This is a genomic window from Streptomyces sp. NPDC001502 (genome assembly GCF_042894785.1).
Taxonomy (GTDB): Bacteria; Actinomycetota; Actinomycetes; order Streptomycetales; family Streptomycetaceae; genus Streptomyces; species Streptomyces kutzneri.
Map to the genome: position 1 here is coordinate 57,347 of NZ_JBIAVW010000018.1, position 56,015 is coordinate 113,361.

Annotated in this window: 56 protein-coding genes, 1 pseudogene and 1 riboswitch (2 of these 58 running past the window's edge); of the genes and pseudogenes, 38 read left to right on the forward strand and 19 right to left on the reverse strand. The window is 70.9% G+C overall.

Translation table 11 applies throughout. The annotated features are described in order from the left end of the window. Both ffh and ftsH read left to right on the forward strand, forming a co-directional pair. A protein-coding gene (ffh, locus tag ACFY0D_RS27920) for a signal recognition particle protein (RefSeq protein WP_390800796.1) crosses the window boundary here: on the forward strand, window positions 1-866 show its 3' portion. It extends 706 nt beyond the left edge of the window; the window shows 866 of its 1,572 coding nt (coding positions 707-1,572); the start codon falls outside the window, past its left edge; it ends in the stop codon at window positions 864-866. Between the two features lie 93 nt (window positions 867-959). Continuing rightward, entirely contained in the window at window positions 960-2,936 is a 1,977-nt protein-coding gene (gene ftsH, locus ACFY0D_RS27925; protein ID WP_390800797.1) for an ATP-dependent zinc metalloprotease FtsH, read from the forward strand. A gap of 9 nt (window positions 2,937-2,945) precedes the next feature. On the opposite strand, the gene ACFY0D_RS27930 is transcribed toward ftsH, so the two are convergent. Then, complete coding sequence (locus tag ACFY0D_RS27930) at window positions 2,946-3,632, reverse strand: methyltransferase type 11 (protein ID WP_390800798.1); 687 nt, start codon at window positions 3,630-3,632, stop codon at window positions 2,946-2,948. A 131-nt stretch (window positions 3,633-3,763) separates the two neighbouring features. On the opposite strand from ACFY0D_RS27930, the gene proS reads away from it, so the two are divergent. The 18 genes from proS (at window position 3,764) to ACFY0D_RS28020 (ending at window position 18,300) form a co-directional block, all read left to right on the forward strand. Continuing rightward, a complete protein-coding gene (gene proS / locus ACFY0D_RS27935; RefSeq protein ID WP_390800799.1) occupies window positions 3,764-5,176 on the forward strand; it encodes a proline--tRNA ligase in 1,413 nt (470 codons plus the stop codon). A 226-nt stretch (window positions 5,177-5,402) separates the two neighbouring features. Continuing rightward, window positions 5,403-5,999 (forward strand): hypothetical protein, encoded by a 597-nt coding sequence (locus tag ACFY0D_RS27940; protein WP_266605401.1) that lies wholly within the window; start codon window positions 5,403-5,405, stop codon window positions 5,997-5,999. Window positions 6,000-6,306: 307 nt separating this feature from the next. Then, window positions 6,307-6,747 carry a 30S ribosomal protein S16 gene (gene rpsP / locus ACFY0D_RS27945; protein WP_390800800.1) on the forward strand — a complete coding sequence of 147 codons (441 nt, stop codon included), beginning with the start codon at window positions 6,307-6,309 and terminating at the stop codon, window positions 6,745-6,747. A gap of 2 nt (window positions 6,748-6,749) precedes the next feature. Beyond that, window positions 6,750-6,989 (forward strand): RNA-binding protein, encoded by a 240-nt coding sequence (locus ACFY0D_RS27950; protein ID WP_030011889.1) that lies wholly within the window; start codon window positions 6,750-6,752, stop codon window positions 6,987-6,989. A 125-nt stretch (window positions 6,990-7,114) separates the two neighbouring features. Then, the gene (gene rimM, locus ACFY0D_RS27955) at window positions 7,115-7,684 is read left to right on the forward strand and encodes a ribosome maturation factor RimM (RefSeq protein WP_390800801.1); all 570 of its coding nucleotides are present in this window, start codon (window positions 7,115-7,117) and stop codon (window positions 7,682-7,684) included. Next, the gene (gene trmD / locus ACFY0D_RS27960) at window positions 7,684-8,505 is read left to right on the forward strand and encodes a tRNA (guanosine(37)-N1)-methyltransferase TrmD (protein ID WP_390800802.1); all 822 of its coding nucleotides are present in this window, start codon (window positions 7,684-7,686) and stop codon (window positions 8,503-8,505) included. Before rimM ends, trmD begins: the two co-directional genes overlap by 1 nt. A 133-nt stretch (window positions 8,506-8,638) precedes the next feature. Beyond that, window positions 8,639-8,989, forward strand: coding sequence for a 50S ribosomal protein L19 (gene rplS / locus ACFY0D_RS27965; protein ID WP_390800803.1), 351 nt, complete (start codon window positions 8,639-8,641; stop codon window positions 8,987-8,989). A gap of 44 nt (window positions 8,990-9,033) precedes the next feature. Further along, window positions 9,034-9,771 (forward strand): signal peptidase I, encoded by a 738-nt coding sequence (gene lepB / locus ACFY0D_RS27970; protein WP_390800804.1) that lies wholly within the window; start codon window positions 9,034-9,036, stop codon window positions 9,769-9,771. Further along, window positions 9,764-10,642, forward strand: a complete 879-nt coding sequence (gene lepB / locus ACFY0D_RS27975) for a signal peptidase I (protein ID WP_390800805.1) — start codon at window positions 9,764-9,766, stop codon at window positions 10,640-10,642. Before lepB (ACFY0D_RS27970) ends, lepB (ACFY0D_RS27975) begins: the two co-directional genes overlap by 8 nt. 112 nt (window positions 10,643-10,754) lie before the next feature. Further along, entirely contained in the window at window positions 10,755-11,654 is a 900-nt protein-coding gene (gene lepB, locus ACFY0D_RS27980) for a signal peptidase I (protein ID WP_390800806.1), read from the forward strand. Window positions 11,655-11,697: 43 nt separating this feature from the next. Next, the gene (lepB, locus tag ACFY0D_RS27985; protein WP_390800807.1) at window positions 11,698-12,480 is read left to right on the forward strand and encodes a signal peptidase I; all 783 of its coding nucleotides are present in this window, start codon (window positions 11,698-11,700) and stop codon (window positions 12,478-12,480) included. Further along, window positions 12,470-12,976 (forward strand): NUDIX hydrolase, encoded by a 507-nt coding sequence (locus ACFY0D_RS27990; protein WP_390800808.1) that lies wholly within the window; start codon window positions 12,470-12,472, stop codon window positions 12,974-12,976. The genes lepB (ACFY0D_RS27985) and ACFY0D_RS27990 overlap by 11 nt, the downstream gene beginning before the upstream one ends. 55 nt (window positions 12,977-13,031) lie before the next feature. Beyond that, a complete protein-coding gene (locus ACFY0D_RS27995; RefSeq protein ID WP_005311352.1) occupies window positions 13,032-13,340 on the forward strand; it encodes a DUF2469 domain-containing protein in 309 nt (102 codons plus the stop codon). A 126-nt stretch (window positions 13,341-13,466) separates the two neighbouring features. Next, window positions 13,467-13,838, forward strand: a complete 372-nt coding sequence (locus ACFY0D_RS28000) for a YraN family protein (RefSeq protein WP_351153603.1) — start codon at window positions 13,467-13,469, stop codon at window positions 13,836-13,838. After that, window positions 13,838-15,472 (forward strand): YifB family Mg chelatase-like AAA ATPase, encoded by a 1,635-nt coding sequence (locus tag ACFY0D_RS28005; protein ID WP_390800809.1) that lies wholly within the window; start codon window positions 13,838-13,840, stop codon window positions 15,470-15,472. Before ACFY0D_RS28000 ends, ACFY0D_RS28005 begins: the two co-directional genes overlap by 1 nt. After that, the gene (dprA, locus tag ACFY0D_RS28010; RefSeq protein WP_390800810.1) at window positions 15,469-16,644 is read left to right on the forward strand and encodes a DNA-processing protein DprA; all 1,176 of its coding nucleotides are present in this window, start codon (window positions 15,469-15,471) and stop codon (window positions 16,642-16,644) included. The genes ACFY0D_RS28005 and dprA overlap by 4 nt, the downstream gene beginning before the upstream one ends. 209 nt (window positions 16,645-16,853) lie before the next feature. Continuing rightward, window positions 16,854-17,690, forward strand: a complete 837-nt coding sequence (gene whiG, locus ACFY0D_RS28015) for an RNA polymerase sigma factor WhiG (protein WP_030012408.1) — start codon at window positions 16,854-16,856, stop codon at window positions 17,688-17,690. A gap of 52 nt (window positions 17,691-17,742) precedes the next feature. Beyond that, window positions 17,743-18,300, forward strand: a complete 558-nt coding sequence (locus ACFY0D_RS28020) for a TetR/AcrR family transcriptional regulator (RefSeq protein WP_389120828.1) — start codon at window positions 17,743-17,745, stop codon at window positions 18,298-18,300. Window positions 18,301-18,446: 146 nt separating this feature from the next. On the opposite strand, the pseudogene ACFY0D_RS28025 reads toward ACFY0D_RS28020, so the two are convergent. Further along, window positions 18,447-18,875, reverse strand: a pseudogene (locus tag ACFY0D_RS28025) (peptidoglycan DD-metalloendopeptidase family protein); the annotation flags it as partial. Between the two features lie 165 nt (window positions 18,876-19,040). Here ACFY0D_RS28025 and rpsB point away from each other — a divergent pair. The 9 genes from rpsB to ACFY0D_RS28070 all read left to right on the forward strand — a co-directional run bounded on the left by rpsB (window position 19,041) and on the right by ACFY0D_RS28070 (window position 28,892). Then, on the forward strand, window positions 19,041-19,937 hold the full coding sequence (gene rpsB, locus ACFY0D_RS28030; protein ID WP_390800811.1) for a 30S ribosomal protein S2: 897 nt from the start codon (window positions 19,041-19,043) through the stop codon (window positions 19,935-19,937). Window positions 19,938-20,072: 135 nt separating this feature from the next. Then, window positions 20,073-20,909 (forward strand): translation elongation factor Ts, encoded by an 837-nt coding sequence (gene tsf, locus ACFY0D_RS28035; protein ID WP_390800812.1) that lies wholly within the window; start codon window positions 20,073-20,075, stop codon window positions 20,907-20,909. Window positions 20,910-21,071: 162 nt separating this feature from the next. Beyond that, window positions 21,072-21,851, forward strand: coding sequence for a UMP kinase (gene pyrH, locus ACFY0D_RS28040; RefSeq protein ID WP_030016384.1), 780 nt, complete (start codon window positions 21,072-21,074; stop codon window positions 21,849-21,851). Between the two features lie 97 nt (window positions 21,852-21,948). Next, window positions 21,949-22,506 (forward strand): ribosome recycling factor, encoded by a 558-nt coding sequence (gene frr / locus ACFY0D_RS28045; RefSeq protein ID WP_030016386.1) that lies wholly within the window; start codon window positions 21,949-21,951, stop codon window positions 22,504-22,506. Further along, complete coding sequence (locus tag ACFY0D_RS28050; protein WP_390800813.1) at window positions 22,506-23,582, forward strand: phosphatidate cytidylyltransferase; 1,077 nt, start codon at window positions 22,506-22,508, stop codon at window positions 23,580-23,582. Before frr ends, ACFY0D_RS28050 begins: the two co-directional genes overlap by 1 nt. A gap of 93 nt (window positions 23,583-23,675) precedes the next feature. Next, a complete protein-coding gene (gene rlmN, locus ACFY0D_RS28055) occupies window positions 23,676-24,788 on the forward strand; it encodes a 23S rRNA (adenine(2503)-C(2))-methyltransferase RlmN (protein ID WP_030718543.1) in 1,113 nt (370 codons plus the stop codon). Window positions 24,789-24,846: 58 nt separating this feature from the next. Then, window positions 24,847-24,956: riboswitch (TPP riboswitch) on the forward strand. Window positions 24,957-25,039: 83 nt separating this feature from the next. After that, entirely contained in the window at window positions 25,040-26,140 is a 1,101-nt protein-coding gene (locus ACFY0D_RS28060) for a thiamine ABC transporter substrate binding subunit (protein WP_390800814.1), read from the forward strand. Between the two features lie 95 nt (window positions 26,141-26,235). Then, window positions 26,236-27,852 (forward strand): ABC transporter permease, encoded by a 1,617-nt coding sequence (locus ACFY0D_RS28065; protein WP_390800876.1) that lies wholly within the window; start codon window positions 26,236-26,238, stop codon window positions 27,850-27,852. Next, the gene (locus tag ACFY0D_RS28070) at window positions 27,852-28,892 is read left to right on the forward strand and encodes an ABC transporter ATP-binding protein (protein ID WP_390800815.1); all 1,041 of its coding nucleotides are present in this window, start codon (window positions 27,852-27,854) and stop codon (window positions 28,890-28,892) included. The genes ACFY0D_RS28065 and ACFY0D_RS28070 overlap by 1 nt, the downstream gene beginning before the upstream one ends. Here the strand turns inward: ACFY0D_RS28070 and ACFY0D_RS28075 are convergent. The 10 genes from ACFY0D_RS28075 to ACFY0D_RS28120 all read right to left on the reverse strand — a co-directional run bounded on the left by ACFY0D_RS28075 (window position 28,889) and on the right by ACFY0D_RS28120 (window position 38,704). After that, a complete protein-coding gene (locus ACFY0D_RS28075; RefSeq protein ID WP_390800816.1) occupies window positions 28,889-30,136 on the reverse strand; it encodes a cytochrome P450 in 1,248 nt (415 codons plus the stop codon). The two genes, ACFY0D_RS28070 and ACFY0D_RS28075, sit on opposite strands and share 4 nt — an antisense overlap. 67 nt (window positions 30,137-30,203) lie before the next feature. Further along, window positions 30,204-31,607 carry an NAD(P)/FAD-dependent oxidoreductase gene (locus ACFY0D_RS28080; protein ID WP_390800817.1) on the reverse strand — a complete coding sequence of 468 codons (1,404 nt, stop codon included), beginning with the start codon at window positions 31,605-31,607 and terminating at the stop codon, window positions 30,204-30,206. Next, entirely contained in the window at window positions 31,604-31,867 is a 264-nt protein-coding gene (locus ACFY0D_RS28085) for a ferredoxin (RefSeq protein WP_301366213.1), read from the reverse strand. The genes ACFY0D_RS28080 and ACFY0D_RS28085 overlap by 4 nt, the downstream gene beginning before the upstream one ends. 122 nt (window positions 31,868-31,989) lie before the next feature. Continuing rightward, the gene (locus tag ACFY0D_RS28090) at window positions 31,990-32,631 is read right to left on the reverse strand and encodes a hypothetical protein (protein WP_390800818.1); all 642 of its coding nucleotides are present in this window, start codon (window positions 32,629-32,631) and stop codon (window positions 31,990-31,992) included. A gap of 102 nt (window positions 32,632-32,733) precedes the next feature. Beyond that, window positions 32,734-33,639 carry a hypothetical protein gene (locus tag ACFY0D_RS28095; protein ID WP_351153571.1) on the reverse strand — a complete coding sequence of 302 codons (906 nt, stop codon included), beginning with the start codon at window positions 33,637-33,639 and terminating at the stop codon, window positions 32,734-32,736. Window positions 33,640-33,719: 80 nt separating this feature from the next. Then, window positions 33,720-34,811, reverse strand: coding sequence for an LOG family protein (locus tag ACFY0D_RS28100; protein WP_390800819.1), 1,092 nt, complete (start codon window positions 34,809-34,811; stop codon window positions 33,720-33,722). Window positions 34,812-34,837: 26 nt separating this feature from the next. Then, a complete protein-coding gene (locus ACFY0D_RS28105; protein ID WP_390800820.1) occupies window positions 34,838-35,911 on the reverse strand; it encodes a hypothetical protein in 1,074 nt (357 codons plus the stop codon). Further along, entirely contained in the window at window positions 35,893-36,651 is a 759-nt protein-coding gene (locus ACFY0D_RS28110) for an ABC transporter ATP-binding protein (protein WP_390800821.1), read from the reverse strand. The genes ACFY0D_RS28105 and ACFY0D_RS28110 overlap by 19 nt, the downstream gene beginning before the upstream one ends. A 185-nt stretch (window positions 36,652-36,836) precedes the next feature. Beyond that, complete coding sequence (locus ACFY0D_RS28115) at window positions 36,837-38,216, reverse strand: aspartate aminotransferase family protein (RefSeq protein WP_314244423.1); 1,380 nt, start codon at window positions 38,214-38,216, stop codon at window positions 36,837-36,839. Then, window positions 38,201-38,704, reverse strand: a complete 504-nt coding sequence (locus ACFY0D_RS28120) for an Lrp/AsnC family transcriptional regulator (RefSeq protein ID WP_007266859.1) — start codon at window positions 38,702-38,704, stop codon at window positions 38,201-38,203. The genes ACFY0D_RS28115 and ACFY0D_RS28120 overlap by 16 nt, the downstream gene beginning before the upstream one ends. Before the next feature lie 168 nt (window positions 38,705-38,872). On the opposite strand from ACFY0D_RS28120, the gene ACFY0D_RS28125 reads away from it, so the two are divergent. The 3 genes from ACFY0D_RS28125 (at window position 38,873) to ACFY0D_RS28135 (ending at window position 42,127) form a co-directional block, all read left to right on the forward strand. After that, window positions 38,873-40,312 carry a gamma-aminobutyraldehyde dehydrogenase gene (locus tag ACFY0D_RS28125; RefSeq protein WP_390800822.1) on the forward strand — a complete coding sequence of 480 codons (1,440 nt, stop codon included), beginning with the start codon at window positions 38,873-38,875 and terminating at the stop codon, window positions 40,310-40,312. A 92-nt stretch (window positions 40,313-40,404) separates the two neighbouring features. Further along, window positions 40,405-41,583 carry a spermidine/putrescine ABC transporter substrate-binding protein gene (locus ACFY0D_RS28130; protein ID WP_390800823.1) on the forward strand — a complete coding sequence of 393 codons (1,179 nt, stop codon included), beginning with the start codon at window positions 40,405-40,407 and terminating at the stop codon, window positions 41,581-41,583. Window positions 41,584-41,662: 79 nt separating this feature from the next. Next, window positions 41,663-42,127, forward strand: coding sequence for a hypothetical protein (locus ACFY0D_RS28135; RefSeq protein WP_390800824.1), 465 nt, complete (start codon window positions 41,663-41,665; stop codon window positions 42,125-42,127). A gap of 3 nt (window positions 42,128-42,130) precedes the next feature. On the opposite strand, the gene ACFY0D_RS28140 is transcribed toward ACFY0D_RS28135, so the two are convergent. From ACFY0D_RS28140 to ACFY0D_RS28160, 5 genes are all read right to left on the reverse strand, one after another. Continuing rightward, window positions 42,131-43,330, reverse strand: a complete 1,200-nt coding sequence (locus tag ACFY0D_RS28140) for a serine hydrolase domain-containing protein (protein ID WP_390800825.1) — start codon at window positions 43,328-43,330, stop codon at window positions 42,131-42,133. A gap of 150 nt (window positions 43,331-43,480) precedes the next feature. Further along, entirely contained in the window at window positions 43,481-44,149 is a 669-nt protein-coding gene (locus ACFY0D_RS28145; protein WP_390800826.1) for a response regulator, read from the reverse strand. Next, on the reverse strand, window positions 44,146-45,312 hold the full coding sequence (locus ACFY0D_RS28150) for a sensor histidine kinase (protein WP_390800827.1): 1,167 nt from the start codon (window positions 45,310-45,312) through the stop codon (window positions 44,146-44,148). Before ACFY0D_RS28150 ends, ACFY0D_RS28145 begins: the two co-directional genes overlap by 4 nt. Beyond that, window positions 45,309-45,998 carry a glycerophosphodiester phosphodiesterase gene (locus ACFY0D_RS28155; protein ID WP_373044884.1) on the reverse strand — a complete coding sequence of 230 codons (690 nt, stop codon included), beginning with the start codon at window positions 45,996-45,998 and terminating at the stop codon, window positions 45,309-45,311. Before ACFY0D_RS28155 ends, ACFY0D_RS28150 begins: the two co-directional genes overlap by 4 nt. Before the next feature lie 36 nt (window positions 45,999-46,034). Beyond that, window positions 46,035-47,060: an adenosine deaminase gene (locus ACFY0D_RS28160; RefSeq protein ID WP_390800828.1), complete on the reverse strand. Its 1,026-nt coding sequence runs from the start codon at window positions 47,058-47,060 to the stop codon at window positions 46,035-46,037. Between the two features lie 110 nt (window positions 47,061-47,170). Here ACFY0D_RS28160 and ACFY0D_RS28165 point away from each other — a divergent pair, with 110 nt between their 5' ends. Further along, window positions 47,171-47,890 (forward strand): DUF4190 domain-containing protein, encoded by a 720-nt coding sequence (locus tag ACFY0D_RS28165; protein ID WP_390800829.1) that lies wholly within the window; start codon window positions 47,171-47,173, stop codon window positions 47,888-47,890. Window positions 47,891-47,899: 9 nt separating this feature from the next. Here the strand turns inward: ACFY0D_RS28165 and ACFY0D_RS28170 are convergent, their stop codons facing one another. Together ACFY0D_RS28170 and ACFY0D_RS28175 are read right to left on the reverse strand one after the other, a co-directional pair. Continuing rightward, a complete protein-coding gene (locus tag ACFY0D_RS28170; protein ID WP_390800830.1) occupies window positions 47,900-49,489 on the reverse strand; it encodes a TROVE domain-containing protein in 1,590 nt (529 codons plus the stop codon). Between the two features lie 525 nt (window positions 49,490-50,014). Next, entirely contained in the window at window positions 50,015-50,569 is a 555-nt protein-coding gene (locus ACFY0D_RS28175; RefSeq protein ID WP_390800831.1) for an NADAR family protein, read from the reverse strand. Window positions 50,570-50,763: 194 nt separating this feature from the next. Between ACFY0D_RS28175 and ACFY0D_RS28180 the strand changes: the two genes are divergently transcribed. From ACFY0D_RS28180 to ACFY0D_RS28200, 5 genes are all read left to right on the forward strand, one after another. Next, entirely contained in the window at window positions 50,764-52,281 is a 1,518-nt protein-coding gene (locus ACFY0D_RS28180; RefSeq protein WP_390800832.1) for a gamma-aminobutyraldehyde dehydrogenase, read from the forward strand. Window positions 52,282-52,350: 69 nt separating this feature from the next. Further along, window positions 52,351-53,601: a spermidine/putrescine ABC transporter substrate-binding protein gene (locus ACFY0D_RS28185; RefSeq protein WP_390800833.1), complete on the forward strand. Its 1,251-nt coding sequence runs from the start codon at window positions 52,351-52,353 to the stop codon at window positions 53,599-53,601. Window positions 53,602-53,761: 160 nt separating this feature from the next. Continuing rightward, on the forward strand, window positions 53,762-54,910 hold the full coding sequence (locus ACFY0D_RS28190; protein ID WP_301366183.1) for an ABC transporter ATP-binding protein: 1,149 nt from the start codon (window positions 53,762-53,764) through the stop codon (window positions 54,908-54,910). Then, window positions 54,907-55,836 carry an ABC transporter permease gene (locus ACFY0D_RS28195; RefSeq protein ID WP_390800834.1) on the forward strand — a complete coding sequence of 310 codons (930 nt, stop codon included), beginning with the start codon at window positions 54,907-54,909 and terminating at the stop codon, window positions 55,834-55,836. Before ACFY0D_RS28190 ends, ACFY0D_RS28195 begins: the two co-directional genes overlap by 4 nt. Next, on the forward strand, window positions 55,836-56,015 hold the 5' end (the start) of the coding sequence (locus ACFY0D_RS28200; protein ID WP_030718627.1) for an ABC transporter permease. Its footprint extends 627 nt past the window's final position; only the first 180 of its 807 coding nucleotides appear in the window; it begins with the start codon at window positions 55,836-55,838; the stop codon falls past the right edge of the window. Before ACFY0D_RS28195 ends, ACFY0D_RS28200 begins: the two co-directional genes overlap by 1 nt.

Sequence of the window (56,015 nt, forward strand, 5' to 3'; positions counted from 1 at the left end):
AGGCCTTCCGCGACGGCGTCGGCTTCGACGGCGTCGTGCTCTCCAAGCTGGACGGCGACGCCCGAGGCGGTGCCGCGCTCTCCATCGCGCACGTCACCGGCAAGCAGATCATGTTCGCCTCGAACGGCGAGAAGCTCGACGAGTTCGACGCGTTCCACCCCGACCGCATGGCGGGCCGGATCCTCGACATGGGTGACATGCTCACCCTCATCGAGCAGGCCGAGAAGACCTTCTCGCAGGCCGAGGCCGAGAAGATGGCGGCCAAGCTCGCCAAGGGCCCCAAGGAGTTCACGCTCGACGACTTCCTGGCCCAGATGGAGCAGGTCCGCAAGATGGGCTCCATCTCCAAGCTGCTCGGCATGCTGCCCGGCATGGGGCAGATCAAGGACCAGATCAACAACATCGACGAGCGTGACGTCGACCGCACCGCCGCGATCATCAAGTCGATGACCCCGGCCGAGCGCCAGGACCCGACGATCATCAACGGCTCGCGCCGTGCCCGTATCGCCAAGGGCTCCGGCACCGAGGTCAGCGCGGTCAAGTCGCTGGTCGAGCGGTTCTTCGACGCCCGCAAGATGATGTCCCGCATGGCCCAGGGCGGCGGCATGCCGGGCATGCCCGGCATGCCCGGGATGGGCGGCGGCCCCGGCCGGCAGAAGAAGCAGGTCAAGCAGGCCAAGGGCAAGCGCAAGAGCGGCAACCCGATGAAGCGCAAGGAAGAGGAGGCCGCAGCCGCGGCCCGCCGCGAGCAGGGCCCGCAGGCGATCGAGCCCCCGGCCGCCGGCAACCCCTTCGGCCTTCCGGCGGGCGGTCAGGGCGGCGACGACTTCGACCTTCCGGACGAGTTCAAGAAGTTCATGAAGTAGCACCCGCACAGGTGGGTGAGGAGGGCCCCGGCCGTGTTCGCACGGTCGGGGCCCTGCTGTTCTCTGCTGGGGCGACCGTCTGATTTATCCCTTATGGTCGGCCGGGAGGATGGCAGAAGGAGGCGCCCCGTGCCCAGCCCCACCCCCGTACCTCCCCGCGACAGGGCCGACACCCCCTGGCGCTCGGAAGGCGCCCCGCCCAGTCCTCCGCCGAAGAAGAAGGGGCTGCCGGGCGGCTGGCGGGGGCTGATCCTCGCGGCCCTGATCGTCTATCTGGTGGCCAACCTGGTGCTGTCCTTCTTCAACGAGGGGGACGAGCCGACGATCTCGTACACCGAGTTCAGCAAGCAGGTGGCCGCCGGCAACGTCTCGAAGATCTACTCCAAGGGCGATGCCATCCAGGGCGAGCTGAAGGCCAAGCAGCCGCTGCCCGACGGCGACAAGGGCGACTACACCAAATTCGTCACCCAGCGGCCGGCCTTCGCCGACGACGCGCTGTGGGCCGACCTCACCAAGCAGAACGTGACCGTGACGGCCTCCCCGGTCGTCGTCCAGCGCAGCTTCCTCGCCAACCTGCTGATCTCCCTCGCCCCCATGCTGCTGCTGGTCCTCCTGTGGGTGGTCATCGCCCGCCGGATGGGCTCGGGAATGGGCGGCATGGGCGCACTGGGCCGCAAGGCGCCGCCCAAGCCGGTCGAGCTGGAGACGGGCTCCCGCCGCACCACCTTCGAGGACGTGGCGGGGATCGACGAGGTCGAGGGGGAGCTCAACGACGTCGTCGACTTCCTCAAGAACCCGCAGGAGTACCGGAAGATGGGCGCCCGGATGCCCGGCGGAGTCCTGCTCTCCGGCCCGCCCGGCACCGGCAAGACCCTGCTGGCGCGCGCGGTCGCGGGCGAGGCCGGGGTGCCGTTCTTCTCCGCCTCCGCCTCCGAGTTCATCGAGATGATCGTCGGGGTCGGCGCCTCCCGGGTGCGCGAACTGTTCACCGAGGCGCGCAAGGTGGCCCCCGCCATCATCTTCATCGACGAGATCGACACCATCGGGCGGGCCCGCGGCGGCGGCAGCGCCATGGGCGGCCACGACGAACGCGAACAGACCCTCAACCAGATCCTCACCGAGATGGACGGCTTCTCCGGCTCGGAGGGCGTGATCGTCCTCGCGGCCACCAACCGCGCGGACGTGCTGGACCCCGCCCTCACCCGCCCCGGCCGCTTCGACCGCATGGTGGTCGTCTCCCCGCCCGACCGGGCGGGCCGCGAGGCCATCCTGCGCATCCACACCCGGGACATCCCGCTCGCCGAGGGCGTCGACCTGGCGCACGTGGCCCGGACCACCCCCGGCATGACCGGAGCGGACCTGGCGAACCTGGCGAACGAGGCCGCGCTGCTGGCCGTCAAACGCCAGCAGAAGCAGGTGACCGGGGCGGACCTGTCGGACGCCCTGGAGAAGGTCCAGCTCGGCGCCGAGAGACCGCTGGTCATGCCGGAGGAGGAGCGCCGCCGCACCGCCTACCACGAGAGCGGCCACGCCCTGCTGGGCATGCTCCAGCCGGGCGCCGACCCGGTCCGCAAGATCACGATCGTGCCCCGCGGCCGCGCGCTGGGCGTCACCCTCTCGACCCCGGACGCGGACCGGTACGCCTACACCGAGCCGTACCTGCGCGGCCGCATCATCGGCGCGCTCGGCGGCATGGCGGCCGAGCACGTCGTCTACGACGTCGTCACCACCGGCGCCGAGAACGACCTGGAGCAGGTGACCAACATCGTCCGCGGCATGGTCGGCCGCTGGGGCATGAGCGAGCGGATCGGCCGCCTCACCGCGATCCCCTCAGACGGGCAGAGCCCCTACGGCCTCTCCGCCGCCCCCGCCACCCTCGACGCGGTCGACCACGAGATGCGGCGCATCGTGGACGAGTGCTACCTGGAGGCCTGCCGCCTGCTGCGCGATCACCGCCCGCAGCTGGACGCCCTGGCCCGGGCCCTCCTCGCCAACGAGACCCTGGACGAGACGGCCGCCTACGCCGCCGCCGGCATCGCCCGGCTGACGAAGGGGCACGGCACCGACTGAGGGCGGCCGTCAGTCCACCCGGGCGATCACGTACCGGAAGATGTTCGGCAGCCACACGGCGCCGTCGGATCGCTCGAACGGGTGAAGCGCCTCGGCCAGCTCCTTCTCCGCCAGCACGGAATCGGCCGTGCCGTCGTAGAGCCCGGTCGACAGCAGCCCGCGTACGGCGCTGTCCACGTCCGCGTACCCGAACGGGCAGAACACCCGCCCGGAACCGTCCGGCCGGAGCCCGGCCCGCTCCACCAGCGTGTCCAGATCCCGCGGCGCGGGCCCGCCGCCGAGGACCGAGGGCACCGTGCAGCGCTCCGCGGGCCCCCAGCCGGCCAGCACCACCGCCCCGCCGCGGCGGACCGCGGGCAGGGCCGCAGCCAGGGCCGCGGGCGCCGGGGAGAAGGCGAGCAGGGCGTCGTACGGGCGGGGCGGGGCCGACGGCTCCGGCGGGGCCGCCAGAACCTCCAGCAGCCGCTCACGGGCCAGCGCCCGCCGGGCCGGATCCGCCTCCACGCCCGTGGCCACGGCTCCCCGCCCGGCCGCCAGCAGCAGCGGCAGCCCGGCTCCGCAGTCCAGGCCGAGCAGCCGGTCGCCCGGCCCGACCTCCAGCCGGTCGTAGACCGCTTCGTACAGCGGTACAAGCATCCGTTCCTGGATCTCCGCCCAGTCCCGGGCGACGAGCGTCGCCGTCGGCGTCGGTGTCATCGAAAGAGCGCTCCTGATTCCGTGTCGCCCCCTTGCCCCCGTTGCCAGAGAACTCCCCATTCGCCCCCGCGTCCAGAGGAGCGCGGCACCCGATTCACGCATCGTGTGCCGGGCGCCGTACGATTCGCGGCATGGCAAAGGCACCCGTTCTCACCCCGCAGGCGGAGGATTTCCCCCGCTGGTACCAGGATCTGATCAACAAGGCCGAGCTGGCCGACAACGGTCCGGTCCGAGGCACCATGGTCATCCGACCGTACGGCTACGGCCTGTGGGAGCGGATGCAGCAGGAGATGGACGCGCGCATCAAGGACGCGGGCGCCCAGAACGCGTACTTCCCGCTGTTCATCCCGCAGTCGTACCTGACGAGGGAAGCCGAGCACGTCGAGGGCTTCGCCCCCGAGCTCGCGGTCGTCACGCACGGCGGCGGCAAGGAGCTGGAAGAGCCGGTCGTCGTCCGGCCCACGTCCGAGACGATCATCAACGACTACTTCTCCAAGTGGGTCCAGAGCTACCGCGACCTGCCCCTGCTGATCAACCAGTGGGCCAACGTGGTCCGCTGGGAGATGCGCCCGCGCGTGTTCCTCCGTACGAGCGAGTTCCTCTGGCAGGAGGGCCACACCGCCCACGCCACCTACGAGGACGCCCGCGACTACGCGGCCCGCATCCACACGGACGTCTACGGCGACTTCATGACGAACGTGCTCGGCATCGACGTCGTGCTCGGCCGCAAGACCGCCAAGGAGCGCTTCGCCGGCGCCATCAACACCCTCACCCTTGAGGGCATGATGGGCGACGGCAAGGCCCTGCAGCTGGGCACGAGCCACGAGCTCGGCACCAACTTCGCCAAGGCCTTCAACACCCAGTACCTGTCGAAGGAAGGCAAGCAGGAGCTTGTCTGGCAGACCTCGTGGGGCGTCTCGACCCGCATGGTCGGCGGCCTGATCATGTCCCACGGCGACGACAACGGCCTGCGGGTCCCGCCGCGCCTCGCGCACGTCCAGGTCGTCGTCATGGCGATCAAGGGCGACGAGGCCGTCACCAAGGTCCGCGAGCTGGGTGCCCAGCTGAAAGCCGCCGGCCTGCGGGTGCAGGTCGACGACCGCGTCGACACCCCCTTCGGCCGCCGCGCCGTGGACTGGGAGCTCAAGGGCGTACCGGTCCGCATCGAGATCGGTCCCCGCGACCTGGAGGCCGGCACCGCGATGCTCGCCCGCCGGATCCCGGGCGGGAAGACCCCCGTGCAGATCGACGCCCTCGCCGACCTGCTGCCCAAGGTGCTGGACGAGGACCAGGCACAGCTGCTGCGCGAGTCCCGCGAGCGCCGTGTGGCCCGTACGTCCGATGTCGCGACCATCGGGGAGGCCGCCGAGGCCGCCGTCGCCGGTGGCTGGGCGCGGATCCCGTGGGCGGACCTCGGTCCGGAGGGCGAGGCGAAGCTGGCCGAGCAGGCCGTCTCCGTGCGCTGCCTGATCGCCGAGGACGGGTCGGTCCCGGAGGCGGACGACGCCCCCGGTACGCTCGCGATCGTCGCGCGCTCGTACTGACCGGGCCGACCGGCTCGTGTGCCCCGGCGTGCGGCTCGTGCCGCGCGCCGGGGCCGGTTCATGTCGGTCGACCGGGGCGACTTGGTCGACGTTACGTACCGACTCCTCCTGAGATCGGCGCACCCGTCCTCGTCAGGACGCATGAGACTGAACTGACTGGTACGTGCAAAAAATTTGGAATGGCCCGGAATCGGAACACCCGGGCACCTCGGCTCGTTGTCACGACGTGAGCACGACACCACCTGTTCTCGCCGCAGAGCTGGCGCAGGCGTGGGCCGATATTCAGCGGTACCACCCCGAGCTGCCTGACCTTGCCGCGCCCGAGTCCCTGATCGGAGAGTCCTCGTCCGCCTGCGGCGCCGAGCTCTCCTTCGAGCGACTGCTGCACGAGGCAGTCCACGGCATTGCCGCCGCCCGCGGTGTCCGCGACACCTCGCGCGCCGGCCGCTACCACAACCGCAGATTCCTCGCGATCGCCGAGGAGATGGGGCTGGACCACTCCGAGGAGCCGCACGCGAGCAGCGGTTTCTCCCTGGTCACGCTCAATCCGGAGGCGAAGCGCCGCTACCGTCCCACCATCGAGCGGCTGCAGCGCGCGCTGAAGGCACACACGGCCGCCACCGCGGCCGACACCAAGCGCAGTTTCCGGGGACCTGCCGCCCGGCACGGTTCCTCCGGCGGCGGCGTGCGCGTCAAGGCCGTCTGCGACTGCGGGCGCAACGTCCGGGTGGTCCCCTCCGTGCTGGCTCAGGCGCCGATCGTGTGCGGTGGCTGTATGAAGCCCTTCCGCATCCCCGACGTGGCCATCGCGGTGGCCTCCTGACCGCCTTTCCCGTCGCCGCCGGGGCCACCGCCTCACGGCGAACCGGGCGCCGGGCCATCGCCCCCACCGGGGCTGCCGCCGACGGCGCACGCACGGGTGGCCCGTACCGCCGTACCGCCGGCGGGCGCCGGTCCTGCCCGCCCGGCTGAGCGTGCCGCAGGCGTATGGCACAATGGCTAGCTGTACTCGACAGTCGCATAGGACCCCTCTCTCCTCCGGCTGACGCGTCCATCGGGCACCCGAGTACCGCAACCCCACGTGGCATCTCATGTGCCCAACCACGTCAAGTTCAGGAGACACCACTCCAGTGGCAGTCAAGATCAAGCTCAAGCGCCTCGGCAAGATTCGCCAGCCGCACTACCGCATCGTCGTCGCCGACGCCCGCACCCGCCGGGATGGTCGCGCGATCGAGGAGATCGGTATCTACCACCCGACCTACAACCCGTCGCGCATCGAGGTCAACGCCGAGCGTGCGCAGTACTGGCTGTCCGTCGGCGCCCAGCCCACCGAGGCTGTGCTCGCCATCCTGAAGCTGACCGGTGACTGGCAGGCCCACAAGGGTCTCCCCGCCCCCGCGCCGCTCCTGCAGCCGGAGACGAAGGAGAGCAAGCGTCGCTCCTTCGACGAGTTCGCCAAGGCCCTTGAGGGCATCGGCGAGGGCAAGGGCGACGCCATCACGCAGAAGGCGAAGAAGGCCGACAAGAAGGCGGACGAGGCTGAGGCCGCCGCCGAGTCGACCGAGGCCTGAGCATGCTCGAGGAGGCTCTTGAGCACCTCGTAAAGGGCATTGTGGACAACCCCGACGAAGTGCAGGTCGCCTCGCGCAACCTGCGCCGCGGGCAGGTGCTCGAGGTCCGGGTTCACCCCGACGACCTCGGCAAGGTGATCGGCCGCAACGGTCGCACCGCACGTGCTCTGCGTACCGTCGTGGGCGCCATCGGCGGCCGTGGGATCCGCGTCGACCTCGTCGACGTGGACCAGGTCCGCTGAGCAGTTGATTCACCGGCACGGGCCGGGGAGGGCGTTGATCGCCCGCCCCGGCCCGTGTCGTTTCTGCCCCCGGGCAGGAGCGACCATTGATGTGAGCAACCACGCCGCAGTAAGGGAAGAGCACAGTGGAGTTGGTAGTCGCGCGGATCGGCCGCGCCCACGGCATCAAGGGTGAGGTCACCGTCGAGGTGCGCACCGACGAGCCGGAGCTGCGACTGAGTCCCGGCGCCGTGCTCAAGACGGAGCCCGCGACGGCGGGCCCCCTGACGATCGAGACGGGCCGTGTGCACAGCGGGCGGCTGCTGCTCCGCTTCGCGGGAGTCAAGGACCGCACCGGAGCCGAGTCGCTGCGCAACATCCTCCTGATCGCCGAGGTGGACCCCTCCGAGCTGCCGGAGGAGGACGACGAGTACTACGACCACCAGCTGATGGACCTGGACGTGGTGCTGGAGGACGGCACCGAGATCGGCCGGATCACCGAGATCTCCCACCTGCCCTCGCAGGACCTCTTCATCGTCGAGCGGCCGGACGGCACCGAGGTGATGATCCCCTTCGTGGAGGAGATCGTCGCCGAGATCGACCTGGAGGAGCAGCGCTGCGTCATCACCCCGCCGCCCGGGCTGATCGACGAGCGTGACGCCGTCGTCGTCTCGACCCGGGACGAGGACGCCGCCGGTTCCGGGGACGACGCCTGATGCGACTCGACGTCGTCACGATCTTCCCCGAGTACCTGGAGCCGCTGAACGTCTCCCTCGTCGGCAAGGCGCGCGCCCGCGGGCAGCTCGACGTCCACGTGCACGACCTGCGGCAGTGGACGTACGACCGGCACAACACGGTGGACGACACCCCGTACGGCGGCGGTCCCGGCATGGTCATGAAGACCGAGCCGTGGGGCGAGGCCCTGGACTCCGCGCTGGCCGACGGCTACGAGGCGGGCGCCCATGGTCCCGTCATGGTCGTCCCCACCCCCAGCGGCCGCCCCTTCACCCAGGAACTGGCCGTCGAACTCTCCGAGCGGCCCTGGCTGATCTTCACGCCGGCCCGGTACGAGGGCATCGACCGCCGGGTCATGGACGAGTACGCCACGCGCATGCCGGTGTACGAGGTCTCCATCGGCGACTACGTCCTGGCGGGCGGCGAGGCCGCCGTACTGGTGGTCACCGAGGCCGTGGCCCGGCTGCTGCCGGGGGTGCTCGGCAACGCCGAATCGCACCGCGACGACTCCTTCGCGCCGGGCGAGATGGCGAACCTGCTGGAGGGCCCCGTCTACACCAAGCCCCCGGTGTGGCGCGGCCGGGACATCCCCGAGGTGCTGCTCAGCGGGCACCACGGGAAGATCGCCCGGTGGCGCCGGGACGAGGCCTTTCGCCGGACCGCGCAGAACCGCCCCGACCTGATCGAGCGCTGCGAGGCCGTCGGCTTCGACAAGAAGGACCGGGAGATCCTCTCCGTCCTGGGCTGGCAGCCGTCCGCCGACGGCCGATTTTGGCGCAGGGCCCAGGCCGTGGAAGAATAGGCGGCTGCTGTGTGCTCGCGGGCGCCCCTGCCACAGGGGGACCGTCGTCCGCCGGGTCCCGCAGCTCCCGAATTCTCTACGGAAACCCGCACTGGCGACCTGTGGCGTCATGCGAAGAAAGCAGACGAAGAACATGTCTCACCTGCTCGACGGCGTCAACGCCGCCACGCTCCGCACGGACGTCCCGGCCTTCCGCCCGGGTGACACGATCAACGTGCACGTCCGCGTGATCGAGGGCAACCGCTCCCGTATCCAGCAGTTCAAGGGCGTAGTCATCCGCCGCCAGGGTGCCGGTGTCTCCGAGACCTTCACCGTGCGCAAGGTCTCCTTCAGCGTCGGTGTGGAGCGTACCTTCCCGGTCCACTCCCCGATCTTCGAGAAGATCGAGGTCGTCACCCGCGGTGACGTTCGCCGTGCCAAGCTGTACTACCTCCGTGAGCTCCGCGGCAAGGCCGCGAAGATCAAGGAGAAGCGCGACCGCTGAGGTAACTCCCGGAGTCCGGAGGCGGCCGGATAGGCTCGCCCCCGATGGACACCGAAGCACCTCACACGCAGCGCGGCCACTCTTCCCCCGTCGAGGGGGACGGGCGGCCGCGTTTTGCGTTCCCCCGGACCGGGCGGACGGCCGGCGCGCGACCCCTCACCTGGCGCCGCGCCGGAGTGCTCGGTGTGATCTGCACGGTCTTCCTGCTGCTGTTCAGCAATTTCGTGGTCCAGCCCTTCCTGATCCCGAGCCGCTCCATGGAGCCGACGCTCCAGGTCGGGGACCGGGTGCTGGTCAACAAGCTGGCGTACCGTTTCGGCGAACAGCCGCGCCGGGGGGACGTGGTGGTCTTCGACGGCACGGGCTCCTTCGTAGGGGAACGCCCCGACGGCAATCCGATCGGCGCCGTGCTGCACGGCGCGGCCTCGGCGCTCGGGCTGGCCGAGCCCTCCGACACCGACTTCGTGAAGCGGGTCGTGGGCGTCGGCGGCGACGACGTGGTGTGCTGCGACGCCGGCGGGCGGGTGGCGGTCAACGGCGTGCCGCTGGAGGAGCCGTACCTCCAGCCCGGCGACGCGCCCTCGGCGGTGCCCTTCCGGATCGTCGTACCGCTCGGGACGCTGTGGGTCATGGGGGATCATCGTTCCCAGTCCCGGGACTCCCGGGACCACCTGGGGGAGCCGGGCGGGGGGATGGTGCCGGTGGAGAAGGTGATCGGGCGGGCCGACTGGATCGGTTGGCCGCTCTCGCGCTGGGACGACATCGGTGGTGGTCATGGGTAGCCGAGGGCGGTCGAAGGGCGGACGGGACTGGGACTTCGAGCCCGAACCCGAGCCGGAGCCCACCCCGGCCCCGGTGGTGGGGGGCGGCCGGGTGGAGGGCGGCCGGGCCGAACGGCGCCGGACGGCCCGCAAGGTGCGCCGGCGCCGCCGCACACGCCGGGCCGGCGAGGTGCCGCTGCTGGTGGTCGTGGCGCTGTGCATCGCCCTGCTCCTCAAGACCGTCCTGGTGCAGGCCTTCTTCATTCCGTCGGGCTCGATGGAGCAGACGATCCGGATCGGCGACCGGGTCCTGGTGGACAAGCTGACGCCGTGGTTCGGCTCCAAGATCGAGCGCGGCGACATCGTCGTGTTCAAGGACCCCGGCGGCTGGCTCAAGGGCGAGGCGGCCCGTCCGCCCAAGGACCCGATCGTGGTCAAGCAGATCAAGCAGGCACTGACCTTCATCGGCCTGCTCCCCTCGGCCGACGAGCAGGACCTGATCAAGCGGGTCATCGGCGTCGGCGGGGACACCGTCAAATGCTGTGACAGCCGGGGCCGGATCACCGTCAACGGATCGCCCCTCGATGAGCCGTACGTGAACCCGGGCAACACCCCTTCGGACATCACGTTCGAGGTGCAGGTGCCGGAGGGCCGGCTCTTCGTGATGGGCGATCACCGCGCGAACTCGTCCGACTCCCGGTTCCACCTCGACGAGGGCTTTCAGGGCACCATCCCCGAAGCCGGGGTGGTCGGGGAGGCGGTCGTGATCGCCTGGCCCTACGGGCACTGGACCAGGCTGGAGCAGCCGGCGACCTTCCGGATGGTCCCCGATCAGGCACGGCGCGAGGGACGCGGTCGGCGACGGCGCCGTCGGGGCGCACCGTTCGCATAGTGTGTCCTCGGTCTCCCGCGCCTTAGGGAACTCCCGCTCGTTAAGGGAGGGGAGGGCCCGTGCCGGATTCGGCGCGGGCGGCAATCGCGAGTGAGGAGTGGATGTGGGGGACGTGGCGGTAGGCGCACGGTCCGGACGCGACGAAGGCGAGGAGCGGCCGGACGACGCCGTCGAGCGCGAGACCGAGGAGGACGGCGATGCCAAGGAGCACGCGCACCGGTCCTTCTGGAAGGAGCTCCCGCTTCTCATCGGCATCGCCCTGCTGCTGGCCCTGCTGATCAAGACGTTCCTGCTCCAGGCGTTCTCGATCCCGTCGGCCTCGATGCAGAACACCCTGCAGATGGGTGACCGGGTGCTGGTGGACAAGCTGACCCCGTGGTTCGGCTCCGAGCCGGAGCGCGGCGAGGTCGTCGTCTTCCACGACCCCGCGGACTGGCTGTCGGGGCAGCCCACTCCCGAGCCGAACATCCTCCAGCAGGTGCTCAGCAAGATCGGCCTGATGCCGGACGCCTCCGAGAAGGACCTGATCAAGCGGGTCATCGCGATCGGCGGGGACACGGTCGAGTGCAAGAAGGGGGGACCGGTCGTCGTCAACGGCAAGGAGCTGGACGAGCCGTACATCTTCCCCGGCGACACCCCGTGCGACGACGCCCCGTTCGGCCCGATCACCGTGCCCAAGGGCAAGATCTGGGTCATGGGTGACCACCGGCAGAACTCCGAGGACTCCCGCTACCACCAGCAGGACTCCACCAAGGGCTTCGTCCCGGTGGACAAGGTCGTCGGGCGGGCCGTGGTGGTCGCGTGGCCGGTCACCCGCTGGGACACCCTGCCGGTCCCGGACACCTTCGACCAGCCGGGCATCGGCAACCAGGCCGCGGCGACCGCGCTCGGCCTCGGGGCCGCCGGGCTGGCTCCGGTCGGGCTCGGTCCGGCCGCGCTGGGGCTCGTGGGAGCCGTCCCGCTGGTCATGTGGCGCAGGCAGAAGCTGACCAGCGGCCGTACCGACGGGTAGGGTGCCGCCCAGGTCGACGATCCCGGAGTGTGGGGGCGCTGCAATGGGCGGAACACAAGCAATACGCAGTGGCAAGGATGGCCGCGGCGGTCTCGGCAATGTGCTGTCGGGAATCGCCGTGGCCATCGGCTTTGCGCTCTTCCTGGGCGGCTTCGTGTGGGGGGCGGTCGTCTACCGGCCCTACACGGTGCCCACCGACTCGATGATGCCCACGGTGCGGCCCGGGGACCGGGTGCTGGCGCAGCGCATCGACGGCGCCGAGGTGCGCCGCGGGGACGTGGTCATCTTCACCGATTCCCTGTGGAGCGATTCCCCCATGGTCAAGCGGGTCGTCGGCATCGGCGGCGACGTCGTGAAGTGCTGCGGCGCGGCCGGCGAGCTGACGGTCAACGGCAAGCGACTGGACGAGCCGTACGCCGACACCACCAAGCCGGACACGGATCTGGCCATGCCGCCCGGACAGACCGCGCCCTCCGGGACCCCCTTCGAGGTGGCGGTGCCCGAGGGCAACCTCTTCCTGCTGGGCGACCAGCGGTCCGCCTCCCTGGACTCCCGGGCCCACCTGCAGGAGACCGGGCAGGGCAGCGTGCCCCGATCGGCCGTCAGCGCCCGCGTCGACGCCCTGGCCTGGCCCTCCGTGTCGATGCTGGAGCGGCCGGCCACGTACGCCGCCCTGCCCGGCGGGATCTCGCGGCCCGGGCCGCTGCGGCTCCAGGTGGTGGCGGTGCTGGCCGGAGCCGTCCTGGTGGTGCTGGGGGCCGCGTACGGGCCGGTCGCACGGGTCCTGGCGCGCGGACGGCGACAGGAGCGGGCCGGTGTCCGCTGACCCGGCCGCCGGGCAAGGCCGCCGGAAGGTGTCGCGGGTGATCCTGCTGGACCCGGCCGACCGGATCCTGTTGCTGCACGGCTTCGAACCGGCCGACCCCCGCGACGACTGGTGGTTCACCCCCGGCGGCGGGCTGGAGGGGACCGAGAGCCGGGAGCAGGCCGCACTGCGCGAGCTGGCGGAGGAGACCGGGATCACGGAGGTGGAGCTGGGCCCGGTGCTGTGGCACCGCTACTGCTCCTTCCCCTTCGACGGGCGGCGCTGGGAACAGGACGAGTGGTACTTCCTCGCCCGGACCGCCCGGACCGAGACCGAGATGGGCGGCCTCACCGAGCTGGAGCGGCGCAGCGTCACCGGAGCCAGGTGGTGGACCTCCGAGGAACTTCTCGCGGCCCATGAGACGGTGTACCCGACCAGACTCGCCGAGCTGCTCCGTACGCTGCTCGACGACGGTCCTCCGGGTGAGCCGGTGGTCCTGGCCCCGGAAATCGTCTAGGGGCGCGGGGGCCTGGCGCACAATAGGGGGACGCACGGCTGAAGGGGAACATGCCATGAGTGCCGAGGACCTCGAAAAGTACGAGACCGAGATGGAGCTGAAGCTCTATCGGGAGTACCGCGACGTCGTCGGGCTGTTCAAGTATGTGATCGAGACGGAACGCCGTTTCTACCTCACGAACGACTACGAGATGCAGGTGCATTCGGTTCAGGGGGAGGTCTTCTTCGAGGTCTCCATGGCCGACGCGTGGGTCTGGGACATGTACCGGCCGGCCCGCTTCGTGAAGCAGGTGCGGGTGCTGACCTTCAAGGACGTGAACATCGAGGAGCTCAACAAGAGCGATCTCGAACTGCCCGGCAGCTGAGGGCGGGCGCCGGCCGGGCCGCCTCACCCGCAAGGGTGAGGCGGTTGTCCACAATCGCCGGACCGTCCACCAAGATCCACAAGGTGGGCGGGGGTGCGGGACCGTCGGTGCCGGAGGTGGTGCCGGATGAACGCGAAGTGCGTGGCACAGCAGGCATTGGGGCGGTACGGCGAGGAACTCGCGGCACGGCGGCTGACCGAAGCCGGGATGACCGTCATCGCGCGGAACTGGCGGTGCCGCGGCGGCGAGATCGACATCGTCGCGCGGGACGGGGACGCCCTCGTCGTGTGCGAGGTCAAGACCCGCCGGGCGGGTGAGTTCGAGCATCCCATGGCCGCCGTACGGCCCGCCAAGGCCGAGCGCTTACGCACGCTCGCCGGGCGCTGGCTCGCCGACCACGGCGGACCGCCCCCGGGCGGGGTGCGCATCGACCTCGTCGGGGTGCTGTTGCCGCGGCGCGGCGCCCCACAGGTGGAACACGTCAGGGGGGTGGCCTGATGGGGTTCGCACGGGCCTGCTCGGTGGCCCTGGTCGGCGTCGACGGCGTGGTGGTCGAGGTACAGGCCGACCTGGAACCCGGCGTGGCCGCCTTCACCCTGGTGGGGCTCCCGGACAAGACCCTGGTCGAGAGCCGGGACCGGGTGCGGGCGGCCGTGGTCAACTCGGGAGCCGCCTGGCCGCAGAAGAAGCTCACGGTCGGACTGAGCCCGGCCTCCGTACCGAAATCCGGCGCCGGCTTCGACCTGGCCGTCGCGGCGGCCGTGCTCGGGGCCGCCGAGGTGGTCGACCCGGGCGCGATCGCCGACCTCGTCCTGATCGGGGAACTGGGGCTGGACGGCCGGGTGCGCCCGGTCCGCGGGATCCTGCCCGCGGTCCTCGCCGCGGCCGAGGCCGGCTACCGGCAGGTGGTGGTGCCGCAGCAGTGCGCGGCCGAGGCCGCGCTCGTACCGGACGTCTCGGTCCTCGGCGTACGCAGCCTGCGCCAGCTCATCGCGGTCCTGACCGGCGGGGAGGTCCCCGAGGAGGAACCCTGCGACCCGCCCGGCAGGCCGGACCCGATACTGGCCGGACTGCTCGTCCCGGGCGCGGGACTGGGCACGGGCCTCGCCCGGGGCCGGCCCGGCCGGGAGGACGGCACGGACTTCCCCGACCTCGCGGACGTGGCCGGGCAGCACACGGCGCGCCGCGCTCTGGAGGTGGCCGCCGCTGGAGGACACCACCTCTTCCTCAGTGGACCTCCCGGGGCGGGCAAGACCATGCTCGCCGAGCGGCTGCCCTGGCTCCTGCCGCCGCTCACCCGTCAGGATTCCGTGGAGGTCACGGCCGTCCACTCGGTCGCGGGAATCCTCCCGCCCGGCGAACCGCTGGTCGCCAGACCGCCCTACTGCGCGCCGCACCATTCGGCGACCATGCAGTCCCTGGTGGGCGGCGGGACCGGGATCCCCAGGCCCGGGGCGGTCTCCCTGGCCCATCGAGGCGTTCTCTTCCTGGACGAGGCCGCGGAGTTCCACAGCCGGGCGCTGGACGCACTGCGGCAGCCCCTCGAATCGGGACACGTGGTCATCGCCCGCGCCGCCGGAGTGGTAAGGCTGCCCGCCAGGTTCCTGATGGTGCTCGCCGCCAACCCGTGCCCGTGCGGGCGCCACACCCTGCACGGAGCCGGCTGCGAATGCCCGCCTTCGGTGATCCGGCGTTACCAGGCGCGGCTGTCCGGGCCGTTGCTCGACCGGGTGGACCTGAGGGTGGAGGTCGAGCCGGTGACCCGCTGCGACCTGCTGGGGCAGGGCGGCCGCGGGGAATCCACCGCGGTGGTCGCCGACCGGGTGCGCCAGGCCCGGGAGCGCGCCGCGGCCCGGCTCGCCGACACGCCATGGCGGCTCAACTCCGAAGTGCCCGGGCAGGAGCTGCGCACCCGGTGGCAGGCCGGGCCCGGCGCGCTGGCCCCCGCCGAGCGCGATCTGGAACGGGGACTGCTGACCGCGCGCGGGCTGGACCGGGTGCTGCGGGTCGCCTGGACCGTGGCCGACCTGCGGGGGCGGGACCGGCCCGAGGCCCTGGACGTGGCCGTGGCGCTGGAGCTGCGGACCGGCATCGCCCGAGGGGCGATGTCGCTGCCGGGGGCCGGGACATGACCGGCTCCGGGGACGCGGAACTGCTGGCGCGGGCTGCGCTCACCCGGGTGCTGGAGCCCGGCGACGCGCACGGCGGGCGGTGGCTGCGCGAGTTCGGCGCGGTGCGGCTGATACGGCTGCTGACCGACCCCGGGGCAGAGCCGGACACTCCGTCCGGCGTGGGACCCGAGCGGCTCGCCGGATACCGCAGACGGGCCGCGCTGGCCGACCCCGAGCGGGACCTCGCCGATGTTGCCGAGGCTGGGGGCCGGTTCGTCCACCCGGGATCGGCGCAGTGGCCGACCCAGCTCGACGACCTGGGCGACGAGAGGCCCGTCGGGCTGTGGCTGCGGGGCCGGCCGAACCTGCGCACCTGGGCGCTGCGTTCGGTCTCCGTGGTCGGGGCCCGCGCCTGCACCCCGTACGGCGCGCACATGGCCCAGACCCTGGCCGCCGGACTCGCCGAGCGGGGCTGGGTCGTGGTGTCCGGCGCCGCGTTCGGGATCGACGGCGCCGCCCACCGAGGGGCCCTCGCCTCGGGCGGCGCGACCGCGGCGGTGCTGGCCTGCGGGGTGGACGTCGCCTACCCGCGCGGACACGCCGGGCTGCTCGGCCGGATCGCCGGGCAGGGCCTGATCCTCGGGGAGCTGCCACCGGGCAGCCACCCGACACGCAGCCGGTTCGTCCTGCGCAACCGGGTCATCGCCGCCCTCACCCGGGGCACGGTCGTCGTGGAGGCCGCGCACCGCAGCGGTTCCCTGGTCACGGCCCGGCGGGCGCAGCGCCTGGGACGCTTCACGATGGGCGTCCCCGGACCCGCCACCAGCGGGCTCTCAGCAGGGGTGCACGAACTGCTGCGGGGCGAGGCCGTGGTCGTCACCGACGCGGCCGAGGTGGTCGAGCTGGTCGGGGCCATGGGCGAGCTGGCTCCCGAGCGGCGCGGCCCGGTGCTCGCCCGGGACCTGCTGGACCCGGACACCGCCCGTGTGCTCGAAGCGCTGCCCGTCGGCCGCCCGGCGGACGTGGCCGAGCTGGCACTTGCCTCCGGCACCGGCGTCGATGAAGTCATCGGCAGACTGTACGAACTTCACTCTCTGGGGTTCGTCGAACGGCAGGGCGACGGCTGGCAGTTGAGCAGACAAACGGCTGGAGGAGGCACACAAACCGGAGCGGCCCGGCGAGGCGGTCGTTGACCTGGGGTGTTCCGGTGAAAGAGTGAAACCGATGAGAGACGCGGTCTTCCCGGTGGCGGTCGCCGGGACCGAGCGCCAGGCGCCGGTCCCGGGGCGCCCGCGCGAGTCCGGGCGCCTCCCGGCCCCCGCGCCATCCCGTACTCTTCGCGCACCGCGACAATCTCGTCACGCTACGCTCCCAAGGAATCCGGCTCCGGCAAAGGCGAAGCATGCCCCAGCACACCTCAGGGTCCGACCGCGCTGCGGTGCCCCCCGCTGCCCGAGGCAGCGTGCGGTCCACCGCGCCCTCGTCCCTGGAGGTGCTGTGGCGCTCGTACAAGGAATCGGGTGACGAGCGGCTGCGGGAGCAGCTGATCCTGCACTACTCGCCCCTCGTGAAGTACGTGGCCGGCCGCGTCAGCGTGGGCCTGCCGCCCAACGTGGAGCAGGCCGACTTCGTCTCCTCCGGGGTCTTCGGGCTGATCGACGCCATCGAGAAGTTCGACATCGACCGGTCGATCAAGTTCGAGACGTACGCGATCACCCGGATCCGCGGCGCGATGATCGACGAGCTGCGGGCCCTGGACTGGATCCCGCGCTCGGTCCGCCAGAAGGCGCGCGCCGTGGAACGGGCCTACGCCACGCTGGAGGCCCAGCTGCGGCGCACCCCGACCGAGAGTGAGGTCGCCGGGGAGATGGGGATCGGGGTGGAGGATCTCCACACCGTCTTCAGCCAGTTGTCGCTGGCCAACGTGGTCGCCCTGGAGGAGCTGCTGCACGTCGGCGGGGAGGGCGGCGACCGCCTCTCGCTGATGGACACCCTGGAGGACACCGCCGCCGACAACCCGGTGGCGGTGGCCGAGGACCGCGAGCTGCGGCGCCTGCTGGCGCGGGCCATCAACACGCTGCCCGAGCGGGAGAAGACCGTGGTGACCCTCTACTACTACGAGGGCCTCACGCTGGCCGAGATCGGCAATGTCCTCGGCGTCACCGAGAGCCGGGTCAGCCAGATCCACACCAAGTCCGTCCTGCAGTTGCGTGCAAAGTTGGCAGATGTGGGGAGGTGAGCTTGCGCCACCTCCGTACAGTGGATGCGTGCCCAGGATTCGAGCGGCCTCCGTGGCCGAGCACCGGTCGATGCAGCGCGGCGCCCTCTTGGACGCTGCGCGGTCCCTGCTGTCCGAAGGCGGGACCGAGGCGCTGACCTTCCCCGCCCTCGCGGAGCGCACCGGGCTCGCCCGGTCCTCCGTGTACGAGTACTTCCGCTCCCGCGCCGCCGTGGTCGAAGAACTGTGCGCCGTGGACTTTCCCGTGTGGGCCGCCGAGATCGAAGCGGCGATGGAACAGGCCCCGTCGCCGGAGGAGAAGATCGAGGCCTACGTGCGCAGCCAGTTGGGGCTGGTGGGCGACCGGCGGCACCGGGCGGTCGTGGCCATCTCGGCCAGCGAGCTCGACGCGGGGGCCCGCGAGAAGATCCGCGCGGCCCACGGCGGTCTCGTGGCGATGATCGTCGAGGCACTGAGCTCCCTGGGGCACGCGGAGCCGCGACTGGCCGCGATGCTGTTGCAGGGGGTCGTGGACGCCGCTGTACGGCGGATCGAGCTCGGCGCAGCCGAGGATCCCGCCGTCGTGACGGAGGCCGCCGTGGCCATGGCCCTGCGGGGCGTCCAGGGCTGAGGTCCCCCGGCCCCCGCGGCTCGAACGCCGGCGGGGCCGGACTCGGCCGGCAGGAGGCGGGGTGCCGGGCGGGGGAGCAGGGTCAGCGGATTGAGGTAGGTCTCGCCCGCCAGAAGGCCCCAGTGCAGGCACGGCGCCGGGCAGTGCGAGCCTTCCGTCAGAACCGCCACCACCTGGCCTGCCGCGACCTGCTCGCCCTCGGTGACCAGGGGCCGGACCGGCTCGTAGGTGGTGCGCAGCCCGTTCGGCAGGGCCAGCGAGAGCACTCCGCGCCCGGCGACGAGCCCGGCGTAGTGGACCTGGCCGGCCGCGACTGCCCGGACCTCCGCGCCCACCGGCGCGGACAGGTCCACACCGCGGTGACCGGCCGCGTACGGGGTCGGCGGCGGGTCCCACCAGCGGGCCACCGACAGTGGGGCGGGCAGCGGGCGGACCCCGGGAAGGGCCGACTGGGCCAGGGCCAGGAGCAGGCTGAGCAGCAAGGTCGTCATGGACCCCAGCGTCCCGCGCCACCCGGACCGCCGCCCCTGCCTGTGGACGGCCGCGGCGTTGTGGACAACGGCGTCACCCGGCATACCACCGGGTCCCGTACACTTCTTGTGGCGATCCGGGTCACCGGGTCGACTTCGCACGCCCCGGCGCCAGGCTGAAACAGCCAGGTGACAGCGTCTCTCGGTCCCTCATGGGGGCAGGGCGCGGTGGGGCGTCAGGAACCAAACCGAGAAACCAAGGAGATGGCCATGGCCGTCGTCACGATGCGGGAGCTGCTGGAAAGCGGCGTCCACTTCGGTCACCAGACCCGCCGTTGGAACCCGAAGATGAAGCGCTTCATCTTCACGGAGCGCAACGGCATCTACATCATCGACCTGCTGCAGTCGCTGTCGTACATCGACCGCGCCTACGAGTTCGTGAAGGAGACCGTCGCGCACGGTGGCTCCATCATGTTCGTCGGTACCAAGAAGCAGGCCCAGGAGGCCATCGCCGAGCAGGCGACGCGCGTTGGTATGCCGTACGTCAACCAGCGCTGGCTGGGTGGCATGCTCACCAACTTCTCCACCGTCTACAAGCGCCTTCAGCGTCTGAAGGAGCTTGAGGCGATCGACTTCGAGGACGTCGCCGCCTCGGGTCTCACCAAGAAGGAGCTCCTGGTCCTCTCCCGCGAGAAGACCAAGCTGGAGAAGACCCTCGGTGGTATCCGCGAGATGTCGAAGGTCCCCAGCGCCGTCTGGATCGTCGACACCAAGAAGGAGCACATCGCCGTCGGTGAGGCGCGCAAGCTCCACATCCCGGTCGTCGCGATCCTCGACACCAACTGCGACCCCGACGAGGTCGACTACAAGATCCCGGGCAACGACGACGCGATCCGTTCCGTCACCCTGCTCACCCGCGTGATCGCCGACGCCGTCGCCGAGGGCCTCATCGCCCGCTCCGGCGCTGCGACCGGCGACTCGAAGCCGGGCGAGAAGGCCGCCGCCGAGCCGCTCGCCGAGTGGGAGCGCGACCTGCTCGAGGGCGAGAAGAAGGCCGACGACGCCGAGGCCGCTCCGGCCGAGGCTGCCCCGGCCCCGGCCGCTGCCCCGGCCGCCGAGGCTGTCGAGGCTGTCGAGGCCCCGGCCGCCGACGCCGAGCAGGCCTGACCCACTGAGAGCGCCCGGCGTTCACCCGCCGGGCACTCGCAGTACGGACGATGACGGCGGGGGAGCCGCGCCAAAAGCGCGGCGCCTCCGCCGTTCACCCGTAGATCTACGACTTCGAGAGAGAATCACAGACTCATGGCGAACTACACCGCCGCTGACGTCAAGAAGCTCCGCGAGCTCACCGGCGCCGGCATGCTGGACTGCAAGAACGCGCTCGTGGACGCCGACGGTGACGTCGACAAGGCCCAGGAAGCGCTCCGCATCAAGGGTCAGAAGGGCGTCGCCAAGCGCGAGGGCCGTTCTGCCGAGAACGGTGCGGTCGTCTCCCTCATCGCCGACGACAACACCTCCGGTGTCATCGTCGAGCTGAAGTGCGAGACCGACTTCGTCGCCAAGGGCGAGAAGTTCCTGGCCGTCGCCAACCAGCTGGCCGCCCACGTGGCCGCCACCTCCCCGGCCGACGTCGAGGCGCTGCTCGCGTCCGAGATCGAGCCCGGCAAGACCGTCACCGCTTTCGTCGACGAGGCCAACGCCAACCTCGGCGAGAAGATCGTCCTGGACCGCTTCGCGCAGTTCAGCGGCGGCTACGTGACGGCGTACATGCACCGCACGATGCCCGACCTGCCGTTCCAGATCGGCGTCCTGGTCGAGCTCGACAAGGCGAACGCCGAGGTCGCCCGCGGCGTCGCGCAGCACATCGCCGCGTTCGCCCCGCAGTGGCTGTCCGCCGAGGACGTCCCGGCCGAGAAGGTCGAGTCCGAGCGTCGCATCGCCGAAGAGGTCACCCGCGCGGAGGGCAAGCCCGAGGCTGCCATCGCGAAGATCGTCGAGGGTCGCGTCAACGGCTTCTTCAAGGACGCCACGCTGCTCGGCCAGGCCTACGCGCTGGACAACAAGAAGTCCGTCCAGAAGGTTCTGGACGAGGCCGGTGTCACCCTGGTGCGCTTCTCGCGCATCAAGGTCGGCATCTGAGTCCGTCCGTACGCGACGGACACCGGACCCCGGTAGGGTCTGAGGCAGTCGTCCGCGCTCGCGCGAGACGACCGCAGATCTGACGAGGAGGCCATTGCCGTAGAGGGAACCGCAAGGACCCACCGGCAATGGCCTTCTTCGTATGTGCACGAGGAGATCTCCATGAATCAGGGCGTGGACCCCCACACCGCATCCGACGACAAGAGCGACCAGGACAAGAAGGGCCGCCGCTTCATGCTGAAGCTGTCGGGCGAGGCCTTCTCCGGTGGCGGAGGACTGGGCGTCGACCCCGACGTCGTCCACGCCATCGCGCGTGAGATCGCCGCGGTGGTCCGCGACGGCGCGGAGATCGCCGTCGTGATCGGCGGCGGCAACTTCTTCCGCGGCGCCGAACTCCAGCAGCGCGGCATGGACCGGGCCCGGTCCGACTACATGGGCATGCTCGGTACCGTCATGAACTGCCTCGCGCTCCAGGACTTCCTGGAGAAGGAGGGCATCGACTCCCGCGTGCAGACCGCCATCACCATGGGCCAGGTGGCGGAGCCGTACATCCCGCTGCGTGCCGTGCGGCACCTGGAGAAGGGCCGCGTCGTCATCTTCGGCGCCGGCATGGGGATGCCCTACTTCTCCACCGACACCACGGCCGCCCAGCGCGCCCTGGAGATCGACGCCGAGGCCCTGCTCATGGGCAAGAACGGTGTCGACGGGGTCTACGACTCCGACCCGAAGAAGAACCCGGACGCGGTGAAGTTCGACGCGCTGGAGTACAGCGAGGTCCTCTCCCGCGACCTCAAGGTCGCCGATGCCACCGCGATCACGCTCTGCCGCGACAACAAGCTGCCGATCCTTGTTTTCGAGCTCCTCGCCGAGGGCAATATCGCCCGCGCCGTCAAGGGTGAGAAGATCGGCACGCTCGTGAGCGACCAGGAAACCCGGGCCTGAGCAGTCCGCTGCCGGACCGAGCGAGCCGCAGGCCGGCTCGCCGGCCCCGCCCGTCCGCCCGCCTGAACCATCCATATCTGACATGCAGGAGCACGTGGTGACCGAAGAGATCCTCCTCGAGGCCGAGGAGAAGATGGAAAAGGCCGTCGTCGTCGCCAAGGAAGACTTCGCCGCGATTCGCACCGGCCGTGCGCACCCGGCGATGTTCAACAAGATCGTGGCGGAGTACTACGGCGCCATCACGCCCATCAACCAGCTCGCCTCCTTCTCGGTGCCCGAGCCGCGCATGGCGATCGTGACCCCGTTCGACAAGAGCGCCCTGCGCAACATCGAGCAGGCCATCCGCGACTCCGACCTCGGTGTCAACCCGAGCAACGACGGCAGCATCATCCGGGTGACCTTCCCCGAGCTGACGCAGGACCGCCGCAAGGAGTACATCAAGGTCGCGCGCACCAAGGCCGAGGACTCGAAGATCTCGCTCCGCGCCGTCCGCCGCAAGGCCAAGGACGCCCTTGACAAGCTGGTCAAGGACAAGGAGGCCGGCGAGGACGAGGTGCGCCGCGCGGAGAAGGAGCTCGACGACACCACCGCGAAGTACGTCGCGCAGGTGGACGAGCTCCTGAAGCACAAGGAAGCCGAGCTCCTCGAAGTCTGATGAACGACACTTCCTGGCAGCCGGAGCCGGTTCCGGCGGGTCCCGCATACGATGCGCAGGTGGGCCCGCACACTCGGCCCATGCCCATCGTGCCCGATGCCGCCGGCCGTGACTTCGACGACCGGGAAGCACGCGATCGGGGGGTCGCCGCCGACAGCGGCCCCCTCTTCCGCGCCGATACGCCGCCGCAGGAGCCCATGCCCAGCCCCCCGCCTCCGCATGCCCAGCAGCCGCAGGACGCCTCGCCCCCGCCGCCGAAGAAGCGCGCGGGCCGGGATCTGCGTGCCGCCATAGGGGTGGGCGTGGGTCTCGGCGCGGTGATCTTCGCCTCGCTGCTGATCGTCAAGGCCGTCTTCGTCGGCGTCATCGTCGTCGCGGTCGTCGTCGGCCTGTGGGAGCTCACCTCCCGGCTGCAGGAGCAGAAGGGCATCAAGGCCCCGCTGGTCCCGCTCGCGGTCGGCGGCGCCGCCATGGTCATCGCCGGATACGTCCGGGGGGCCGAGGGCGCCTGGGTCGCCATGGCCCTGACCGTGCTGGCGGTCCTGGTGTGGCGGATGACCGAACCACCCGAGGACTACCTCAAGGACGTCACGGCGGGCGCCTTCGCGGCGTTCTACGTGCCCTTCCTCGCCACCTTCGTCGCGATGCTCCTCACCGCCGACGACGGTGCCAAGCGCGTGATCACCTTCCTGCTCCTGACCGTGGTCAGCGACACCGGGGCCTACGCGGTCGGCTGGCGCTTCGGCAAGACCAAGCTCGCGCCGCGCATCAGCCCCGGCAAGACCCGCGAGGGACTGTTCGGCGCGGTGGCCTTCGCGATGGTGGCCGGCGCGCTGTGCATGGAGTTCCTGATCGACGGCGGTTCCTGGTGGCAGGGCCTGCTGCTGGGCCTCGCGGTCGCGGTCAGCGCCACGCTGGGCGACCTGGGCGAGTCGATGATCAAGCGGGACCTGGGCATCAAGGACATGGGCACCCTGCTGCCGGGACACGGCGGCATCATGGACCGGCTGGACTCCCTGCTTCCGACGGCCCCCGTGGTGTGGCTGCTGCTGGCGGCCTTCGTCGGCACCGGCTGACCTGCGAAAAGGCGTCGCAGGACGCCGGGCGGTTACTCTTGGAAGGCGCGCTGCTTCTGCGGCGCGCCTTTCGTCTTACAAGGAGTACCTGCCATGGCCCGCCCCGTTCCGGGAGAGCTCACCTTCGTCGCCCCTCGCGGGGCCAAGAAGCCGCCCCGGCACCTTGCCGACCTGACCCCGGCCGAGCGCCGCGAGGCGGTCGCCGCGATCGGCGAGAAGCCGTTCCGGGCCAAGCAGCTCTCCCAGCACTACTTCGCCCGGTACGCGCACGACCCGGCCGAGTGGACCGACATCCCGGCCGGCTCGCGGGAGAAGCTCCAGCAGGAGCTGCTGCCGGACCTGATGAGCGTCATCCGGCACATCTCGTGCGACGACGACACCACCCGCAAGACCCTGTGGAAGCTGCACGACGGCACGCTCGTCGAGTCCGTGCTGATGCGCTACCCCGACCGGGTCACCATGTGCATCTCCTCGCAGGCCGGCTGCGGCATGAACTGTCCGTTCTGCGCCACCGGCCAGGCGGGCCTGGACCGCAACCTGTCCACCGCCGAGATCGTGCACCAGATCGTCGACGGCATGCGCGCGCTGCGCGACGGCGAGGTCCCCGGCGGCCCGGCGCGACTGTCGAACATCGTCTTCATGGGCATGGGCGAGCCGCTCGCCAACTACAACCGCGTGGTCGGCGCCATCCGCCGGCTCACCGACCCGGAGCCCGACGGCCTGGGTCTGTCGCAGCGCGGTATCACCGTCTCCACCGTCGGCCTGGTCCCGGCCATGCTGCGCTTCGCCGACGAGGGCTTCAAGTGCCGTCTGGCCGTCTCGCTGCACGCGCCGGACGACGAGCTGCGCGACACCCTCGTCCCCGTGAACACCCGCTGGAACGTCCGCGAGGTGCTCGGCGCGGCCTGGGAGTACGCCGAGAAGTCAGGCCGCCGGATCTCGATCGAGTACGCCCTGATCCGCGACATCAACGACCAGGCCTGGCGCGGTGACCTCCTGGGCAAGCTGCTCAAGGGCAAGCGTGTGCACGTCAACCTGATCCCGCTCAACCCGACGCCGGGCTCCAAGTGGACCGCCTCGCGGCCCGAGGACGAGAAGGCCTTCGTGGAGGCCATCGCCCGCCACGGCGTGCCGGTGACCGTACGGGACACCCGGGGCCAGGAGATCGACGGCGCGTGCGGCCAGCTGGCCGCCTCGGAGCGCTAGATTCCGCTTCTGTTCGACGCGATTCGGCCACGGGGTACCCTGTGGCCGAACCAATTTCATATTCCGACAGGGGAGCGCCACAGCGCTGAGAGTGCGGTATCCGTCATCCGCAGACCCTCTGAACCTCGCCCCGGTCATTCGGGGTAGGAAGTTCGGTCACCACTCTTGCTGTTGCGCCCTGCCCGGCGTCCGCTCTCGCAGCGCCGGGCAGGGCCGCGTCTTCTCCTGGACATCCCAGGAGGAATTCACCGATGAGCACCACCAAGAAGCTGGCGGGCATCGCGCTCGCGGCTGCGCTGGGCGTCACCACGCTCAGCGCCTGCGGCGGCGGCGACGCCGAGGACAAGACCGCAGGCGCGAGCGACGCCCCGAAGTCCAAGACCGTCACGCTCGTCTCCCACGACTCCTTCAACGTGACCGACACGGTCCTCAAGGAGTTCGAGCAGCAGAGCGGCTACACGGTCAAGGTCCTGAAGTCCGGAGACGCGGGCGCGGCGCTGAACCAGGAGATCCTCACCAAGGGCTCCCCGCGCGGCGACGTCTTCTTCGGCGTGGACAACACCCTCCTCTCGCGCGCCCTCGACAACGGCATCTTCACCCCCTACGAGGCCAAGGGCCTGGCCGAGGTGAAGCCCGAGTACGTGCTCGACAAGGAACACCGGGTCACCCCGATCGACTCCGGTGACATCTGCGTCAACTACGACAAGGCGTACTTCGCCGAGAAGAAGATCGCCCCGCCGCAGACGCTGGACGACCTGACCAAGCCGGAGTACAAGAACCTCCTGGTCACCGAGAACGCCGCGACCTCCTCGCCCGGTCTCGGCTTCCTGCTCGCCTCCGTCGGCAAGTACGGCGAGGACGGCTGGAAGGACTACTGGAGCAAGCTGAAGGCCAACGGCGTCGAGGTCGTCGACGGCTGGGAGCAGGCCTACAACGAGCGCTTCTCCGGCTCCGCGGGCGGCAAGAAGGCCAAGGGCGACCGCCCGCTGGTCGTCTCCTACGCCTCCAGCCCGCCGGTCGAGGTCCTGTACGGCGAGCCGCAGCCGGCCGAGGCCCCCACGGGAGTCTCCACCGGCACCTGCTTCCGCCAGATCGAGTTCGCGGGTCTGCTCAAGGGCGCCAAGAACGAGGAGGGCGGCAAGGCCCTCGTGGACTTCCTGGTCAGCAAGAAGTTCCAGGAGGACATGCCGCTCCAGATGTTCGTGAACCCCGTGACGAAGGACGCCGCCCTGCCGGAGCTGTTCACCAAGCACGGTGTGGTGGTCGAGAAGCCTACGAGCGTGGCTCCCGAGACCATCGCCAAGAACCGTGAGCAGTGGGTCAAGGCATGGACCGCGCTCGTCGTGAAGTAAGCGGTACCAAGGAGCCGGGCGTGGCGTCGGGGGACGCCGCGCCGGGCTCCGGCCCCCGCGAGGGGGCGCGGGCGACCGCCGTGCGGCTCGCCCTGATGGCCGTCCCCCTCGCCTTCTTCGGGCTGTTCTTCGCCTATCCCGTCGCCGCGATCGTCGGGCGCGGCCTGAAGACCGGCGAAGGGTGGCAGTTCGGCCGGTTCGCGGAGGTGCTGGCCCGGCCCGACATCGCCGACGTGCTGTGGTTCACGACCTGGCAGGCGTTCGCCTCCACCCTTCTCACCCTGCTGATCGCGCTCCCCGCCGCGTACGTCTTCGCGCGCTTCGAGTTCCCGGGCAAGCAGCTGCTGCGCGCCGTGGTGACCGTTCCCTTCGTGCTGCCGACCGTGGTGGTCGGCACCGCCTTCCTCGCGCTGCTGGGACGGGGCGGCCTGCTGGACGAACTGGCGGGCGTCCGGCTCGACACCACCGTCTGGGCGATCCTGCTCGCGCACGTCTTCTTCAACTACGCCGTCGTCGTCCGCACGGTCGGCGGGCTGTGGGCTCAGCTGGACCCGCGCCAGGAAGAGGCCGCCCGGGTGCTGGGCGCCGGGCGGTTCACCGCCTGGCGGCGGGTGACGCTGCCCGCACTCGCCCCGTCGGTGGCCGCCGCCTCGCTGATGGTGTTCCTGTTCACCTTCAGCTCCTTCGGCGTCGTACTGATCCTCGGCGGACCCTCGTACTCCACCCTGGAGGTGGAGGTCTACCGGCAGACCGCGCAGCTCCTGGACCTGCCGACGGCGGCCGTGCTGACGATGGTGCAGTTCGCCGCGATCGGCGCGATCCTCGCCGTGCACGCCCGGACCGTCCGCAAGCGCGAGACCGCGCTGCGGCTGGTCGATCCGGGCCGCACCACGCACCGGCCCCGCGGCTGGGCGCAGCGCACCCTGCTGGGCGGGGTGCTGCTGACCGTCGCGCTGCTGATCGTGCTGCCACTGGGCGTGCTGGTCGAGCGGTCCTTCGACACCCCCGGCGGCTACGGCCTCGGCTATTACCGGGCCCTGCAGGACGCGGGCGCCGGTGGCGGGACCTTCCTGGTGGCGCCGCTGGAGGCGATCTGGAACTCCCTGCAGTACGCGCTCGCCGCCACCGCGATCGCTCTGGTCATCGGGGGACTCGCGGCCGCGGCCCTGACCCGGCGCGGGGGCCGCTTCGTACGCGGCTTCGACGCGCTGCTGATGCTCCCGCTCGGGGTGTCCGCGGTGACCGTGGGCTTCGGCTTCCTGATCACCCTGGACGAGCCGCCGCTGGACCTGCGGACCTCGTGGATCCTGGTGCCGCTGGCGCAGGCCCTGGTGGGTGTGCCCTTCGTCGTACGGACCATGCTGCCGGTGCTGCGCGCGGTGGACGGGCGGCTGCGGGAGGCCGCCGCGGTGCTCGGCGCGTCGCCGCTGCGGGCCTGGCGGGAGGTGGACCTTCCACTGGTGCGACGGGCGCTGCTGATCGCGGCCGGGTTCGCCTTCGCGGTGTCGCTGGGGGAGTTCGGCGCGACCGTGTTCATCGCGAGGGCGGACCGGCCGACGCTGCCGGTGGCCGTGGCGCGGCTGCTGGGGCGGGCCGGAGAGCTGAACTACGGGCAGGCGATGGCCCTGAGCACGATTCTGATGCTGGTGTGCGCGGTGTCCCTGCTGCTGCTGGAGCGACTGCGGCCCGACAAGACCTCCGGAGAGTTCTGATGACACTGCTTCAGCTGGAGGGGGTTTCGGTCCGCTTCGGTGAGCGCGCGGCCCAGTACGCCCTGGACGGCGTGGACCTCGCGGTCGCCGAGCATGAGGTGGTGTGCGTGCTGGGGCCGAGCGGAAGCGGTAAGTCCACGCTGCTGCGGGTCGTCGCCGGACTGCAGCAGGTGTCCGCCGGCCGGGTGTTGCTGGGCGGGGCCGACCAGGCCGGCGTACCGGTGCACCGGCGGGGCGTGGGCCTGATGTTCCAGGACCACCAGCTCTTCCCGCACCGCGACGTCGGCGCGAACGTCTCCTTCGGACTGCGGGTGCGGGGAGCCGGACGGGCCTCGTCCGCGGACCGGGTCGCGGAACTGCTGGAACTGGTCGGGCTCCCCGGGGCCCAGGGCCGGGCGGTGGCCTCCCTGTCGGGCGGCGAGCAACAGCGGGTGGCGCTGGCCCGGGCGCTGGCGCCGTCGCCGCGGCTGCTGATGCTCGACGAACCGCTGGGGCAGCTGGACCGGGGGCTGCGGGAGCGGCTCGTGGTGGAGCTGCGGGGGCTGTTCTCCCGGCTGGGCACGACCGTGCTGGCCGTCACGCACGACCAGGGCGAGGCGTTCGCCCTGGCCGACCGGGTGGTGGTGATGCGGGACGGCCGGATCGCGCAGGCCGGGACCCCGCTGGAGGTGTGGCAGCGGCCCGCATCGGAGTTCGTGGCGCGGTTCCTCGGCTTCGAGAACGTGGTCCCGGCGGTGGTCTCGGGCACGCGGGCCGCCACCGCGTGGGGCAAGGTCCCGGTGCCGGCCGGATCCCCCGAAGGGGAGCAGCGGCTGCTGATCCGCCCGGCCGGCGTCGTGCTCTGCGCGGCGGGCCTGCGCTGCGAGGTGGTCTCCCGCACCTTCCGCGGCACGCACGTCGCGCTGCTGCTGCGGCCGGAGGCGGGACCGGTGCTGGAGGCCGAGTGCGGGCTGGCGGGGGCGCCGGCCGTGGGGGACCGGGTCGAGGTGACCTTCACCCCCGCCGAGGTGGTCGTACTGCCCGAAGAGGACACCCCCTAGGGACGGATGCCGTCGCAGGCGATCGGCAGGTGGCGCGGGCCGCGCAGGACCGCGTTCTGCCGGTACTGGGGCGGGTCCTCCAGCAGTCGGGGATTCTCCAGCCGGCGGGCCAGCTCGCTCAGCGCCAGCTGGGCCTCCTGCCGGGCCAGCGGCGCCCCGAAGCAGCTGTGGATCCCGCTGCCGAGGCCGAGGTGCTGGATGTCCTTGCGGTCGGGGTCGAAGCGGTCGGGGTCCTCGAACCGCTTCGGGTCGCGGTTCCCGGAGGCCAGCATCAGCCACAGGGACGCGCCCTTGGGGATGGTGACACCGGCGACCTCGACGTCGGAGAGGGTGGTGCGCTGGGGCAGCAGCTGCACGGGCGGCTCGTACCGCAGCAGCTCCTCGACGATCGGGACGGCCAGGTCAGGATCGTCGCGCAGCCGCTGGAGTACCTCCGGGTGGCGCAACAGCGTCAGCATCCCGTTGGTGATGAGGTTGACCGTGGTCTCGTGGCCCGCGATCAGCAGCAGCGCGGAGGTGCTGAGCGCCTCCATGGTGGTCATCGCACCGTCCGGGCCGTCCGCCGTCGCCAGCTGGGACAGCATGTCGTCGCCCGGCTTCTTGCGGCGCTCCTCGATCAGCCCGGCCAGGTACATGCCCAGCTCCATGCGGGCGTCCATCGAGCCCTTGCCGTGCTGCGTGGGGTCCGCGTCCGGGTCGGGGTCCAGGCTGGCGGCCAGGGTCTCCGCCCACACGTGGAAGCGGGGCTCGTCCTCGCGGGGGATGCCGAGCAGCCGGCAGATGACCGAGACCGGGAAGGGGTACGCGAACTGGTCGACCAGGTCGATCCGGTCCATCTGTCCGGTCTCCACGATGCCGTCGATGAGGCCGGAGACGAGACCGCCGAGTTCGTCGCGCATGTCGTGCACCCGGTGGGGGGCGTGCGGCGGCCCGAACGGGCGGTTCGTCATCCGCCGCAGGCGGTCGTGGTCGGGCGGGTCGAGCTTGAGGAAGGACGGGGGCAGCGTCGTCCCCTCCTCGTCGGACTGGCCCCCCAGCGGATCGTCCCCGGTCGCCTTCAGGTTCTTGGCGTCGGAGCTGATCCGCGGGTCGTGCAGGAGGCTGTGGATCTCGTGGTACGTGCTGATGACGTACGGGCCGTCCCCGTCGTGGGACACCGGCGTCTTGCGGAGTTCCTCGTACAGCGGGTACGGATTCGCGCGGTTCGCGTAGTCGATGATCTCCCGCAGCAGGGCTTGTGTCATGACAGGTCCTCGTGATCCTCGGGGGAGGGCGCGGTGCGGCGCGGCCGGTGGTGCGCGGGGGCGAAGGTCATCTTCCGGGAGTGAAGGTCATCTTCCGGTCCGCCGGCGAGTAGCCGCTCAGCGTGATGGTCGGCCCGTGGGTCGGGACGGAGGGGTCGGGGAAGTCGGCCGGCAGCGGCTTGGACCCCTCGGGCCTGCGGTCCACCGTGGAGAACGGCGGCGGGAACGGCGCCGTGGTCTCGATCTGCTGCTCGTAGAACGGCAGCCACCGGCAGTTGTCGAAGGTGACGGCGGCGATCATCCGCCCCTGGTACCCGTACACGGCCGCGAACCGGCGCTCGGCGAGCGAGCCCTGGGTGATGAGGATCTCGGTCCCCATCGGCGGTACCCCGACCGACTTGATGTTCACGCCGAACTGGGAGGACCAGAACGCCGGAACCCACAGGTGGGGGCGGCGGTCGGCGCTCTCGCTGAGCATGTTGTGCGCGGCGGTGTCGGCCTGGGCGACGGCGTTGCCCCAGTGCTCCAGCGACAGGAACTGGTAGCCGAACAGGGCGTGCGGGGAACGTGCCACGTCACCCGCCACGTAGATGTCATCGGTGACGATGCCCCGGACGTCGAAGGCCCGGCAGCCCGCATCGCAGGCGATGCCCCGCGGACCCGCGCCCAGCCCGGAGCCGGAGAGCCACTCGGTGTTGCGCTGCGCGCCCAGCGAGACGACCACCACGTCCGCCTCGACGGTGGACCCGTCGGAGAAGTGCGCGGCGCGGACCCGCCCGGAGGGGTCACCCTCCAGCGAGGTCACCATGATTCCGGTGCGCAGGTCGACGCCGTTCTCGCGGTGCATCTCGGCCGCCACCGCGCCGATCACCCCGCCCAGCGCTCCGACCAGCGGCGCCTCGCCCCGCTCGGCGACGGTGACGTCCAGGCCGCGCTCCCGGCACGCGGAGGCGATCTCGGACCCGGTGAACCCGGCTCCGATGACCAGGACCCGGCGGGGACCGGCGGCCAGGGCCCGTTGCAGCCCTTCGCCGTCGTCGCGGGTGCGCAGCACGAAGACACCCTTGAGGGCGCCTTCCTCCGCGTTGGGCCAGGGCCGGGCGCGTACGCCGGTGGCGATCAGCAGCCGGTCGTACTCGACCTCGTCGCCGTTGCCGAGCTTGACCCGGCGCCCGCCCATGTCCAGGCCCGTGGCCGGGACCCCGAGGCGCCAGTCGGCGTCGATGGCCCGGCGGCGGGGGAGCGCGGTGTGATCTGCGACCGCCTTGCCCAGCAGGACCTGCTTGGACAGCGGGGGCCGGTCGTACGGCTCGTACGGTTCGTCGCCGATCATCGTGAGCGAACCGGCGAAACCCTTCTCGCGCATGGTCTCGGCGGCCCGCAGACCGGCCAGGGACGCGCCGACGACGACGATGCGGCCCTCGCGCTTGAGGTGCTCCAGGGATCCGTCGTGTGTTCCTGCACCGGTCACCGCGCGCCTCCGGAAGGAGATCCGGCGCCGGCCACGGCGTCCGGGGCCACCATGTTCGCCATGTCCTCGTCCGTGATCTCCAGAAGGATGGCCTGTACCGGACAGGCGGCCACGGCACGCATGACGTCCTCGCGCTGCTCCGGATCCGCCTGCGGGTTGTAGAGCAGCGACTCGTCGCCGTGCATGGCGAAGACATCGGGAGCGAGGAAAGCGCACTGGGCGTATCCCTGGCAGCGGTTGAGGTCGACGACAAGCCTCATGACGGTTCTGCCTTTCCCTCGGCCGTTCCTCCCCGTCACCCCCCGAATCCCCCGGGTCCTCCCCTTCCCACCAGCATGCACGCGGCACCCACGGGCCGCCTGCCGGAGTAAGGATCCCCAGGTCATGGCGGGTCTGCGGAGGTCGGAGGCCGGCGGGCGGTGCCGCGCCGGACGCGCAGGACGTACAGGCTGAGGATCAGCGCCCAGGCCGGGAACACCAGCTCGGACCAGGGCACTCCGGAGCCGACCACGAGCAGGACCAGGCCGACGACGGTGCCCAGCAGGGCCAGTGGCCGCGGGAAGACGCCGAGCATCCGCCCGATGGTCGAGGTCGCGAGGACGAAGACGGCCGCCATCCGCATGGCGTACGTCGAGAGGAGGGTGTAGGCGAAGTGGCGGCCGAAATCGGAGGGCGTGCCCTCGGCCAGCACCGTGCCCGCCGCCGCGGCGGAGGCGAACAGGGTGGCCACGAAGACGAATCCGCTGCCGAGGAACACGGTGGCGACGAACCGGTCCTCGGCCGCACCCGTGTGCGCGCGCAGGGCGCCCATGAACCAGAGGAAGAAGATGCCCGCGAAGGGCACGATCTCCAGTGCGACTTGGACCGCCCAGCGCTTGTCCGGGGCGACGGGCAGGTCGGCGGCGTTGCCCGACGGGACGGCGATCCGCATCAGGACGATCGCCGCCCCGAGCAGCAGGGCGAAGGCGATTCCGGCCATCCCGGCCGCGCGTGGCGTATAGAGCCGATCGGTCGTGGGACTCACGAACCCCTCACTCTCTCCCCCCTGGTCCAGCAAGCGGCAGTCACTGCCGCGCCACCACCGGGGGGCGGCCGACCGGGTGAGGGAGCCCGGCCGGCCGGCGGGTCAGCCGACCGGCTCCGGCACCGGGGCCGCGGCCCCCTCGTCGGCCCCCTCGTGCTTGCCGTACCAGGCGACCGCCACCGCTCCGGCGACGGCCATGACGAAGCCGAGGACCGCGAGCCAGGCCAGGCCGGGGCGTGAGGCGTCGCCGAGCCACAGGACGCCGATCGCACCGGGGAGGACCGTCTCGCCGACGACCAGGGCCGCCGTGGCGCCGTTCACCGAGCCGATCTGGAGGGCGACCGTGTGCAGGTACATGCCGCCGATGCCCGCCACCAGGATGGCGTAGAGGGCCGGGTCGGTGAGGAGGGTGCCGAGGTCGAACGGGTCCACGCCGTTCAGGATCCGGACGCCGACGCCGAGCGCGCCGAAGCCCAGGCCCGACAGCAGGCCCGCCAGGATCGCGGCGCCGCCGCCCAGGAGGCGTACGGCCACCGTGCCGCCCACCATCAGCAGCAGGGTGATCCCCAGCAGCCACCAGTGCGTGGACATCGGCGCGTGGTGGCCGCCCTCGTGCCCCGCGGCCGTTGCCAGCAGCACGAGCGCGGTGCAGACGACACCGATCGAGGTCCATTCCTTCCGGCTCAGCCGGATGCCGAGCATCTTCACGCTCAGCACGGCCGTGATCACCAGGTTGGCGCTGATCACCGTCTGCGAGAGGAAGAGGGGAAGCAGCCGGGCGGCCAGGGCCCCGAGTCCGAAGCCCACGAAGTCCAGGATGGTGCCGACGATGAATTCCCAGGTCATCGCCGCTTTCGCGGTCGACGACAGGTTGGGGCCGCCATGGGCGGTCACCCCGGCGGCGGTCGGGGACATGCGTGCGGCGCGGCGCGAGCCGACGGCTTGCAGCACGGATCCCGTGCCGTAGCAGATGGACGCCGCGACAGCGGTCAGCAGGCCTATGAGCACCAAGGGCTCCGTTCACGTCTGGCAGGTTTTGCGGTACCTCTGCCAGACGTCAGAACGGGCCGGGAAGTTGCTTCCGGAAGTCAGCTCATCGAAGCGAGGACGTCCGGGACCTCGTCCACCGCATCGACGAGCGCGATCCGGGACTCCATCGCACGGCCGCGCGCCAGTGCCTGGAGCAGGGGCCAGGCCGGCAGGTGCTCGGTCCAGTGGGTACGGCCGACCAGGATCATCGGGACCGGCTCGCCCCGGGACTCGTAGTAGTTGGGCGTCCCGTTGTCGAAGATCTCCTGGACGGTGCCCGCCGCGCCGGGCAGGAAGACCACACCCGCGTTGGAGCGGGCCAGCAGCCCGTCCTCGCGGGTGGCGTTCGCGAAGTACTTCGCGATGTGGCCCGCGAAGGCGTTCGGCGGTTCGTGACCGTAGAACCAGGTCGGGATGCCCACCGAGTCCCCGCCGGCGGGGAAGCGCTCGCGCACGGCGAAGGCCGCGCGCGCCCAGTCGGACACCGACGGCGCGAAGGAGGGGGCCTTGGCCAGCAGCTCCAGGGCCTCCGCGAGGGCCTCGTCCGGGGCCGGGGCCAGATAGGCGCCGAGGTTGGCGGCCTCCATCGCGCCGGGGCCACCGCCGGTGGCCACCGTCAGCCCGGACCGGGTCAGCGCCCGGCCCAGCTCCGCCGCGCCGCGGTAGTCCCTGCCGCCGCGGGCCATCGCGTGGCCGCCCATGACACCGACGACCCGGACACCGGCGAGGTGCTCGTCGAGGGCGTCGGAGATGGCGTCGTCATGGATGGAACGGAGCATCGAGGAGAAGACGTCGCCGTCGGACTTCGTCTCCTGGAACCAGGCGTACGCCCCGGCGTCCGGGGTGATCTCGTACCCGCCGGGCAGCCCGGCGAAGAGCTCCTCGGGCGTGTAGAGCAGGCCCCGGTACGGGTTGAACGGCAGGTCCGGTACGGGCGGGAAGACCAGCGCGCCGTCGGCGCGGACCTTCACCGCCGCGTCGGGCTCCATCGCGCAGCCCAGGAACACGGCCGCCGAGGTGTCGGCGGCCAGCAGCGCGAAGGTCCGCTCCAACAGGTTGACCGACTGGATCCGGTAGCCGCTGAGCGAGCCGCGCGCCACGACCTGGTCGAATTCGGCGAGCGTCTCGATCTCGATGTCTGGGGTGACCATTCGGCCCACCCTAAGGGCTGCTCGTGTCAGCGGGTCAATGCCAGCGACGTCAGCTGCGCCACACCCCAGCTGAGCGGTACGCACACGGCCAGGAGCGCGGTGGCCCGCAGACTCGCGGCGGTGCGAAGGACGTTGGACGGGGCACCCAGGTCGAGCAGGGCCGTGCGTCCGGGCTGCCGGCTCCGGCGGGCCTCCACCACGGATGTGAGAAGGGTCGCGGCGGCGCACAGGGTCACCAGGGCGACGGCCGGCCAGGTCAGCGGGCCCAGCGGGACGGGCAGCCCGCCCCGGTCGCGCAGGGCGAACGCGGTCAGGGCGCCCGCGGCCACCGAGCAGAGCACTCCCAGTGGGGGGCCGATCCGGGGGGCCTCCTCCTGGAGGGTCCGCCCGGCCAGCAGCCGCAGCGCTCCCGGGCGCACGGCCTGGACCAGGCTTCCGCAGGCGTAGGCGAGCCCGGGTCCGGCGAGGGCGAGCCCGACCGCGGTCAGCGACCAGCCGATGAGCATCCCGGCGTCGCCCCGGCCCGCGTAGGCCGAGGCCGCGAGCCCGCAGGCGGTCAGCGCGATGCCCCAGGGCAGTCCGGTCTGGGGGGCCAGCGGAGGGTGCGGGCGCAGCGCGAGGGCGGTGGCGGCCGAGGCGGTCACCGGGATCAGGGCCAGCAGGGTGAGGGCGCCCGCCACCGGCAGCGGCTGGTCGGCGTGGAGCAGCTCGGCCCCGGTCCCGTCGAACGGCAGCCCCGCCAGTTCCCCGCGCAGGTGGAGGAAGACGGCCAGGGCCACGGCGCTGCCCAGGGCGCAGGCGACGGCGGTGGAGATCGCGGCGGCCAGCATGAGCCGAACGGGTCCCAGCCCGACGGCGTCCAGTCCCTCGCGGGGCTGGGTCGCGGGGTCGGCCCGGGCGACGACGACGGCGAAGTGGACGGTGACGGCCAGCGGGATCAGGGCCCACAGCAGGCGAGGGAACGATCCGGCGGGCTGGGCCAGGGCACCGGCGAGTACATAGAGGAGCAGGAATCCGGTTCCGGCCGAGGCCGCGGCGACGAGGAGCCGCCGCAGCTGGACGAGCGGCCGGGAACCGCGGGCTAGGCGGAGAGCGAGCACGCGGCCTGGTCCTCCGTGGTGTCGGCGACGGGGGAGGCGGCGGCCGCGGCCCCCGCGAGGCGGCCGTCGAGCAGGGCGATCCGGCGGTCCGCGGCGGCGGCGGTGGCCTCGTCGTGGGTGGCCAGCAGCACGGTGATGTCGTGGGAGCGGGCCGCGGTGGTCAGCGTACGGAGCAGCAGGGCCCGGTCGGTGCGGTGCAGTGGGGCCGTGGGCTCGTCGGCGAAGATCACCGCGGGCTCGTTGACCAGGGCCCGGGCGAGTGCGACCCGCTGGCATTCGGCGCGGGTCAGGGCGCCGGGGCGCTTGCGGGCGAAGCCGGCGATGTCGAGGCGGTCCAGCCATGCGCAGGCGGCCTTGCGTGCGGTGCGGTGGGAGGCCCCGGCGAGCAGCAGGGGCAGGGCCGCGTTCTCCCAGACCTTCAGCTCGGGCAGCAGCTGGGGCTCACGGCCGATCCAGCCGAACCGGTCGCGGCGCAGCCGTTCGCGGACGAGCGTGCCCATGGTGTGCACGGGGACGCTGTTGAACCAGACCTCGCCCTGCTGGGGCCGCAGCTGCCCGGACAGGCAGCGGAGCAGGGTGGTCTTGCCACTGCCGCGGGGGCCGGTCAGGGCGAGGATCTCGCCCTGGCGGACCGCGACGGAGATCTCGACGAGGGCGGGGGAGCCGTCGTGGGAGTAGTGAAGGGACCGAGCCCACAGGACGTCATTGTCAGGCGGGGCAGTGTCCGGTGGAGCCACCATGGCGTACACCTCCGTCCGAGGGAACGAAGCGGAACCGGTCGAAGTCACTGGCGCCGCACTGAGATGTAAAGAGATGAACGTCTTGGATGGTGACAGCACACGGCCCGGACCCCCGTGTTCTCACTCGAACGGAGGATCCGGGCCGTGTGGTTGGACTACAGCGGCTCGGGCGGGCTAAGCGCCGGTTACAGCTTGGTCCATGCCTCGGTGAGCACCGAGCGCAGGATTCCCTCGATCTCGTCGAAGGTGCCCTGGTCGGCGATCAGCGGCGGCGCGAGCTGGATGACCGGGTCACCGCGGTCGTCGGCCCGGCAGTACAGGCCGTTCTCGAAGAGCGCCTTGGAGAGGAAGCCGTAGAGCACGCGCTCCGTCTCCTCGTCCGTGAAGGACTCCTTCGTGACCTTGTCCTTGACGAGCTCGATGCCGTAGAAGTACCCGTTGCCGCGTACGTCGCCGACGATCGGCAGGTCGTGGAGCTTCTCCAGCGTCGAGCGGAAGGCGTCCTCGTTGTTCAGCACGTGCTGATTGAGGCCTTCCTTGTCGAAGATGTCGAGGTTGGCCAGCGCGACCGCCGAGGAGACCGGGTGGCCGCCGAAGGTGTAGCCGTGCAGGAAGGTGTTGTCGCCCTTGTAGAACGGCTCCGCGAGGCGGTCGGAGATGATGCAGGCGCCGATCGGGGAGTAGCCCGAGGTCATGCCCTTGGCGCAGGTGATCATGTCCGGCACGTAGTCGAACTTGTCGCAGGCGAACATCGTGCCGAGGCGGCCGAACGCACAGATCGTCTCGTCGGAGACGAGGAGCACGTCGTACTCGTCGCAGATCTCGCGGACCCGCTGGAAGTACCCGGGCGGCGGCGGGAAGCAGCCACCGGCGTTCTGCACCGGCTCCAGGAAGACGGCGGCGACGGTGTCGGCACCCTCGAAGAGGATCTCCTGCTCGATCTGGTCGGCACACCAGCGGCCGTAGGCCTCCGGGTCGTCGCCGAAGATCGGGGCGCGGTAGATGTTGGTGTTCGGCACCTTGTGCGCGCCGGGGACCAGCGGCTCGAAGGGGGCCTTCAGGGCCGGCAGGCCCGTGATGGACAGGGCGCCCTGCGGGGTGCCGTGGTAGGCGACCGCACGCGAGATGACCTTGTACTTGGTGTGCTTGCCCTGCAGCTTGAAGTACTGCTTGGCGAGCTTCCAGGCGGTCTCGACGGCCTCGCCGCCACCGGTGGTGAAGAAGACCTTGTTCAGGTCGCCCGGGGCGTAGTGGGCGAGGCGCTCGGCGAGCTCGACGGCCTTGGGGTGGGCGTACGACCAGATGGGGAAGAACGCGAGTTCCTGGGCCTGCTTGTAGGCGACCTCGGCCAGTTCCTTGCGCCCGTGACCCGCGTTGACCACGAACAGTCCGGCGAGACCGTCGAGGTAGCGCTTGCCCTTGTCGTCCCAGATGTAGGTGCCCTCGCCCCGGACGATGGTCGGGACGGGGGAGTTCTCGTAGGACGACATGCGGGTGAAGTGCATCCACAGGTGGTCGTACGCGGTTTTGGAGAGGTCCTGGCTCACGGTTATCGGGTTCCCCACATGTAGGTCTGCTTCTTCAGCTTCAGGTAAACGAAGCTTTCGGTTGATCGCACGCCGGGGAGCGTGCGGATCTTCTTGTTGATCGTTTCGAGCAGGTGGTCGTCGTCCTCGCAGACGATCTCCACCATCAGGTCGAAGGACCCGGCGGTCATCACCACGTACTCGCACTCGGCCATGGCGGTCAGTGCGTCGGCCACCGGATCGAGGTCGCCCTCGACGTTGATGCCGACCATGGCCTGGCGCCGCAGGCCCACGGTGAGCGGGTCGGTGACGGCGACGATCTGCATGACGCCCTGGTCGAGCAGCTTCTGCACCCGCTGGCGCACGGCTGCTTCGGAGAGGCCTACGGCCTTGCCGATCGATGCATAGGGACGGCGACCGTCCTCCTGCAGTTGCTCGATGATCGCCAGGGACACAGCATCGACCGAAGGGGACGGTTGTCTGTTCCTGGAATCTGCGCTTCGACTGACCACGACCTCACTGTGCACGAGGGTCGTCTGTTCCGCAAGACGGAATCGATGAAATCCGTTGTTTGAAGACTCAGATCTCACTGATTTCGTAGTTGGTGGCGTCTGGGTCTGTCGAAAGCCTCCGCCGAGAGGCTAGGCTTGGTAATCGTCTCAATCGTTGGACATGTGATCAGGAGTGTGGCTGTAGTGACCACCGAACTGCGTCGTCTGCGCAACTACATCGGCGGGGAGTTCAAGGACGCCGTCGACGGGCGGACCACCGAGGTGGTCAACCCGGCCACCGGCGAGGTGTACGCCACCGCCCCGCTCTCGGGCCAGGCCGATGTGGACGCCGCCATGGCCGCTGCCGCGGCCGCCTTCCCGGGCTGGCGCGACACCACCCCCGCGGAGCGCCAGAAGGCCCTGCTGAAGATCGCGGACGCCTTCGAGGCGCGCGCGGACGAGCTCGTCGCCGCCGAGTCGCAGAACACCGGCAAGCCGCTGGCCCTCACGGCCAGCGAGGAGCTGCCCCCGATGGTGGACCAGATCCGCTTCTTCGCGGGTGCCGCACGGCTCCTGGAGGGCCGCTCGGCCGGCGAGTACATGGAGGGGATGACCTCGATCATCCGCCGTGAGCCGGTCGGCGTCTGCGCCCAGGTCGCGCCGTGGAACTACCCGATGATGATGGCCGTGTGGAAGTTCGCCCCGGCGATCGCGGCGGGCAACACCGTCGTGCTCAAGCCCTCGGACACCACCCCGGCCTCCACCGTCCTGATGGCGGAGATCATCGACTCGGTGCTGCCCAAGGGCGTCTTCAACGTCATCTGCGGTGACCGCGAGACCGGCAAGGCCATGGTCGAGCACTCCACCCCGGCGATGGCCTCCATCACCGGCTCGGTGCGCGCGGGCATGCAGGTCGCCGAGAGCGCCTCCAAGGACGTCAAGCGCGTCCACCTGGAGCTCGGCGGCAAGGCCCCGGTCGTGGTCTTCGAGGACGCCGACATCGCCAAGGCCGTCGAGGACATCGCGGTCGCCGGCTACTTCAACGCCGGCCAGGACTGTACGGCCGCCACCCGCGTGCTCGTGCACGAGTCGATCCACGACGAGTTCGTGGCCGCGCTCGCCAAGGCCGCCGCCGACACCAAGACCGGCCAGCCGGACGACGAGGACGTGCTGTACGGCCCGCTGAACAACCCGAACCAGCTCAAGCAGGTCGCGGGCTTCATCGAGCGCCTCCCCGCCCACGCCAAGGTCGAGGCGGGCGGTCACCAGGTCGGCGACAAGGGCTACTTCTACGCCCCGACCGTGGTCTCCGGCCTCAAGCAGGACGACGAGATCATCCAGAACGAGGTCTTCGGCCCCGTCATCACCGTCCAGTCCTTCACGAACGAGGGCCAGGCCCTGGAGTACGCGAACGGCGTCGAGTTCGCCCTCGCCTCCTCCGTGTGGACCAAGGACCACGGCCGCGCGATGCGGATGTCCAAGAACCTCGACTTCGGCTGCGTGTGGATCAACACCCACATCCCGCTCGTCGCCGAGATGCCGCACGGCGGCTTCAAGAAGTCCGGCTACGGCAAGGACCTCTCCGCCTACGGCTTCGAGGACTACACGCGCATCAAGCACGTGATGACCTCGCTCGACGGCTGATCGGCCGCATCGATCACAGCACAGCGTTGACGGGGCGGGCAGTAGACAACATGTCTATTGCCCGCCCCCTCGCGTTCACCGAGGCTGTGCCCATGCCTGAACTCGCCTTCTCCCGCCGTTCTGCGCTGTACGGCCTCGGTGCCGCGGGCCTCGCGGCCGCCCTCGCCGGCTGCGGCGTGCCCGCCGCCTACGTTCCCGAGGAAGGGCGCGAGGGCCCCGACCGTTCCGAGCGGGACCGCAGTGTCGCGTTCTCCAACTGGCCGCTCTACATCGACACCGATGAGGAGGACGAGGAGCGCCGCCCGACTCTGGAGGCCTTCTCGGAGCGGACCGGCATCGAGGTCCGGTACACCGAGGAGATCAACGACAACGACGAGTTCTTCGGCAAGGTCAGCCCGGCTCTGATGAACCGCCAGGAGACCGGCCACGACCTGATCGTGGTCAGCGACTGGATGGCCGCCCGCTTCGTCCACCTGGGCTGGGCCCAGAAGCTGGACCGGTCGGCCCAGCCCAACGTGGCCCGGCACCTCGACCCGCAACTGCGCTCCCCCGCCTTCGACGAGGGCCGGCTGCACACCGTCCCCTGGCAGTCGGGGATCACCGGCATCGCCTACAACCGCAAGGCTCTGGGCCGGGAGATCAAGTCGGTCAAGGACCTGTGGCAGCCGGACCTGGCGGGCAAGGTCACCCTCTTCTCCGGCCTCGATGAGTCCTTCGCCCTGCTCATGCAGGGCAACGGCGTGGACGTCACCCGCTGGACCGAGTCCGACTTCCACCGGATGTGCGACCAGGTCGAGAACATGGTGAAGAAGAAGCACATCCGCCGCTTCACCGGCAACGACTACACCTCCGATCTGAGCAAGGGCGATGTGCTCGCCTGCCAGGCCTACTCCGGTGACGCCATCCAGCTCCAGGCCGACAACCCGGACATCGAGTTCGTCGTCCCGGAGGAAGGGGCCGAACTCTGGGCCGAGAGCCTGCTCGTCCCCAACCTGGCCCGGCACAAGGCCAATGCCGAGGCCCTCATCGACTACTACTACGCGCCCGAGGTGGCCGCCTCGCTCGCCGCCTCGGTCAACTACGTCTGCCCCGTCCCGGCCGCCCGGGAGGTCCTGGCCGCCTCCGACGACCAGGAGTCCGCCGAACTGGCCGAGAACCCGCTGATCTTCCCGGACGACGAGATGCGCAAGCGACTGGTCGTGGCCCGGGACATCTCCTCGGCCGAGCGCCGGTCCCTCGCCAGGCGCTGGAACGCGATCGTCGGCCTCTGACAGAGCACCGGGCGGCGGATATTGAACACGTTCAGCAATTTGACTGAACGCGTTCAGAAACAGGCGTAGGCTTCCTTCCATGAGCGAGAGAAGCGCCCTTCAGCGGCGGATCCGTGCCTGGTTGACCCTGTTCCTGATCTGCCTGGTGCTCAGCGGCCTCACGGCCTTCCCCCTGGTCAGTGAGCTCCGCTGGGCCAACGCCCTGATCGAGAACGAGTGGCTGCGACGGGTGGGCGACGGGCTGGAGCGAGCCGACGCCGACTACCCCTTCCTCCTCTACGGAACCGACTGGCTCGCCTTCGCCCACCTCGTCATCGCCGTCTTCTTCTACGGGGTCCACCGCGACCCGGTCCGCAACATCTGGATCGTCGAAGCCGGCATGATCGCCTGCGCCGGAGTGATCCCGCTGGCCCTGATATGCGGCCCGATCCGGGGCATCCCCGTCTGGTGGAGCGTCATCGACATGTCGTTCGGCGTCTTCGGGGTGATCCCCCTGCTGATCCTCCGCCGCATGATCAAGCGCCTCGAAGCGATGCCCGCTTGACGCCTACTTGGCGAAGGCCGCCATCACGATGCCCAAGACCACCGGGTTCGTGTCCTCGCCCTTGGCGTTCGTGGAGTTGACCGAGTAGACCAAGGTGCGGGACAGGTCCCGCGTCGCGCCTATGCCGGTGTTGTACCCGTGCCGGCCGCCGGACTTGCCCCACGCCACCGTGCCGTCCGGCAGGACGATCCTGGACAGTCCCGCGGTCAGCGCGGCGTCCTTCCCGTCGGCGAAGTTCTTCACCGCGGGCACGGTGAACATCTCTTCCAGCTGGGCCGCCGGCACGATCCGCTCGCTGAACAGGGCCTTGGTGAACCGTTCCAGATCGGCCGTGGTCGAGATGACGTCCCCTGCCGCCCAGCGGTCCGAGGAGTTCCATTCGGTCACGTCCCGCAGCTCCCGGGAGCCGTCCGTCTCGGGGAGCGCCTGGTACCCACGGTTGTGCGGACCGTGGATCCTCGTCTGCGTCCGGGACGGGAAGGAGGTCTGACGCAGACCGAGCGGCCTCAGGATCCGCCGGCCGACCGCCTCCTCGTACGAGGTGCCCGTCACCTTCTCGACGAGCACGCCCAGCAAGGTGTAGTTGATGTTCAGGTAGTGCTGGGCCGAGCCCGGGGTGAACTCCCGCTTCTTCGCCAGGGCATTGACCAGCTGGTCGTGCGGGTCGGTCACATCGAAGCGGTGCTCCCACTGCGCCTCGAACGAGTCGCCCGGGCCGTCCGCCGCCGGTATGCCGCTGGTGTGGTTGAGCAACTGCCGGACAGTGACCGCGCCGTAGGCATCGGGAACGGTCCCGGGCAGGTACCGCCGGACCGGCCCGTCCAGATCCACCCGGCCCTCGGCCGCCAGCTGGAGCACCACCGCCGCGGTGAAGGTCTTGGTCACCGACCCCGCCCGGAACCTCCCCTGCTCCACGGCCGCCCGCCCGGTGACGACGTCCGCGACACCGGAACTGCCCCGCCAGCTACCGCTCGTACCCCCGACGCGGACCAGCGCGGCAGTCGCATCCTTGTGCTCCGCTCCGAGACCGGCGATCGCCCGCTCCAGTACCGCGGCATTCGGCGGGGCCGGTACCAGGGGCGCCGAGACGCCCGCCGTGCCCCCCGCCCGTGCGGGAACCGAAGCGGCGTGTGCGCCGACGGGTCCGGACGCGATGCCCAGGACCAGAGCGGCTGCGATCAGCGTGCGCGTACGTGCGTTCATGGTGGTGTGCTCCCCCTGTGAGGTCATCGGCGCAATCTGCCCCGATGACCTCAATGCTCCAGGTCAGAGGGGTAGTTGCGGATCACCATCCAGAGGGGTCTTCACCGGTACGACAACTACCCGGTGCGGGGGAGGCGACACGCCGTCCCCTCACTCCCCGGAGGGAGTACCCGCCGCGATCAGGCCCGTCTCATACGCACAGATCACCGCCTGGATCCGGTCCCGCAGCCCCAGTTTCGCCAGCACGTTCCCCACGTGCGACTTCACCGTGTGCTCGCTCACCACCAGCGACGCCGCGATCTCCGCGTTGGACAGGCCCCGCCCCAGGTGCAGCAGCGTCTCCCGCTCCCGCGCCGTCAGCACCTCCAGCCGGTCCGCCGGAAGGCAAGGCCGCGCCGTCGCCGTCGTGTACTCCTCGATCAGCCGCCGCGCCACCGACGGCGACAGCAGCGACTCGCCCGCCGCCACCACCCGTACGGCGTGCACCAGGTCGTCCCGCCGCACGTCCTTCAGCAGGAAGCCGCTCGCTCCCGCATGCAGCGCCTCGTACACGTACTCGTCCGAGTCGAAGGTCGTGAGCATCACCGTGCGGCACGCGCTCCCGGCCGAAATGGCCCGGCACGCCTCGATCCCGTCCAGCACCGGCATCCGGATGTCCAGCAGCGCCACGTCCGGCGCGAGCCGGGCCACCGCCTCCACCGCGGCCGCGCCGTCCCCCACCTCCGCCACGACCTCGATGTCCTCCTGGACGCCCAGGATCATCGCGAAGCCGCTGCGCACCAGCTCCTGGTCATCGGCCACCACCACACGGATCGTCAATTCCCCACCTCCAGCGGCGAGGTTACAAGGGACACCCGCACCGAGTACCCGACCCCGTCCGGGCCCGGGCCGGACTGTGCCGTTCCGCCGTGGGCCGCCGCTCGCTCGCGGATGCCGATCAGCCCGTGCCCGCCCGAGGCGCCACCGGGTCCCCGGCCGTCGTCCGTGACCGTCACCGTGAGCGTCCCCGGTCCGTACCCGAGCGTGACGTCCGCCGCCGAAGCCCCGGCGTGCCTGACCACGTTGGTCAGGGCTTCCTGCACCACCCGGTGCACGGTCGCCTCCAATGCGGCCGGCAGCTCGCGCACCGCGCCGGTCCGTTCGTACGTCACCCGCAGCCCGCTGGCCCGTACCCGGTCCACCAGCTCCGTCAGCCCGGCGATCCCCGGCTGCGGGCTCCGGGGCGCGGCTTCGTCGGTGCGCAGCACCCCCAGCATCGCGCGCAGCTGCGCCATCGCGTCGCGCCCCGTCTCCGCGATCGCCTCGAAGGCCGCCTCGGCCCGCTCCGGGGCCCGGCGCACGGCCACCGGTCCGGCCTCCGCCTGCACGATCATGATGCTGACCGCGTGCGAGAGGATGTCGTGCATCTCCCGCGCGATCCTGGCCCGTTCGCGTGCGGCAGCCTGCTCCGCCTCGATCCGGCCCGCCCGCTCCAGCTCGGCGGCGCGGGCGAGGGCGGCCTCGGTGTAGGCCTGCCGCGCGTGCTGGAGCCGTCCCAGGGCGTAGGCCGCCGCCGAGACGAAGAGCGTGAACAGCAGTTCCCGCGCCGTCCCCGTCTCCCAGCCCACCGACACGGCAACCACCACCACGGTGGCCAGCCCCACGGCCGCACGGACCCGCAGGGCGCACTGCAGGGCGACCGTGTAGAAGGCGATGAGGCCCGCGTACGGCAGTGGCTGGCCCGGCCCGTCGACCGCGACCTGGTAGATCCCGCCGAGGACCACAATCGCCGCCAGTACACCCACCGGTGCCCGCCGCCGCCAGATCAGGGGCAGCACGGCGGCCGTGGTCATCGCGTACGAGGTCCAGGTCGTGGGCGGGAGCTCGGGCGATCGGGGCACGACGAACGGCATCGTGACGGCCAGCTGCACCAGCAGGGTCAGGCCCAGGTCCTGCCACCGCGGATGCGCGCTCCGGATACGTTCCCCCAGGGCCCGTATCACCGCCCGAGCCCGCTCCGTACGGCCGTCAGCGCGTCCAGCCGGTTCGTGGTGATCGAGTCGACCCCCGCCGCGACGAGGCCCTTCATCGTCCGCTTGGTGTCCGCGGTCCAGGCCGACACGAGGAGGCCGTCCCGGTGGAGCGCGTCCACCAGCTCCCGGCTCACCAGTCCGAAGCGGTAGTTGAGCCAGCGCGGCGCCACGGCGTCGATCAGCGCCCGCCGCGGCGGCGACAGCGAGGTCCAGGTCAGCGCGATCTCCGCGCCAGGATCGGCGGCGCGGACCGCCAGCATCGTGTTCGGGCCCGCGCAGTAGTACGTCCGCTCACGCGCCCCGCACTCGCGGACCTCGCCCACGACGATGCGCACCGCCTCGGGCGTGGCGCCGGGGAGGTCGAGCATCAGCCGGCCCGGCCCGGCGGCCGTCAGGGCGTCGCGCAGCGTGGGAACTCCGCCCAGCGTCAGCCCCTTCAGCTGCGGGGCCGTGACGTCGTCGAGGCGTACGTCGTGGCCCCACAGCCGCAGGAGCGTGTCGTCGTGGAGGAGCACCGGCACCCCGTCCCTGGTCAGCCGTACGTCGATCTCGACGGCGTCCGCCCCGCGCGCGAAGGCGGAGCGGATCGAGGCCAGGGTGTTCTCACGGACACGGTAGGGATCGCCGCGGTGGCCGACGGCAGTCAGAGTGCTCATGTCCCCATTCTCAGGGGCGCAGTTGCCGAGAACGCGTCAGCGCGCGAGCCATTCGTCGGTGTACGTGTCGATCTCCGCGTTCAGCTTCGCCTTGCCGACCGGGTCCAGGAAGGAGGCCTCGACGGCGTTCTTGGCGAGCTGGGCGAGCCCGCGCTCGTCGAGGTCGAGGAGGCGGGCGGCCACCGCGTACTCGTTGTTCAGGTCGGAGCCGAACATCGGCGGGTCGTCGCTGTTGATGGTGACGAGCACGCCCGCCGCGACCATCTCCTTGACGGGGTGCCGGTCGAGGTCCGTCACCGCACGGGTCGCGATGTTGGAGGTCGGGCAGACCTCCAGCGCGATCCGGTGCTCGGCGAGGTACGCGAGCAGCTCCGGGTCCTGGGTGGCGCTGGTGCCGTGGCCGATGCGCTCGGCGCCGAGCTCGCGGATGGCGTCCCAGATCGTCTCCGGGCCGGTGGTCTCGCCGGCGTGCGGGACGCTGCGCAGGCCGACGGCGCGGGCGGCGTCGAAGTACGGCTTGAACTGCGGGCGCGGGACGCCGATCTCGGGGCCGCCGAGGCCGAAGGAGACCAGCCCCTCGGGGCGGTGGTCGACGGCGAGCCGGGCGGTCTCGGCGGCGGCCTCCAGGCCGGCCTCGCCGGGGATGTCGAAGCACCAGCGCAGGATGACGCCGAGTTCGCTCTCGGCGGCCCGGCGGGCGTCCTCGATGGCCTCCATGAAGGCCTTCTCGTCGATGCCGCGGCGGGTGGAGGAGTACGGGGTGATGGTCAGCTCGGCGTAGCGGATGTTCTGCCGGGCCATGTCGCGGGCGACTTCGAAGGTGAGGGTGCGCACGTCGTCCGGGGTGCGGACCAGGTCGACCACCGACAGGTAGACCTCGATGAAGTGCGCGAAGTCGGTGAAGGTGAAGTAGTCGGCGAGGGCCTCGGGGTCGGTGGGGACCTTCGAGTCGGGGTGCCGGGAGGCGAGCTCGGCCACGATGCGCGGGGATGCCGAGCCGACGTGGTGGACGTGGAGTTCGGCCTTGGGCAGCCCCGCGATGAAGGGGTGCAGGTCGGTCATGGGGGTGCCTCCGGGAGGACGCGGGTGCGGGCAGGTCGGGATTCATCGTAGGCACGCCCGTGACTGTCGGTGGCAGCGCTTAGCATGGCTGTACGAGAGGGGGGCGCCGTATGACCGACAGCAGTCCCGAGCCGCGAGACCCGTGGGCGCCGCTGGAGCGGCCGGCGGTCGAGCTGGGCAAGCCGCAGGGGGCACAGGGGGCGCCGGGCGTGTCGGGCCCGCCGTCCGTGCACGACCAGCCGACACTCGCCGGGATGCCGGGCGACCAGTTCCCCCCGTACACGCAGACCCCGGCCGCACAGACCCCGCCTCCGATACAGACGCCGACCCCGACTCCGACCCCGATGACCGGGCCGCCCGCGTCCGCGGCGTACGGGTATCCGGCCCAGCCCGGCTACGGATACCCCGGCGACGCCGGATACCCCGCGCAGACCGGCCACCCGGGATACCCGGGATACCCGGGATACCCGGGATACCCGGGCCAGGGCGCGTACCCGCCGCCCTACGGGGCGCAGCGCAGCAACGGCTTCGGCATCGCCGCGCTCGTCCTCGGGATCCTTGCGGTCGTCGGCTGCATCACCAGCTTCTTCGCGATAGCGCTCGGGGCGGCCGCGGTCGTCTTCGGCGCCCTGGGCCGCGGCAAGGCGAGCCGCGGCGAGGCGGACAACGGCGGGATGGCCCTCGCCGGCATCATCCTGGGTGCGATCGGCATCGTGCTGGGCGCCGTGATGGTCGCGGTCGTATTCGCCGGCTTCACGGAGGGCGGGTACGACGACGACTCGCCCTACGGCAGCCCCTACGACAACTCCCAGGTACGCGAGAAGGTCTGATCGGCCGCCTCAGGAGGCCCACGGCCAGCCGGCGTCGCGGCCGGCCTCGATCAGGGACACCATCCGGAAGGCCCCGTCGGTGAGCCCGCCGAAGGTGTGCCGGTTCGCGGTACCGGAGGGCGCGTGCCCCACCCGGTAGCCGGCCAGGTTCCAGGTGTAGACCGGAACCGCGGCCGGCACCTCGACCGTCGGATCGCCGCCGTAGCCGTACGAGGCGGCCTGCTCGTCGGTGACGATCAACACCCGGTCGTGGCCGTCGTAGTACTTCTTCACCGCCGCGGCCGTGTAGGTCCCGCCGAGCTGTCCGAACCGCTCCAGCACCTTCAGTACGGACTGGCCGCGGTCGCACCGGACCGCCTCGCTGGTCGTACCGAACTGCACCAGGTCGGCCTGCTCGGCCCGCAGCGCCAGCGCCGTTCCGAAAATGGCCGCCGCGTCCGCCCGGTTGAGCTCGGAGCGGTCCGACAGCGGGGACCACATCGACCCGGACCGGTCGACGAGGACCAGCGTCCGGCCCGGCAGCGCCGGTACGTTGGCCAGCGAGTGGCCGAGCGCCTGCTCCAGCGGGTACGACCAGCGCAGCGAGGGCGCGTGCTGATAGGCGGCCAGGTAGCGGAAGGGGAACTGCCGGGACCGCGCGACGACCTCCGGGTCGGAGATCCTCGCCGCGACCTGTGCGGCCACCGCGTCCGAGACTCCGGCCCGGTCGAAGTTGCGCAGGTTGCGCAGCAGCGCCATCGCACCCATGGACGGGATGACCGCCTCCCAGGCGGCCGCGTCCATCGGCCCCTGCAGCCAGCCGGCCAGCGACTCCCAGGTCATGCCCGCCGCCGCGAGTCGCTCCGCCCCGTCCGGGGCGGTGACCTGTGCCCGGCGTTCCTGTACCGGCAGCTCCATCAGCGCCCGGTGGGCCGCGAGGGTCCGGTTGTCCGCCGGCACCTCGGCGCTCTCCGGGTTGTGCCTGCGGTCGAGGGCGTAGCGGAACAGCTCGCCCTGCCAGGGCTTGGCCGGGTCGGGGGAGGCGTGCACGAGGTTGAGGACGTCGCCGAAGCGGTAGGCCTTGGAGTCGGTGTCGTACTTCAGCAGCGAGGTGCCGGAGTAGAGCCGGCGTACGGCGTCGGCGATCCCGCGCTTGACGGGCTTGGGCACGTTGCGCCCGTACGCCGCCGTCCAGTAGGCCAGCAGCTCACCGGGCTCGTCCGCGCGCCGCAGCACGGAGTCGACCACCTGGCGGTTCGAAGGCCCGTCGGTGGCGCCGGCGTCGAGCCGGGCCTTCACGTACTCGGCGGCGCCGACGAGCGAGGCGGTCCGCATGTTCGCGTCCCCGCGGAGCCAGCCCAGCAGGCCGGCCGTCCAGACGGGATCCTCGACGGCGAGGATGCGTACGAGTGCCGCGAACCGGTCGTCGCGCGCCCCGCCGCCCTCGTAGGCGGTCCGCTGCGTCACGAAGTTGGCGACGCCGAGCAGGAACAGCTCGGAGCGCGGGTCGCGCAGGTGGCCCGGGCCGCCCTGAGCGGTGCGGGCGGGTCCGGTGGAACGGACGGGCGAAGTGGGCGAGGCGGGCGTCGGCTTGGGCGCGCGCTGGTTGAAACGAGCCATGAGAATCCCCCCGAATTCGATGGAAGCGGGGGAGGCGTCGGGTGAGGGATGCCCGAGATCGGGAGTCGGCGGCGGACTTTATGCCCGACGAGCTACCTGGCTGCTCCACCGGCCCGTTCCCTTGCGGGTGACGAGCCGGGTGGGATTCGAACCCACGACCTCCGGGTTCCCAGAAGTAACCGTCGCCTGCGCACCGGGCATCCCCCACGCCGGCCTCCCGAGATCAAGGTGGCGGCGGCCTGGGTTTCTTTGCAAAAGAAGGAGCCGCAGCCTGCGCACCGGGAGGTGCGTGACGTAGGTGTCCAGAGATCGAAGTCGGCGAAACCACAAGGTGCTCTGCCAGCTGAGCTACACCGGCCCGAAGCCGGTGACGGGACTCGAACCCGCGGCCGCCCGATTATGAGTCGAAGTAGGTCTCGCCTTCGCACCTGGACGCTGATCACGTTAGGCGGCCCGTCCGGGCCGCCGCCACGCATTTACGTCAGCGGGACCTCGGCGGGACGGCGGCGGCCCGGCGCCGCTGCGTCAGCCGCTCGTCCCGCGCAGCCGCTCGCGGGCCTCCATGAGGGCGAAGCCCAGCAGGTTCAGTCCGCGCCAGCGCGCCGGGTCCAGGGCTCGCTCGTCGTCTGCCGCCAGCCCGATGCCCCAGATCCGGTCCATCGGGCTCGCCTCCACCAGCACCCGCTTCCCGGTGCCCAGCAGGTACCCGCGCAGCGCCGGGTCGGAGTCGAACTTGTGCACGCTGCCCTCCACCACCAGGGCGAAGCGCTCCCGCTCCCATATCGCGTTGTCGAAGCCGCGCACCAGCCGCCCGACCTTCTTCGCCTGCGCCGGGCTCTTCGCCTCCACGGCGGCGCGCTCCGCCTCGGCATCGCCGAAGATCCGGGCCTTGCCGGCCATCATCCAGTGTTCCGCAGTCGCATAACGGACGTCACCGACAGTGAAGGAAGCGGGCCACCACTGGCTCAGGCAGCTCGGCCCGAGCCTGCCGTCCGGCTGCGGGCGGTGCCCCCAGAACGGCAGGTACTTCACCCGCTCACCACGGCTGACCTGCTTGATCAGTTCGTCCATCATCTCCATGCACGCGAGTCTGGCAGTCGCCACTGACACTTCGTACCGGATTTTCGGTGTGCCTCGACACATGGTCGACCGATTCCGTCGCGTAATCAAAAGGCAACAACGGAATCACTTGGCCGAGGGCATCACCTCTGCCAGGATCGGCACTCAATTCGAGCTGTAGCTCGAACTGTAGCTACGGAGAGCGTGAGAGCGTTATGGGCAACCGCTTCCAGGTCAAAGACCGCTTCGCAGACGGCGCGCAGTACATCGACGGGCAACTGAGGTCCGGCACCTCCGGACAGTCACACACCGTGGTCGATCCGGCGACCGGCGACGAGGTCCTGACCTACGAGCTCGCGAGCACCGCGGACGTCGACGAGGCCGTCGCCGCCGCCAAGAGGGCCTTCCCGGGCTGGTCCGGCGCCACCCCCGGCGAGCGCTCGGACGCCCTGCACCGGCTGGCGGCCGTCCTGGCCGAGCAGGCGGAGGACTTCGCGTACGCCGAGTCCCTCCAGTGCGGCAAGCCGATCAAGCTGTCCACGGAGTTCGACGTACCGGGGACCATCGACAACACCGCCTTCTTCGCGGGCGCCGCCCGGCACCTCCAGGGGCAGGCGGCCGCCGAGTACTCGGGCGACCACACCTCGTACGTACGCCGTGAGGCCATCGGGGTCGTCGGCTCGATCGCGCCCTGGAACTATCCGCTCCAGATGGCCGCCTGGAAGATCCTCCCGGCGATCGCCGCGGGCAACACCATCGTCCTCAAGCCCGCCGAGCTCACCCCGCTGACCTCCCTGATGTTCGCGCAGGCCGCCAAGGACGCGGGCCTGCCCGACGGCGTGATCAACATCGTCACCGGCGCCGGCCGTGAAGCCGGAGAGCACCTGGTGGGCCACCCCGACGTGGTGATGACCTCCTTCACCGGCTCCACCGCCGTCGGCAAGCGGGTCGCCGAGATCGCCACCGCCACCGTCAAGCGGCTCCACCTGGAGCTCGGCGGCAAGGCCCCCTTCCTCGTCTTCGACGACGCCGACCTGGAGGCCGCCGCGCACGGCGCCGTCGCCGCCTCCCTCATCAACACCGGCCAGGACTGCACGGCCGCCACCCGTGCCTACGTCCAGCGCCCCCTGTACGACGCCTTCGTCTCCCGGGTGGCCGAGCTGATGGAGAGCGTCCGCCTCGGCGACCCCTTCGCGCCCACCACCGACCTCGGCCCGCTGGTCTCGCACGCCCAGCGCGACCGCGTCGCCGGGTTCGTCGAGCGCGCCCGCGCCTACGCCACCGTCGTCACCGGCGGCGAGATCCCGGCCGGGGACCTGGCCGAGGGCGCGTACTACCGGCCCACCCTCATCGCTGGCGCCGCACAGGACAGCGAGGTGGTCCAGTCCGAGATCTTCGGCCCGGTCCTCGTCGTCCTGCCCTTCGACACCGACGACGAGGGCATCGCGCTGGCCAACGACACCCCGTACGGACTCGCGGCCTCCGCCTGGAGCCGTGACCTCTACCGGGCGAACCGGGCCACCCGCGAGATCAAGGCGGGCTGCGTCTGGGTCAACGACCACATTCCGATCATCAGCGAGATGCCCCACGGGGGCTACAAGGCCAGCGGCTTCGGAAAGGACATGTCGACCTACTCCTTCGAGGAGTACACGCAGGTCAAGCACGTGATGTACGACAACACCGCGGTAGCCGAGAAGGACTGGCACCGCACGATCTTCGGGGACCGTCCGTAACCATCTGCGGCCGACGCCGCGTGGGCCCACCGCCTGACCAGCGGTACACCTCCCGAAAGGGCACAGCGCATGGAGCAGTTCGAGCCCGACCGCCTCTCGGCGGCGCAACTCGCCGCGATGCGGCGCAGCATCACCAGCGGGCGCGGCGCCCTCACCCGCCGCTCGCTGCTGCGCGCCTCCGGAGTCGGAGCGCTCACCCTCGGAGGGCTGTCCGCCCTCACCGGGTGCGGGATCCCGCCCGCCAAACGTGAGGGCGACGCAGCAGTGGCCTCCGACGACCACTCGGCCCAGGAGAAGGAGATCAACTTCTCCAACTGGACCGAGTACATGGACACCAGCGAGGACGAGAAGAGCCGTCCCACGCTGGAGGAGTTCACCAAGCGGACCGGCATCAAGGTCAAGTACACCGAGGACATCAACGACAACGTCGAGTTCTTCGGCAAGGTCCGCCCCCAGCTCGCGGCCGGCCAGGACACCGGCCGCGACCTGATCGTCGTCACCGACTGGCTCGCCGCCCGCATCATCCGCCTCGGCTGGGCGCAGAAGCTGGACCCGGCGCACCTCCCGCACGCCTACGCCAACCTGATCCCGCAGTTCCGCACCCCCGACTGGGACCCGGGACGGTCCTACAGCTACCCCTGGACCGGCATCGACACCGTCATCGCCTACAACGAGAAGGCGACCGGCGGCAAGAAGGTCGACTCCGTCACCCAGCTGCTCGACGACCCCTCCCTCAAGGGCCGCGTCGGCTTCCTCACCGAGATGCGCGACAGCGTCGGCATGACCCTGCTCGACCAGGGCAAGGACCCGGCGAAATTCACCACCGCCGACTTCGACGAGGCCATCGGCCGGCTCCAGAAGGGCGTGGACAAGAACCAGATCCGCCGCTTCACCGGCAACGACTACACCTCCGACCTCGACAAGGGCGACATCGCGGCCTGCCTCGCCTGGGCCGGGGACATCATCCAGCTCCAGGCCGGCAACCCGGACATCAAGTACGCCATCCCCGCCCCCGGATACATCACCTCCAGCGACAACCTGCTGGTCCCCGCCAAGGCCCGGCACAAGGCCAACGCGGAGAAGCTCATCGACTTCTACTACGAGCCCGAGATCGCCGCCCAGCTGGCCGCGTACATCAGCTACGTCTGCCCGGTCGAGGGCGTCAAGGACGAGCTGGCCAAGATCGACCCCGCGCTCGCGGACAACCCCCTGATCGTCCCGGACAAGGCGATGGCCGCCAAGGCCCACGCCTTCCGCTCCCTCACCAGCGAGGAAGAGACGGCGTACGAGGAGAAGTTCGCCAAGCTCATCGGCGCCTGACGCACGCCTTGCGGCGGGCCGGTCCCGCCGGACCGCGGCGCCGGCCCCCGGACCTCTCCGGCGCCGGCCCCCGGACCTCTCCGGCGGCGCGGCCCGGCCCGCTCCGCATCCGCTCCGCCGAGCCTTCGACCCCTTGACCCACCCAACCCCGGGACCATCCATGACTGACAAGACCGCGGGCGGCGACGTCCGCCTCTCCGGGATCAGCAAGCACTACGGCACGTTCACCGCCGTGCACCCGCTGGATCTCACCATCCCCCAGGGCTCCTTCTTCGCCCTGCTCGGCGCCTCGGGCTGCGGGAAGACCACCACCCTGCGCATGATCGCCGGCCTGGAGGAGCCCTCCACCGGCACGGTGCACCTCGGCGACCGGGAGGTCACCGACCTGCAGCCGTACAAGCGCCCGGTCAACACGGTCTTCCAGAGCTACGCGCTCTTCCCGCACCTGAGCATCTTCGAGAACGTCGCCTTCGGGCTGCGCCGCCGGGGCATCAAGTCGGTCAAGAAGCAGGTCGACGACATGCTGGAGCTGGTCCAGCTCGGCCAGTTCGCCCAGCGCAAGCCGCACCAGCTCTCCGGCGGCCAGCAGCAGCGCGTCGCCGTCGCCCGCGCGCTGATCAACCACCCGCAGGTCCTCCTCCTCGACGAGCCGCTCGGCGCCCTCGACCTCAAGCTGCGCCGCCAGATGCAGCTGGAGCTCAAGCGGATCCAGACCGAGGTCGGCATCACCTTCGTGCACGTCACGCACGACCAGGAGGAGGCCATGACCATGGCCGACACGGTCGCCGTGATGAACGGCGGCCGCGTCGAGCAGCTGGGCGCCCCCGCCGAGCTGTACGAGAACCCGGGCACCACCTTCGTCGCCAACTTCCTCGGCACCTCGAACCTCATCGAGGCCTCGGTGGACTCCGCCGGCTCCGAGGTCGTCGTCTCCGCCTCCGGTACCACCCTGCGGCTGCCCGCCGCCCGATGTTCGACGACCCCCCGCGCGGGCGGAAAGCTCCTGGTCGGGGTGCGCCCCGAGAAGATCTCCCTGGTCCATGCCGACGAGGAGCACACCATCGCGGCCGGCCGCAACAAGGTCGCCGGCCGGATAGCCGACTCCTCCTTCATCGGCGTCTCCACGCAGTACGTCATCGACAGCCAGGTCTGTCCGGAGCTGGAGGTGTACGCCCAGAACATCGAGCGGGACGGCCGCCTGGTGCCGGGCGCCGAGGTGATCCTGCACTGGAACCCGGAGCACACCTTCGGCCTCGACGCGGCCCAGGACATCGACGCGGGCATCGAGACGGTGGAGGAGAGCGCATGACGACCACCGCGGCGCCGCCAAAGGCGCCCGCCCCCACCGAACCCCCGGTGCACAGGGCGTCCCTGCGCAAGCGGCTGATCCCGTACTGGCTGCTGCTCCCCGGCATCCTGTGGCTGCTGGTGTTCTTCGTGCTGCCGATGGTCTACCAGGCCTCCACCTCGGTGCAGACCGGCTCCCTCGAAGAGGGCTTCCAGGTCACCTGGCACTTCGGGACCTACTGGGACGCCTTCACCGAGTACTACCCGCAGTTCCTGCGCTCGCTGCTCTACGCGGGCACCGCGACCGCGCTGTGCCTGCTGCTCGGGTACCCCCTGGCCTACCTGATCGCCTTCAAGGCCGGCCGCTGGCGCAACCTGCTCCTCGTCCTGGTCATCGCCCCGTTCTTCACCAGCTTCCTGATCCGCACGCTGGCCTGGAAGACGATCCTGGCCGACGGCGGCCCGGTGGTCGGCGTCCTCAACAACATCGGCTTCCTCGACGTCACCAGCTGGCTCGGCATGACCGAGGGGGACCGGGTGCTGGCCACGCCGCTCGCGGTGGTCTGCGGTCTGACGTACAACTTCCTCCCCTTCATGATCCTGCCGCTGTACTCCTCGCTGGAGCGCATCGACACCCGCCTCCACGAGGCGGCCGGGGACCTGTACGCACGCCCCGCCACGGTCTTCCGGAAGGTGACCTTCCCGCTCTCGATGCCGGGCGTGGTCTCCGGGACCCTGCTCACCTTCATCCCGGCGAGCGGCGACTACGTGAACGCCGAGCTGCTCGGGTCCACGGACACCCGGATGATCGGCAACGTCATCCAGTCGCAGTACCTGCGGATCCTCGACTACCCGACGGCGGCCGCGCTGTCCTTCATCCTCATGGCCATCGTGCTGATCATGGTCACCATCTACATCCGCCGAGCGGGGACGGAGGACCTGGTCTGATGCGCAATCCCCTCACCTGGCTCCGGCGCAACCTGGTCGTCATCGCGGGCCTCGGCACGCTCGCGTACATGATCCTGCCGAACGTCGTCGTCACCGTCTTCTCCTTCAACAACCCCACCGGGCGGTTCAACTACGCCTGGCAGGAGTTCTCCCTCGACGCGTGGAAGGACCCCTGCGGG

Coding starts and splice junctions, on each gene's coding strand:
- ftsH (WP_390800797.1), top strand. CDS start 960: ATGGTCGGCCGGGAGGATGGCAGAAGGAGGCGCCCCGTGCCCAGCCCC.
- ACFY0D_RS27930 (WP_390800798.1), bottom strand. CDS start 3,632: ATGACACCGACGCCGACGGCGACGCTCGTCGCCCGGGACTGGGCGGAG.
- proS (WP_390800799.1), top strand. CDS start 3,764: ATGGCAAAGGCACCCGTTCTCACCCCGCAGGCGGAGGATTTCCCCCGC.
- ACFY0D_RS27950 (WP_030011889.1), top strand. CDS start 6,750: ATGCTCGAGGAGGCTCTTGAGCACCTCGTAAAGGGCATTGTGGACAAC.
- trmD (WP_390800802.1), top strand. CDS start 7,684: ATGCGACTCGACGTCGTCACGATCTTCCCCGAGTACCTGGAGCCGCTG.
- rplS (WP_390800803.1), top strand. CDS start 8,639: ATGTCTCACCTGCTCGACGGCGTCAACGCCGCCACGCTCCGCACGGAC.
- lepB (WP_390800804.1), top strand. CDS start 9,034: ATGGACACCGAAGCACCTCACACGCAGCGCGGCCACTCTTCCCCCGTC.
- lepB (WP_390800805.1), top strand. CDS start 9,764: ATGGGTAGCCGAGGGCGGTCGAAGGGCGGACGGGACTGGGACTTCGAG.
- lepB (WP_390800807.1), top strand. CDS start 11,698: ATGGGCGGAACACAAGCAATACGCAGTGGCAAGGATGGCCGCGGCGGT.
- ACFY0D_RS27995 (WP_005311352.1), top strand. CDS start 13,032: ATGAGTGCCGAGGACCTCGAAAAGTACGAGACCGAGATGGAGCTGAAG.
- ACFY0D_RS28000 (WP_351153603.1), top strand. CDS start 13,467: ATGAACGCGAAGTGCGTGGCACAGCAGGCATTGGGGCGGTACGGCGAG.
- ACFY0D_RS28005 (WP_390800809.1), top strand. CDS start 13,838: ATGGGGTTCGCACGGGCCTGCTCGGTGGCCCTGGTCGGCGTCGACGGC.
- dprA (WP_390800810.1), top strand. CDS start 15,469: ATGACCGGCTCCGGGGACGCGGAACTGCTGGCGCGGGCTGCGCTCACC.
- whiG (WP_030012408.1), top strand. CDS start 16,854: ATGCCCCAGCACACCTCAGGGTCCGACCGCGCTGCGGTGCCCCCCGCT.
- rpsB (WP_390800811.1), top strand. CDS start 19,041: ATGGCCGTCGTCACGATGCGGGAGCTGCTGGAAAGCGGCGTCCACTTC.
- tsf (WP_390800812.1), top strand. CDS start 20,073: ATGGCGAACTACACCGCCGCTGACGTCAAGAAGCTCCGCGAGCTCACC.
- pyrH (WP_030016384.1), top strand. CDS start 21,072: ATGAATCAGGGCGTGGACCCCCACACCGCATCCGACGACAAGAGCGAC.
- ACFY0D_RS28050 (WP_390800813.1), top strand. CDS start 22,506: ATGAACGACACTTCCTGGCAGCCGGAGCCGGTTCCGGCGGGTCCCGCA.
- rlmN (WP_030718543.1), top strand. CDS start 23,676: ATGGCCCGCCCCGTTCCGGGAGAGCTCACCTTCGTCGCCCCTCGCGGG.
- ACFY0D_RS28060 (WP_390800814.1), top strand. CDS start 25,040: ATGAGCACCACCAAGAAGCTGGCGGGCATCGCGCTCGCGGCTGCGCTG.
- ACFY0D_RS28065 (WP_390800876.1), top strand. CDS start 26,236: ATGGCCGTCCCCCTCGCCTTCTTCGGGCTGTTCTTCGCCTATCCCGTC.
- ACFY0D_RS28070 (WP_390800815.1), top strand. CDS start 27,852: ATGACACTGCTTCAGCTGGAGGGGGTTTCGGTCCGCTTCGGTGAGCGC.
- ACFY0D_RS28075 (WP_390800816.1), bottom strand. CDS start 30,136: ATGACACAAGCCCTGCTGCGGGAGATCATCGACTACGCGAACCGCGCG.
- ACFY0D_RS28085 (WP_301366213.1), bottom strand. CDS start 31,867: ATGAGGCTTGTCGTCGACCTCAACCGCTGCCAGGGATACGCCCAGTGC.
- ACFY0D_RS28100 (WP_390800819.1), bottom strand. CDS start 34,811: ATGGTCACCCCAGACATCGAGATCGAGACGCTCGCCGAATTCGACCAG.
- ACFY0D_RS28110 (WP_390800821.1), bottom strand. CDS start 36,651: ATGGTGGCTCCACCGGACACTGCCCCGCCTGACAATGACGTCCTGTGG.
- ACFY0D_RS28130 (WP_390800823.1), top strand. CDS start 40,405: ATGCCTGAACTCGCCTTCTCCCGCCGTTCTGCGCTGTACGGCCTCGGT.
- ACFY0D_RS28135 (WP_390800824.1), top strand. CDS start 41,663: ATGAGCGAGAGAAGCGCCCTTCAGCGGCGGATCCGTGCCTGGTTGACC.
- ACFY0D_RS28140 (WP_390800825.1), bottom strand. CDS start 43,330: ATGAACGCACGTACGCGCACGCTGATCGCAGCCGCTCTGGTCCTGGGC.
- ACFY0D_RS28155 (WP_373044884.1), bottom strand. CDS start 45,998: ATGAGCACTCTGACTGCCGTCGGCCACCGCGGCGATCCCTACCGTGTC.
- ACFY0D_RS28160 (WP_390800828.1), bottom strand. CDS start 47,060: ATGACCGACCTGCACCCCTTCATCGCGGGGCTGCCCAAGGCCGAACTC.
- ACFY0D_RS28165 (WP_390800829.1), top strand. CDS start 47,171: ATGACCGACAGCAGTCCCGAGCCGCGAGACCCGTGGGCGCCGCTGGAG.
- ACFY0D_RS28170 (WP_390800830.1), bottom strand. CDS start 49,489: ATGGCTCGTTTCAACCAGCGCGCGCCCAAGCCGACGCCCGCCTCGCCC.
- ACFY0D_RS28175 (WP_390800831.1), bottom strand. CDS start 50,569: ATGGAGATGATGGACGAACTGATCAAGCAGGTCAGCCGTGGTGAGCGG.
- ACFY0D_RS28180 (WP_390800832.1), top strand. CDS start 50,764: ATGGGCAACCGCTTCCAGGTCAAAGACCGCTTCGCAGACGGCGCGCAG.
- ACFY0D_RS28185 (WP_390800833.1), top strand. CDS start 52,351: ATGGAGCAGTTCGAGCCCGACCGCCTCTCGGCGGCGCAACTCGCCGCG.
- ACFY0D_RS28190 (WP_301366183.1), top strand. CDS start 53,762: ATGACTGACAAGACCGCGGGCGGCGACGTCCGCCTCTCCGGGATCAGC.
- ACFY0D_RS28195 (WP_390800834.1), top strand. CDS start 54,907: ATGACGACCACCGCGGCGCCGCCAAAGGCGCCCGCCCCCACCGAACCC.